Annotated in this window: 53 protein-coding genes and 1 pseudogene (1 of these 54 running past the window's edge); 47 read left to right on the top strand and 7 right to left on the bottom strand. The window is 42.0% G+C overall.

Going from position 1 to position 57,671, the window contains the following annotated elements; genetic code table 11:
- From rnr to WA381_RS10135, 34 genes are all read left to right on the top strand, one after another.
- Nucleotides 1-1,936, top strand: the 3' portion of a protein-coding gene (gene rnr, locus WA381_RS10300; protein WP_156086981.1) for a ribonuclease R. It extends 482 nt beyond the left edge of the window; the window shows 1,936 of its 2,418 coding nt (coding positions 483-2,418); its start codon lies off the left edge, out of view; it ends in the stop codon at nt 1,934-1,936.
- Nucleotides 1,937-2,677 (top strand): 23S rRNA (guanosine(2251)-2'-O)-methyltransferase RlmB, encoded by a 741-nt coding sequence (rlmB, locus tag WA381_RS10295; RefSeq protein WP_014950916.1) that lies wholly within the window; start codon nt 1,937-1,939, stop codon nt 2,675-2,677.
- A gap of 511 nt (nt 2,678-3,188) precedes the next feature.
- Nucleotides 3,189-4,859: a S8 family serine peptidase gene (locus WA381_RS10290; RefSeq protein WP_039226695.1), complete on the top strand. Its 1,671-nt coding sequence runs from the start codon at nt 3,189-3,191 to the stop codon at nt 4,857-4,859.
- 311 nt (nt 4,860-5,170) lie between these two features.
- The gene (locus tag WA381_RS10285) at nt 5,171-6,565 is read left to right on the top strand and encodes a DUF4397 domain-containing protein (protein WP_156086980.1); all 1,395 of its coding nucleotides are present in this window, start codon (nt 5,171-5,173) and stop codon (nt 6,563-6,565) included.
- A 132-nt stretch (nt 6,566-6,697) separates the two neighbouring features.
- The gene (locus WA381_RS10280; RefSeq protein ID WP_156086979.1) at nt 6,698-8,806 is read left to right on the top strand and encodes a GAF domain-containing hybrid sensor histidine kinase/response regulator; all 2,109 of its coding nucleotides are present in this window, start codon (nt 6,698-6,700) and stop codon (nt 8,804-8,806) included.
- A gap of 221 nt (nt 8,807-9,027) precedes the next feature.
- Nucleotides 9,028-9,396 carry a 50S ribosomal protein L14 gene (rplN, locus tag WA381_RS10275; protein WP_012519228.1) on the top strand — a complete coding sequence of 123 codons (369 nt, stop codon included), beginning with the start codon at nt 9,028-9,030 and terminating at the stop codon, nt 9,394-9,396.
- Nucleotides 9,397-9,408: 12 nt separating this feature from the next.
- A complete protein-coding gene (gene rplX, locus WA381_RS10270) occupies nt 9,409-9,723 on the top strand; it encodes a 50S ribosomal protein L24 (protein WP_014950912.1) in 315 nt (104 codons plus the stop codon).
- A gap of 17 nt (nt 9,724-9,740) precedes the next feature.
- Entirely contained in the window at nt 9,741-10,280 is a 540-nt protein-coding gene (gene rplE, locus WA381_RS10265; protein ID WP_014950911.1) for a 50S ribosomal protein L5, read from the top strand.
- 12 nt (nt 10,281-10,292) lie between these two features.
- Nucleotides 10,293-10,598: a 30S ribosomal protein S14 gene (gene rpsN / locus WA381_RS10260; RefSeq protein WP_014950910.1), complete on the top strand. Its 306-nt coding sequence runs from the start codon at nt 10,293-10,295 to the stop codon at nt 10,596-10,598.
- A gap of 13 nt (nt 10,599-10,611) precedes the next feature.
- Nucleotides 10,612-11,004 carry a 30S ribosomal protein S8 gene (gene rpsH / locus WA381_RS10255; protein WP_012519224.1) on the top strand — a complete coding sequence of 131 codons (393 nt, stop codon included), beginning with the start codon at nt 10,612-10,614 and terminating at the stop codon, nt 11,002-11,004.
- A gap of 13 nt (nt 11,005-11,017) precedes the next feature.
- Entirely contained in the window at nt 11,018-11,551 is a 534-nt protein-coding gene (rplF, locus tag WA381_RS10250) for a 50S ribosomal protein L6 (RefSeq protein ID WP_014950909.1), read from the top strand.
- 12 nt (nt 11,552-11,563) lie between these two features.
- Nucleotides 11,564-11,917, top strand: coding sequence for a 50S ribosomal protein L18 (rplR, locus tag WA381_RS10245; RefSeq protein WP_014950908.1), 354 nt, complete (start codon nt 11,564-11,566; stop codon nt 11,915-11,917).
- A 9-nt stretch (nt 11,918-11,926) separates the two neighbouring features.
- On the top strand, nt 11,927-12,427 hold the full coding sequence (gene rpsE, locus WA381_RS10240; RefSeq protein ID WP_012519221.1) for a 30S ribosomal protein S5: 501 nt from the start codon (nt 11,927-11,929) through the stop codon (nt 12,425-12,427).
- 6 nt (nt 12,428-12,433) lie between these two features.
- Complete coding sequence (gene rpmD / locus WA381_RS10235) at nt 12,434-12,613, top strand: 50S ribosomal protein L30 (RefSeq protein WP_014950907.1); 180 nt, start codon at nt 12,434-12,436, stop codon at nt 12,611-12,613.
- Nucleotides 12,614-12,616: 3 nt separating this feature from the next.
- A complete protein-coding gene (rplO, locus tag WA381_RS10230; protein WP_014950906.1) occupies nt 12,617-13,051 on the top strand; it encodes a 50S ribosomal protein L15 in 435 nt (144 codons plus the stop codon).
- A gap of 5 nt (nt 13,052-13,056) precedes the next feature.
- Nucleotides 13,057-14,376, top strand: coding sequence for a preprotein translocase subunit SecY (secY, locus tag WA381_RS10225; protein ID WP_014977524.1), 1,320 nt, complete (start codon nt 13,057-13,059; stop codon nt 14,374-14,376).
- A 38-nt stretch (nt 14,377-14,414) separates the two neighbouring features.
- Nucleotides 14,415-14,531, top strand: coding sequence for a 50S ribosomal protein L36 (gene rpmJ / locus WA381_RS10220; RefSeq protein WP_012519217.1), 117 nt, complete (start codon nt 14,415-14,417; stop codon nt 14,529-14,531).
- 175 nt (nt 14,532-14,706) lie between these two features.
- Nucleotides 14,707-15,063 carry a 30S ribosomal protein S13 gene (rpsM, locus tag WA381_RS10215; RefSeq protein WP_012519216.1) on the top strand — a complete coding sequence of 119 codons (357 nt, stop codon included), beginning with the start codon at nt 14,707-14,709 and terminating at the stop codon, nt 15,061-15,063.
- A 14-nt stretch (nt 15,064-15,077) separates the two neighbouring features.
- Nucleotides 15,078-15,470, top strand: coding sequence for a 30S ribosomal protein S11 (gene rpsK / locus WA381_RS10210; RefSeq protein WP_012519215.1), 393 nt, complete (start codon nt 15,078-15,080; stop codon nt 15,468-15,470).
- A 24-nt stretch (nt 15,471-15,494) separates the two neighbouring features.
- The gene (gene rpsD / locus WA381_RS10205) at nt 15,495-16,115 is read left to right on the top strand and encodes a 30S ribosomal protein S4 (RefSeq protein ID WP_012519214.1); all 621 of its coding nucleotides are present in this window, start codon (nt 15,495-15,497) and stop codon (nt 16,113-16,115) included.
- A gap of 19 nt (nt 16,116-16,134) precedes the next feature.
- Nucleotides 16,135-17,124, top strand: coding sequence for a DNA-directed RNA polymerase subunit alpha (locus WA381_RS10200; protein ID WP_039226687.1), 990 nt, complete (start codon nt 16,135-16,137; stop codon nt 17,122-17,124).
- 41 nt (nt 17,125-17,165) lie between these two features.
- Entirely contained in the window at nt 17,166-17,567 is a 402-nt protein-coding gene (rplQ, locus tag WA381_RS10195; RefSeq protein ID WP_012519212.1) for a 50S ribosomal protein L17, read from the top strand.
- Between the two features lie 197 nt (nt 17,568-17,764).
- Nucleotides 17,765-18,331: a hypothetical protein gene (locus tag WA381_RS10190; protein ID WP_156086978.1), complete on the top strand. Its 567-nt coding sequence runs from the start codon at nt 17,765-17,767 to the stop codon at nt 18,329-18,331.
- 31 nt (nt 18,332-18,362) lie between these two features.
- Nucleotides 18,363-19,304 (top strand): hypothetical protein, encoded by a 942-nt coding sequence (locus WA381_RS10185; RefSeq protein ID WP_156086977.1) that lies wholly within the window; start codon nt 18,363-18,365, stop codon nt 19,302-19,304.
- The gene (locus WA381_RS10180) at nt 19,291-22,107 is read left to right on the top strand and encodes a hypothetical protein (RefSeq protein WP_156086976.1); all 2,817 of its coding nucleotides are present in this window, start codon (nt 19,291-19,293) and stop codon (nt 22,105-22,107) included. Before WA381_RS10185 ends, WA381_RS10180 begins: the two co-directional genes overlap by 14 nt.
- A 15-nt stretch (nt 22,108-22,122) precedes the next feature.
- Complete coding sequence (gene pseB, locus WA381_RS10175; protein WP_156086975.1) at nt 22,123-23,127, top strand: UDP-N-acetylglucosamine 4,6-dehydratase (inverting); 1,005 nt, start codon at nt 22,123-22,125, stop codon at nt 23,125-23,127.
- A gap of 9 nt (nt 23,128-23,136) precedes the next feature.
- Entirely contained in the window at nt 23,137-24,294 is a 1,158-nt protein-coding gene (gene pseC / locus WA381_RS10170) for a UDP-4-amino-4,6-dideoxy-N-acetyl-beta-L-altrosamine transaminase (RefSeq protein WP_156086974.1), read from the top strand.
- On the top strand, nt 24,291-24,989 hold the full coding sequence (gene pseF / locus WA381_RS10165; RefSeq protein ID WP_156086973.1) for a pseudaminic acid cytidylyltransferase: 699 nt from the start codon (nt 24,291-24,293) through the stop codon (nt 24,987-24,989). The genes pseC and pseF overlap by 4 nt, the downstream gene beginning before the upstream one ends.
- Nucleotides 24,989-26,086 carry a UDP-2,4-diacetamido-2,4,6-trideoxy-beta-L-altropyranose hydrolase gene (gene pseG / locus WA381_RS10160; RefSeq protein ID WP_156086972.1) on the top strand — a complete coding sequence of 366 codons (1,098 nt, stop codon included), beginning with the start codon at nt 24,989-24,991 and terminating at the stop codon, nt 26,084-26,086. The genes pseF and pseG overlap by 1 nt, the downstream gene beginning before the upstream one ends.
- Nucleotide 26,087: 1 nt before the next feature.
- On the top strand, nt 26,088-26,573 hold the full coding sequence (gene pseH, locus WA381_RS10155) for a UDP-4-amino-4,6-dideoxy-N-acetyl-beta-L-altrosamine N-acetyltransferase (protein ID WP_156086971.1): 486 nt from the start codon (nt 26,088-26,090) through the stop codon (nt 26,571-26,573).
- A 12-nt stretch (nt 26,574-26,585) separates the two neighbouring features.
- Nucleotides 26,586-27,632 carry a pseudaminic acid synthase gene (gene pseI, locus WA381_RS10150; RefSeq protein WP_156086970.1) on the top strand — a complete coding sequence of 349 codons (1,047 nt, stop codon included), beginning with the start codon at nt 26,586-26,588 and terminating at the stop codon, nt 27,630-27,632.
- Nucleotides 27,633-27,699: 67 nt separating this feature from the next.
- Nucleotides 27,700-30,516 carry a glycosyltransferase gene (locus WA381_RS10145; RefSeq protein ID WP_156086969.1) on the top strand — a complete coding sequence of 939 codons (2,817 nt, stop codon included), beginning with the start codon at nt 27,700-27,702 and terminating at the stop codon, nt 30,514-30,516.
- A gap of 108 nt (nt 30,517-30,624) precedes the next feature.
- A complete protein-coding gene (locus tag WA381_RS10140; RefSeq protein WP_231506576.1) occupies nt 30,625-31,344 on the top strand; it encodes a hypothetical protein in 720 nt (239 codons plus the stop codon).
- Between the two features lie 20 nt (nt 31,345-31,364).
- Complete coding sequence (locus WA381_RS10135) at nt 31,365-32,681, top strand: alginate O-acetyltransferase AlgX-related protein (protein WP_156086968.1); 1,317 nt, start codon at nt 31,365-31,367, stop codon at nt 32,679-32,681.
- A gap of 527 nt (nt 32,682-33,208) precedes the next feature.
- Here the strand turns inward: WA381_RS10135 and WA381_RS10130 are convergent.
- Both WA381_RS10130 and WA381_RS10125 read right to left on the bottom strand, forming a co-directional pair.
- Complete coding sequence (locus WA381_RS10130; protein WP_156086967.1) at nt 33,209-33,982, bottom strand: hypothetical protein; 774 nt, start codon at nt 33,980-33,982, stop codon at nt 33,209-33,211.
- On the bottom strand, nt 33,979-35,022 hold the full coding sequence (locus tag WA381_RS10125) for a GSCFA domain-containing protein (RefSeq protein ID WP_156086966.1): 1,044 nt from the start codon (nt 35,020-35,022) through the stop codon (nt 33,979-33,981). Before WA381_RS10125 ends, WA381_RS10130 begins: the two co-directional genes overlap by 4 nt.
- 276 nt (nt 35,023-35,298) lie before the next feature.
- Here WA381_RS10125 and glmS point away from each other — a divergent pair.
- The 8 genes and pseudogenes from glmS (at nt 35,299) to WA381_RS10085 (ending at nt 44,935) form a co-directional block, all read left to right on the top strand.
- Nucleotides 35,299-36,875 (top strand): annotated as a pseudogene (gene glmS, locus WA381_RS10120) (glutamine--fructose-6-phosphate transaminase (isomerizing)).
- Between the two features lie 66 nt (nt 36,876-36,941).
- Nucleotides 36,942-38,282 carry a phosphoglucosamine mutase gene (gene glmM, locus WA381_RS10115; protein WP_156086965.1) on the top strand — a complete coding sequence of 447 codons (1,341 nt, stop codon included), beginning with the start codon at nt 36,942-36,944 and terminating at the stop codon, nt 38,280-38,282.
- Between the two features lie 12 nt (nt 38,283-38,294).
- Entirely contained in the window at nt 38,295-39,179 is an 885-nt protein-coding gene (gene rfbA / locus WA381_RS10110) for a glucose-1-phosphate thymidylyltransferase RfbA (RefSeq protein WP_156086964.1), read from the top strand.
- 75 nt (nt 39,180-39,254) lie between these two features.
- Complete coding sequence (gene rfbC / locus WA381_RS10105) at nt 39,255-39,800, top strand: dTDP-4-dehydrorhamnose 3,5-epimerase (RefSeq protein WP_039226629.1); 546 nt, start codon at nt 39,255-39,257, stop codon at nt 39,798-39,800.
- Between the two features lie 35 nt (nt 39,801-39,835).
- Nucleotides 39,836-40,705: a dTDP-4-dehydrorhamnose reductase gene (gene rfbD, locus WA381_RS10100; RefSeq protein WP_156086963.1), complete on the top strand. Its 870-nt coding sequence runs from the start codon at nt 39,836-39,838 to the stop codon at nt 40,703-40,705.
- A 34-nt stretch (nt 40,706-40,739) separates the two neighbouring features.
- A complete protein-coding gene (gene rfbB, locus WA381_RS10095; protein ID WP_156086962.1) occupies nt 40,740-41,822 on the top strand; it encodes a dTDP-glucose 4,6-dehydratase in 1,083 nt (360 codons plus the stop codon).
- 86 nt (nt 41,823-41,908) lie between these two features.
- On the top strand, nt 41,909-43,588 hold the full coding sequence (locus WA381_RS10090; protein ID WP_156086961.1) for a glycosyltransferase family 2 protein: 1,680 nt from the start codon (nt 41,909-41,911) through the stop codon (nt 43,586-43,588).
- Nucleotides 43,589-43,747: 159 nt separating this feature from the next.
- Nucleotides 43,748-44,935, top strand: coding sequence for a nucleotide sugar dehydrogenase (locus WA381_RS10085; RefSeq protein WP_156086960.1), 1,188 nt, complete (start codon nt 43,748-43,750; stop codon nt 44,933-44,935).
- Between the two features lie 98 nt (nt 44,936-45,033).
- Here the strand turns inward: WA381_RS10085 and WA381_RS10080 are convergent, their stop codons facing one another.
- Complete coding sequence (locus tag WA381_RS10080) at nt 45,034-46,440, bottom strand: mannose-1-phosphate guanylyltransferase/mannose-6-phosphate isomerase (protein ID WP_156086959.1); 1,407 nt, start codon at nt 46,438-46,440, stop codon at nt 45,034-45,036.
- A 213-nt stretch (nt 46,441-46,653) separates the two neighbouring features.
- Here WA381_RS10080 and WA381_RS10075 point away from each other — a divergent pair, with 213 nt between their 5' ends.
- Nucleotides 46,654-49,026 carry an Ig-like domain-containing protein gene (locus WA381_RS10075; RefSeq protein ID WP_156086958.1) on the top strand — a complete coding sequence of 791 codons (2,373 nt, stop codon included), beginning with the start codon at nt 46,654-46,656 and terminating at the stop codon, nt 49,024-49,026.
- Between the two features lie 76 nt (nt 49,027-49,102).
- Here WA381_RS10075 and WA381_RS10070 read toward each other — a convergent pair whose 3' ends face one another.
- On the bottom strand, nt 49,103-49,489 hold the full coding sequence (locus tag WA381_RS10070; protein ID WP_156078876.1) for a type II toxin-antitoxin system VapC family toxin: 387 nt from the start codon (nt 49,487-49,489) through the stop codon (nt 49,103-49,105).
- Entirely contained in the window at nt 49,489-49,719 is a 231-nt protein-coding gene (locus WA381_RS10065) for a type II toxin-antitoxin system Phd/YefM family antitoxin (RefSeq protein WP_156078875.1), read from the bottom strand. The genes WA381_RS10070 and WA381_RS10065 overlap by 1 nt, the downstream gene beginning before the upstream one ends.
- A gap of 443 nt (nt 49,720-50,162) precedes the next feature.
- On the opposite strand from WA381_RS10065, the gene WA381_RS10060 reads away from it, so the two are divergent.
- Nucleotides 50,163-50,837 carry a YkgJ family cysteine cluster protein gene (locus WA381_RS10060; protein WP_156078874.1) on the top strand — a complete coding sequence of 225 codons (675 nt, stop codon included), beginning with the start codon at nt 50,163-50,165 and terminating at the stop codon, nt 50,835-50,837.
- A 46-nt stretch (nt 50,838-50,883) separates the two neighbouring features.
- Here the strand turns inward: WA381_RS10060 and WA381_RS10055 are convergent, their stop codons facing one another.
- Complete coding sequence (locus WA381_RS10055) at nt 50,884-51,774, bottom strand: LysR family transcriptional regulator (RefSeq protein ID WP_101566000.1); 891 nt, start codon at nt 51,772-51,774, stop codon at nt 50,884-50,886.
- Nucleotides 51,775-51,971: 197 nt separating this feature from the next.
- Here WA381_RS10055 and WA381_RS10050 point away from each other — a divergent pair, with 197 nt between their 5' ends.
- From WA381_RS10050 to WA381_RS10040, 3 genes are read left to right on the top strand one after another with little or no spacing between them, the layout of a single operon-like run.
- Nucleotides 51,972-53,699, top strand: coding sequence for an ABC transporter transmembrane domain-containing protein (locus tag WA381_RS10050; RefSeq protein ID WP_156086957.1), 1,728 nt, complete (start codon nt 51,972-51,974; stop codon nt 53,697-53,699).
- Complete coding sequence (locus tag WA381_RS10045) at nt 53,700-54,752, top strand: HlyD family secretion protein (RefSeq protein WP_014977505.1); 1,053 nt, start codon at nt 53,700-53,702, stop codon at nt 54,750-54,752.
- Nucleotides 54,665-56,176 (top strand): TolC family protein, encoded by a 1,512-nt coding sequence (locus WA381_RS10040; protein ID WP_231506575.1) that lies wholly within the window; start codon nt 54,665-54,667, stop codon nt 56,174-56,176. The genes WA381_RS10045 and WA381_RS10040 overlap by 88 nt, the downstream gene beginning before the upstream one ends.
- Before the next feature lie 168 nt (nt 56,177-56,344).
- Here the strand turns inward: WA381_RS10040 and WA381_RS10035 are convergent, their stop codons facing one another.
- Nucleotides 56,345-57,154 (bottom strand): hypothetical protein, encoded by an 810-nt coding sequence (locus WA381_RS10035; protein WP_014950850.1) that lies wholly within the window; start codon nt 57,152-57,154, stop codon nt 56,345-56,347.
- Nucleotides 57,155-57,671: the final 517 nt, after the last annotated feature.

The following is a 57,671-nucleotide window of genomic DNA, read 5'->3' as shown; positions in this document are numbered from 1 at the left end:
CTTTGGCATGGTAGTGCCAGACGACAGCCGTTTGCAGCATGAAATTGTCATTCCACCAGAAAGCACTAACGGCGCCCGCATGGGGCAGGTAGTAGTGGTAGAGCTTACTCAGCGTCCACGCCGTAAAATGAGTCCGGTGGGCAAAATTGTTGAAGTACTTGGTGAACATATGGCGCCAGGTATGGAAATAGAAATGGCGCTTCGCACGTTTGATATTCCGCACCAATGGCCAAATGGCGTAACCAAGCAAGTGGAAAAGCTTACCGATCAGGTGCCCGATGAAGCCAAAGAAGGTCGCATCGATTTACGCCAGCTTCCGCTTGTTACCATTGACGGTGAAGACGCCCGCGACTTCGATGACGCAGTATATTGTGAACCGCTAGACGATGGCGGCTGGCAGCTGTGGGTAGCCATTGCCGATGTAAGTCATTATGTAAGAACAGGCTCAGCCCTTGATGATGAAGCGCAGCAACGCGGTAACTCGGTTTACTTCCCTGACCAAGTAATTCCTATGCTACCGGAAGTGCTGTCAAACGGCTTGTGTTCATTAAATCCTGAAGTCGACCGCCTATGTATGGTGTGTGAAATGACCATCAGTGCAAATGGCAAACTAGAAGAATTCCAGTTTTACGAAGCAGTCATGAACTCACACGCCCGTTTAACCTACACTAAAGTGTGGAATATTCTGCAGGGCGACAAAGAACTTCATCAGCGTTACGAGCCTCATGTACCTCATTTACGTAATCTTCACGACTTGTATCGCGCGCTCAAAAAAGCCCGTGCCAAGCGCGGGGCGATTGAATTTGAAACCCAAGAAGTGAAGTTTGTATTCAACGCCCAGCGCAAGATTGAAAATATTGTGCCGTTGGTGCGTAACGACGCGCACAAGCTTATTGAAGAGTGCATGATCATGGCAAACGTAAGTGCGGCTCTTATGCTTGAAAAGCATGAGGCGCCAGCGCTATATCGTGTGCACGACAAACCAGACGCCGACAGGCTTACCGCATTTACCAGTTACTTAAGTGAAATCGGTATTCCTCATCGCATAGTTGAAGACGCGGAGCCTGCCGCATTCACCGATGTGGTGCTTAAAACCCGCGGTCGAGTGGACGAAGAACTAATTCAAACCATGCTGCTGCGCTCAATGAAGCAAGCGGTTTACGACGGTGACAACGTAGGTCACTTTGGGTTGGCGCTAGAAGCTTACGCGCACTTCACGTCACCTATCCGTCGCTACCCAGACTTGGTCGTGCACCGTGCGCTAAAAGGCATTATTGCTAAACAGCAGGGCAAAAAAGCAGTCAGTGGCGCGAAAAACTACACCGTTGAAGAAATTGAACAGTTAGGCGAGCAGTGTTCAATGACAGAGCGCCGCGCCGATGATGCCACCCGTGACGTGGCTGACTGGCTTAAATGCGAGTTCATGCTTGACCACGTTGGCGACACCTTCGAAGGGGTAGTAAGCTCAGTCACAAACTTTGGCTTATTTATACGTCTTACCGAATACCACATCGACGGCCTAGTACACATTACATCGCTAGATGATGACTATTATCACTATGACGATGTAAAACAAGCGCTGGTTGGTGAGTCGGGCCATCGCCAGTTCAGATTGGGTGATACGGTTGAAGTAACCGTAGCAGCGGTCAACCTTGATGAAAGAAAGATTGATTTATTACTCGATAAGTCTATGCTGCGCGGCACTAAGGGTAAGAAGGTAAAAGTGAGGTCTGCGAAAAAGGCTTCAGATAAATCTACTCGTTTTGATAACAAATCACGCTCTGATAAAGGCTTGCGTTCTGATAAAAAAGGGAACAAAGGCAAAGGCGGCTCAAGCTCGTCTAGTCGTAGCGGTGGAAAATCGTCAAGTCGCGGCAGCGCCAAAGGCGGTAGTAGCGGCAAAACACTGTCATTGAATAAAAGAGGTAAGCGTTAAATGGCGCAGCAAGAATGGTTATACGGTTTACATGCCATGCAGTCGGTACTTGAAAAAGAACCCGAGCGTGTAATGGAAGTGTTAGTGTTAAAAGGTCGCAATGATGAGCGCCTAACCAACATTGTTAACCAAGCCCGTCGTTTCGGTATTTCCGTTCAGTTTTGTCAGCGCAAAGCGCTAGATGACAAAGTAAGCGGTGAACAACACCAAGGCGTGGTAGCAAGAGCGAAACCAGCCCGCGTGCTAGATGAAGCTGACTTAGACAAAATTTTAGAAAGCGAAGCGCAGCCTTTAATCTTGGTACTAGACGGTGTTACCGACCCGCATAATCTAGGTGCGTGCCTGCGTACTGCAGATGGAGCAGGGGTGCACGCGGTAGTAGTACCGAAAGATAAATCAGCAAGCTTAAACGGCACAGTAAGAAAGGTGGCCTGTGGTGCAGCTGAAGTGGTTCCACTTATTCAAATCACGAACCTGGCCAGAACCTTGAAGCACCTTCAAGATAAAGGCCTTTGGATTGTTGGCACAGCCGGTGAAACCGATAAGACCCTTTATGATGTAGACCTGAAAGGCCCAACTGCATTAGTAATGGGGGCTGAAGGTAAGGGCATGCGTAGGCTTACCAAAGAAACGTGCGATGAGTTAGTGAAGCTTCCTATGGCTGGCAGTGTGACAAGTTTAAACGTGTCGGTAGCAACCGGCGTGTGCTTATACGAGATCGTAAGACAGCGCAGTTTATGAGACTAAGTTGCTAGAATTGAGCCTCTAATGAGTTTTCAATTGGTTTTTAAAAAAGCGTGTACCTTTGGGTACGCGCTTTTTTATATTTAAGTAAAACTTATAAATAGTTTAATATTTTGTTACATTTGATTTTGTAAAATTAATGTTAATTATAGTTTTTTATTCCTACCATGAATCTGCTCGTAATACACATTTGGCGCGCTCTTTATAAGTTGTGTTGTTTTTTTGTGCATTTTTAAAGGTATTAAAAATGCTCACCAGGGTTAAGGCAACATACTCAACAGCCTGATTCGCCGCCTAATATGAGCTCTGTAAATAATTGGTAATACCGTTTATTTGCATACCTGACAAACGGGTAGGTCGTTGCAACGCAGTTGCGTCGGTTGTCATGGATGAGCTTTTCGTATGAGGTAATGGTTATACCTGTATGTCATTTAATAACAAATAGCTTCCAAAGCACGGAATAAAACAGTGCTGAAGTTAATAAGACAGATAAAACAGGAAATAAATTTTGAACTCAAAATTAAATAAGAAACACACATGTCTAACAGCAGCTGCTCTAGCTGTATCACTTGGCTTAATGGGTAATTCTGCAATGGCAGCAGGCGAAGGTCTGGTAAAAGTTAAAGAAAAGCCTCAAACCCTAAAACAAGCACTAGGTAAGCGATTGACTGTCGATCGTCTTGTCACCACTGACCAAGAGCGTTACATCATCAAGTTCAAAGACGAGATGACCAGTGAAACGGTTGAAGTGAGTGCATTAAAAGGTAAAGGTCAAATCTCAAGTGCCAAAGTAAAAGGTAAAAAGCCTTTCGATATCGCGTCTGCTAAATCAGAAGTAAGAAAAGCAGGTGGTGCAATTAAGAAAGAGCTTAAGAAGCATAAAATGGTAGCGGCGACGATGAGTAAGTCAGCGCTGAACAAGCTTCGTAAAAATCCAAACGTAGAAAGTATTGAAGTGGACGTTCGTCGTAAGCCTATGGCGCAGACCACGCCTTACGGCTACACCATGGTGCAGGCTAATCAATTTGCACAGTCAGATACTACGGCTCGCAAAGTATGTATCATCGATACAGGTTACAACCTGGGTCACCCAGATTTGCCTGGAACCAACGATGGCGTTACAGGTCAGGCAAATAATAGTGCTGTAGGTAACTGGTATAACGATGGTAACGGTCACGGTACCCACGTAGCGGGCACCATTGCAGCATACGATAATAACGAAGGTGTAGTTGGTGTGTATCCTGGCGTGGATATGCATATCGTTAAAATCTTTAACGACAATGGCCAATGGACTTACGCATCTGACCTTATCGATGCTATCACCCAATGTCAGGATGCCGGCTCGAACGTTGTTAACATGAGCTTAGGTGGCGGCAGTTCGTCAACTACCGAGCGAAATGCAATGCAGAGCTTCACAGATGCAGGCATGTTGTTAGTTGCGGCGGCAGGTAACGATGGTAACAGTGCGAAGTCTTACCCTGCTTCATATGATGCAGTAATGTCAGTTGCGGCAGTAGACTCAAACGAAAATCGTGCAAGCTACAGCCAATATAACGATCAGGTTGAAATTGCCGCGCCAGGCAGTGCAGTTCAGTCTACCTATCCAACAAATACCTACGCTTCACTCAGCGGTACATCTATGGCGACGCCACACGTAGCTGGTGGTGCAGCACTAGTGTGGAGTTACTTCCCGCAGTGTTCAAACAACCAAATTCGTAGTGCACTTAATGCAACGGCAGAAGATAAAGGCAGTGCGGGTCGTGATAACTTCTACGGTTATGGCTTAATGCAGCTTGCTGATGCCTATAATTACCTTAACACCAACGGTTGTGCCGGTGGCGGTACTGGTGGCGGTGGCGGCTCTGAGCCTGGCGTAGAACCAGTATCAGGTCAGCTAACCGGCCTTTCAGGTACGCGCAGAAACTGGGACCGCTACACTTGGACGATTCCTGAAGGTGTAACGCAGATGACTATTCGTACCTCTGGTGGTTCAGGCGATGCCGATCTATACGTGAAGTTTGGCTCACAGCCAGAAACGAATAGCTATGATTGTCGTCCTTATCAAAATGGCAACAGCGAAGTATGTACATTCGACGCGCCAGCGTCAGGCACATGGCACATTGGTATTCGCGCTTATTCGTCATACAGCGGTGTGACACTATCATACTCATATGAGTAAGTAATCCCGTCTCCCTAAGACACAGTTAAAGCCTGCTTATGCAGGCTTTTTTTTGTGTCAGTTTTGTGCGCGGTTTGCTTACGTTTATTCGCACATCTATGCCTTTTACCAGCATTTTTAGAAGCTTGAATGTCAACTTTCCATAAAGAAAGGTCAGCTTTGCAAAGTTGACGTAAAGCTGCGAACTAAGCCCTATTCACATAGCCATATCGCTGTATTGTGCGTGCCAAGATCAGCACTCTCTACATGTGCCTATTTGCTTTTACGCAGGCTTTATCCAACCAAGAACAACTTCAAAGGACATTCAATTTATGCAATTGACCTCTCAATCTTTGCTTCGTGGAACATGGTTCCAAACAGTGGCAATTGGGCTTATTGCACTGCTTGGGCTTACCGCTTGTGGTGGCTCAGGCAGCAGTAGCTCAGATTATTCGTATGCTTACATTCAGTTTTACAACGCTTCGCCTAACGGTGCCAATGTAGAAATGCGTGAAGTTGATGGCGATAGCTTTGGCTCTGCTCAATTTGGTGATACTACGTCAATGTACTCTATGGATGATGGAGAATTAGAACTCGAGTTCATTCGAACTGATTCAGACGACCAAGAAGTTTTTATTGACGAAATTACCGTTAACTTAAAAACCGGTTATAAGACCATTGTTGTGATGAGTGGTGACTTTAGTAACCCCGTTTTTAACACCTATTCTTATAAGCGCGAAACATTGGAAGATCACTTCCGCCTATTCGCTTTGTCGGTAGCAGTAGATGAATCTTCTTATGATTTCTACATGAGTGAGTCTGGCGACCCGTTTGAAGCAGCCAACTTCCTTGGCACGGTTACAACGGGCGACATGATTGAATTTGACTTCTGGGATGCAGATGATGACAGTGAATACTTCGATGAGGGCGAGTACACGATTTATTTGACCGAACCAGGAAGTGACGATGTTATATTTGAATCGCAAACCATCGATTTTGTATACGAAACTGAGTATCTGATGACACTGCGCGATGTCAGTGGCGCAATTCAAGAAGGGCTAGTTGTAGACACTATTCTTAACTCTTCATCAGTTACGGCGCTTACAGATGTAGAAGCAGATTCACAGTATCGTATTTACAATTCTACGAATCTGGATGCAGAGCTTCAGGTTACCTTTGGTGGAAACACTGATGAAGAGGACGTCAGTTTTACACTCGCGGCGGGCGAGTTGTCTGAGTTTAGTACTATCCGCTATGGCGATTATCGCGTTACCGTAACCGACCCATCAGGTACAGTAACGTCACTGAGCAACAAGCTAATTACGCTTAATCAGGGTGAGAGTAAGGCTATTCTTATCTACAACACCAACAATAAATTAGGCGCAGCAACCTTTGTAGAAAGTGGTTTGCCTCAGGCCTACGATAAGACAGTAAACTTCATCAACTTAGTTAGCGACTTTGATGACGTAGACTTCTACTTGGTAAGAAATGACGAAACCATTGATACTGCCGAGTACGATATACAGAATCTTGAATTTGCTGAAAGTACCAGTGAAGTGCTGCCGTCAGACTATTATGAAGTGATTGCCGTATACGAAGATGACAACGAGGAGCAGGTGCTGCTTGATAGAACCGCGCTGTTTGGCTTTACAGAGGAAGAAAACTACATAGTTACTGTTGAGCCAGCGGATACGCCAACGGGATATGAAATTAACGTGCTTTATTAATCGGTTAGTACATTTATTATACTAATTGATAAGGGTGAAAACTTTCATCTGCGTATATTTCACGTAAGTTTAAAAGGTCAACGCTAAAAACGTTGGCCTTTTTACTTGCTGTCTGGGAGGGCGAAAATCCTCATGAGTATCATTAAAGATCTACAAACCATATCAAATGACAAAGCACTTTCATTTGATAAAAAGCTCGAGAGCTTGCTAAGCATAGGTACGGAAATACTCGGGTTGGAAACAGGGATTGTAAGTAACATTCAAGGCGATAATTATCGTGTTCTTAGCGTTATTACGCCCGATAACGACATATCATTAAATACGACCTTCGCATTACCAGACACTTACTGTGCAGACGTGGTGAACAGCGATGCTGTTGTGGCTTATCACAATATAGATACTGCGCCAGGTGCCTCGCATCCGTGTTTTGAAAAATACACATTAAAGAGTTATCTCGCTTCACCAGTGCGAGTACATGGTGAATTTTTCGGTACAGTAAACTTCTCATCTCTCGGTCCACGGGACACACCCTTTACGCCCTTAGAGATGGATTATTTACTTTTGCTTGCTTCGTGGATAGGCAACGAATTAGAGCGTCAACAAGCGATAAGTAATCTCAATGCGCAAAAAGCGATATTAGAAGAGAGAAACTCGTTATTACACCAAGTGACTAACCTTGCCGGTGTAGGTACATGGGAGTTAAATATTGATACCGGAGCATTGATTTGGTCTGGTGCACTGAAGCGAATGCTGCATGTGCATGGAGAAAAAGTAGTAAAGCCAGAAGACGTGATTAAATTCGTGGTTGATGAAGACCAGCGGAATAAATACGTCGCCCAGTTCAATCAGATGATAAAAACCGGCGAAGACTTTTCCTATGAACTTGAAGTTCGCACCGATGCGGGAGAAACCCGTTGGTTACAAAGCCGCGCTCATCCGGTCATGGAAAATGACCGTTGCGTTAAGGTAATTGGTGCTACAGTCGACATAACGCAGCAACACTTGGACAAAACCATCTTGCAGCAAAAAACGGATATGGCAGAAAGCGCGTTGAAAGCACGAGGTGAATTCCTTGCGAATATGAGCCATGAAATAAGAACACCAATTCATGGGGTTCAGGGCATGCTGGAGGCACTTATTAGTTCCTCGCTAAATTCTACCCAGCTAGAACATGCCTCTATTGCTATGAAAAGTGCAGATTCATTACTCAACATCGTGAATGATATATTGGATTTTTCTAAAATCGACTCTGGCAACATGTCGTTTGAAGAATCGCCCACCAACCTTGCTGACACCATAGAAGAGCAAGTGCCGATGTTCACGCGGCTAGCTCACGAGAAAGGTATTGAGCTTTCAGTAAGCACAAAGGGGGTTGAGGGCAAAACCTTCATAGCTGACAAACTAAGAATTGGGCAAATTCTGATTAACCTATTGAATAACGCTATTAAATTCACAAAAGAGGGGAAGGTAACGGTTGAAACTAAAAGCACCCGATACGGAAAAGGGCGGTTTAGAGTAAAATTAATTGTGACTGATTCAGGGATCGGAATTAGCGAGCAACAGCAAAAGCTCATTTTCTCGCCGTTCGTTCAAGCAGAAAACTCGACGCAGCGAAGATATGGTGGGACAGGCTTAGGGTTGTCTATAGTCAGTCAAATCGTGAAGCATTACGGTGGTAAAATTGAGGTGTGCAGCGATTTAGGCGTGGGGGCGCGATTTATCGTAACCCTCATGCTAGACGATGCTAACGCAGGCACCGTAGCCGAAAAAGCATGTGGCCATAATGCTGTTTATATCCCGTCTAAACAGGAGCTGAGCGCGTTTAAAGCACTAATAGTTGAAGACAATGAAATAAATCAGCTTGTCATTAAAGAGCAACTAAAAGAGATAGGTATTACCGCCGATTTAGCAGAAAACGGTGAAGAGGCAGTAGAAAAAGTTAAAGGCGCATTAAAAGGAAAGTCACCCTACACAATCATTTTGATGGACTGCCATATGCCTGTAATGGATGGATTAGAGGCGACAAAGCTAATTAGGTCAATGGGAGACAAGGCACGGGACATCCCAATAATTGCATTAACCGCAAATGCGTTAACCGGCGACAAAGAAAAATGCTTGAAATCCGGCATGGATGACTTCATATCAAAACCTGTTGGTGTAAGCCGGTTGAAAGAGAGCCTTTACAGGCACTTGAGTAAGCAGCTTGTAAGTAATGAAAATCGCCTAAAAGATCCTGCTTGATAACCTATGACGTGGTTATCAGCCCCGACTTTTAGTCGGGGCTTTTTTATTGCTCACATAGTTTAAAAATAATTCAATTTACCGCTATCACTTCCAAATGTTTTCTGTTATTATTTCGCGCCCTTTTTATGGGGGTATGTACATAAAAGCAACGACATCCAGTTGTTTTTAGCAGCACTAACGACTCGGGAGAGTCTTAATTTTAAGAGCGGAGCACTAACATGATCCAAATGCAAACTAACCTGGACGTTGCAGACAACAGCGGCGCTCGCAGGGTTCAGTGTATTAAGGTTCTTGGTGGCTCGCATCGCCGTTATGCAGGTATCGGTGACATCATCAAAGTTACTGTTAAGGAAGCAATTCCTCGCGGTAAAGTTAAAAAAGGTGACGTACTGAATGCAGTGGTGGTGCGTACTAGAAAAGGCGTTCGTCGTGCAGATGGTTCTACCATTCGTTTTGACGGTAACGCGGCTGTTATGCTTAATGCTAACAAGCAACCAATTGGTACGCGTATCTTTGGCCCGGTTACCCGTGAGTTGAGAAGTGAAAACTTCATGAAAATCATCTCATTGGCCCCAGAGGTACTATAAGGAGTCACGATAATGGCTAATAAAATTCGTCGTGATGATGAAGTAGTCGTATTAGCGGGTAAAGACAAAGGCAAACAAGGCAAAGTCCTTAAAGTGCTTATTGCTGATAACCGTGTAATTGTAGAAGGCGTTAATCTCGTTAAGAAGCACACTAAGCCAAACCCACAACTGGGCGTAGCTGGTGGCATCGTTGAGAAAGAAGCTTCTATTCACGTTTCTAATGTTGCGATTGTTAACCCGGCAACGGGCAAAGCAGATCGCGTTGGTTTCCGTTTCGAAGATGAGAAGAAAGTACGTTTCTTCAAGTCTAACGGCGAACTTGTTTAATTATATTGGAGAGTACGATGGCGAAACTGCATGATTTCTATAAAGAAACAGTAGTAGCTGAACTTGCTAAGCAGTTCGGATACAAAAGCGTCATGCAAGTCCCTCGGATTGAAAAAATCACTCTAAACATGGGTTTAGGTGAAGCAGTTGCTGACAAAAAGGTACTTGAGAATGCTCAAGCTGACATGACGGCTATCGCCGGTCAGAAGCCTGTTGTTACAGTTGCTAGAAAATCAGTAGCGGGTTTTAAAATCCGTGAAGGTTATCCGATTGGCTGTAAAGTAACCCTACGCGGCGAGCGTATGTGGGAATTCCTAGAGCGTTTGATTTCAATCGCTATCCCACGTGTTCGCGACTTCCGTGGTTTGAATCCTAAATCATTCGACGGACGTGGTAACTACAGCATGGGCGTGCGTGAGCAAATCATTTTCCCTGAAATCGATTTCGATAAAGTGGATAAGGTTCGCGGTATGGATATCACTATCACTACCAGTGCGAATACAAATGAAGAAGCACGTGCTCTGCTGGACGCGTTTAACTTCCCATTCAAAAAGTAGGGGTGTAGGGTTATGGCAAAAGAATCAATGAAGGCACGTGAAGCTAAGCGTACTAAGCTAGTAGCTAAGTATGCTGAAAAGCGCGCCGCACTTAAAGCGATTATCAGCGATGTTAACGCTTCTGAAGATGAGCGTTGGGACGCTGTTCTGAAGCTACAACAACTGCCACGTGACTCTAGTAAGTCTCGTCAACGTAACCGTTGTCGTGTTACTGGTCGTCCACATGGTTACCTACGCAAATTCGGTCTTAGCCGTATTAAGCTTCGCGAAGCAGCGATGCGCGGTGAAGTCCCTGGCCTTAAGAAAGCCAGCTGGTAAGGAGTAGCTGATAATGAGCATGCAAGATCCTATCGCGGATATGTTTACCCGCATCCGTAACGGCCAGATGGCACAGAAAGTTTCTGTAACTATGCCTTCTTCAAAACTTCGCGTTGCAATCTGTGAAGTATTGAAAGCTGAAGGTTATATTACTGACTTCGCTGCTTCTGGTGACGTTAAGCCTGTTTTAGAAGTTACGCTTAAGTACTTCGAAGGCAAGCAAGTAATTGACACTATCGAACGTGTAAGCCGTCCTGGTCTGCGCATCTATAAGAAAAAAGATGAGCTTCCAAAGGTTATGGGTGGTTTAGGCGTAGCTATCGTGTCGACTTCTAAAGGTGTGATGACTGACCGTGCAGCGCGTAACGCTGGCATGGGCGGTGAGATCATCGGTTATGTAGCATAACGGAGGAGTTGAAATGTCACGTATAGCAAAAGCCCCAGTAGACGTTGTATCAGGTGTAGAAGTTTCTATCTCTGGTCAAGAAGTTACTGTTAAAGGTAGTAAAGGCACTTTGACCCGCGTTTTCAACGACGCTGTAGAAGTTGCACAGGAAGAGAACCAACTTAAAGCACTTCCACGTGAAGGCTTTGTTGACGGTTGGGCACAGGCTGGTACTGCGCGCTCTATCCTTAACGCAATGGTTCAAGGTGTTTCAGAAGGTTTTGAGAAAAAACTTCAGTTGTTAGGTGTTGGTTACCGTGCACAAGCACAAGGTAACAAACTAAACCTTACACTAGGTTTCTCTCACCCTGTAGCATACGAAATGCCTGAAGGCATTACGGTTGAAACTCCTAGCCAAACTGAAATCGTCGTTAAAGGCGCCGATAAGCAGGTGGTTGGTCAGGTTGCGGCGAACATTCGTGGTTACCGTCCACCAGAGCCTTACAAAGGTAAAGGTGTACGTTACGCTGACGAACACGTACGTCGTAAAGAAGCTAAGAAAAAGTAGGTGGGTGATACGATGGATAAGAAAACAGCTCGCATTCGTCGCGCTACTCGCGCACGAGCAAAAATTCGTGAACTGGCCGCGCATCGCTTGGTAGTTAACCGTACACCTCGCCACATCTACGCTCAGCTAATCGCTCCATGCGGTTCTGAAGTGTTGGCAGCGGCTTCAACTGTTGAGAAAGATCTTGCAAAAGATCTTAAGTCTACAGGTAACGCTGAAGCAGCGACGGTAGTCGGTAAAGCAATCGCAGAGCGCGCTCTTGAGAAAGGCATTAAAACAGTGGCTTTCGATCGCAGTGGTTTCCAATACCACGGTCGCGTTAAAGCATTAGCTGATGCAGCTCGCGAAGCTGGTCTTCAGTTCTAGGAGTTTATAATGGCTAAACAAGACGTTCAAAATGGTGAATTTCTAGAGAAATTGATCGCCGTAAACCGCGTATCTAAAGTGGTTAAAGGTGGTCGTATCTTTAGTTTCACTGCATTGACAGTAGTGGGTGACGGTAACGGTCGCGTTGGTTTTGGTTACGGTAAGGCACGTGAAGTACCTGCTGCAATCCAAAAAGCAATGGAAAAGGCACGTCGCAACATGGTTGACGTAGACCTTAACGGTCACACGTTACAGCACCCGATTAAAGGTCGTCACTCTGGCTCTAAAGTTTACATGCAGCCAGCATCTGAAGGTACCGGTATTATTGCTGGTGGTGCGATGCGTGCAGTACTTGAAGTAGCTGGTGTACAAAACGTACTTTCAAAATGTTACGGCTCTACAAACCCAATCAACGTTGTACGTGCAACAATCAACGCGCTGACAGAAATGAACAGCCCGGCGAAAGTTGCTGCGAAGCGTGGATTGTCTGTAGAAGAAATTTTGGGGTAATCAGACATGGCAACGATTAAAGTAAAGCAAACTAAAAGTGCAATTGGCCGTCTGCCAAAGCACAAAGCTACGCTTAAAGGTTTAGGCCTTCGTAAAATCAACCATGTTCGTGAACTGGAAGATACCCCAGCCGTTCGTGGCATGATCAACCGTGTATATTACATGGTTGAGATAGTGGAGGAGTAAGACATGCGTTTAAATACAATTTCTCCAGCCGAAGGTTCAAAGCCTACTGGTAAGCGTTCTGGTCGTGGTATCGGCTCAGGTCTTGGTAAAACGAGTGGCCACGGTCACAAAGGTCAAAAAAGCCGTTCAGGTGGCCGCGTTAAGCCAGGATTCGAAGGTGGTCAGATGCCTATCCAGCGTCGTCTTCCTAAGTTCGGTTTCACTTCACGCAAGAGCTTTGTTACTGATCAAGTAACTCTTGCTGAAATCGCGAAGGTTGATGGTGATACTGCGTCTCTTGAGACTTTAAAAGCAGCTGGTATCGTTAAGAAAGAAATCCAGTTCGTTAAAGTTGTTAAGAGCGGTGAAGTTTCACGCGCTGTTACAGTAAGCGGGTTAAAGGTTACTAAAGGCGCTAAAGAAGCGATTGAAGCTGCTGGCGGTAAAGTAGAGGAATAAGCTAGATGGCTAAACCAGGATTGGATTCAGGCGCTAAAAGCGGCTTGAGTGAGCTTAAGGCAAGATTGTTGTTCGTACTTGGTGCGATTGTTGTATTCAGACTAGGTTCTTACGTTCCTATCCCTGGCATCGATCCAGCTGTACTTGCTGACTTGTTCGAGCAACAAAAAGGCACCATTGTAGAAATGTTTAACATGTTCTCTGGTGGTGCGCTTGAGCGTGCATCCGTTCTGGCTTTGGGCATTATGCCATACATTACTGCATCCATTATCATGCAGTTGCTCTCGGTGGTTCACCCACCGATGGTGGAGCTTAAAAAAGAAGGCGAAGCAGGCCGTCGTAAAATTAGTCAGTACACGCGTTATCTAACGCTTGTATTGGCTATCTTCCAATCAATTGGAATTTCGACTGGTTTGCCTAACCTGATTAATGGATTGGTGATAAACCCTGGCTTCGGATTCTACTTTACGGCAGTAGTGAGCCTAGTCACAGGAACTATGTTCCTTATGTGGTTGGGTGAGCAAATTACCGAACGAGGTATTGGTAACGGTATCTCTATATTGATTTTTGCTGGTATTGTTGCCGGTCTGCCAACAGCGATAGGTCAGACTGCGGAACAAGCAAGGCAGGGCGACATTAACTTGTTGTTCCTACTGTTGATTGGCGTGATTGTTATCGCTCTTACATACCTAGTTGTATTTGTAGAGCGCGGACAGCGCAGAATTGTGGTAAACTACGCAAAACGTCAGCAAGGCCGTCAGGTTTTTGCTGCGCAAAGCACCCATTTACCGCTAAAAGTCAACATTGCTGGTGTAATTCCACCAATCTTTGCTTCTAGCATTATTCTGTTCCCGGGTACCATCGCAGGATGGTTCGGACAGAATGAATCAACAGCGTGGTTGCAAGATGTAGCGCTTATGCTATCTCCTGGTCAACCGCTGTACGTGATGTTATACGCAGCTGCGATTATCTTCTTCTGCTTCTTCTACACGGCGTTGGTTTTCAACCCGCGTGATACAGCAGATAACTTGAAGAAGTCTGGCGCGTTCATCCCAGGCATCCGCCCGGGTGAGCAAACGTCACGATACATTGACAAGGTAATGACTCGCCTTACACTGGCTGGCGCACTGTACATAACCTTTATTTGTTTAGTGCCTGAATTCATGCTAATTGCTTGGAATGTGCCGTTCTACTTCGGTGGTACGTCGCTTCTCATTATCGTAGTAGTTATCATGGACTTTATGGCACAAGTACAGACACATTTGATGTCTAGTCAATATGAGTCTGTGCTGAAGAAAGCTAACCTTAAAGGCTACGGCCGATAAGTTAGCCCCTTAATATTGATAGAAAGGGGAAAGATGTAATGAAAGTTCGTGCATCAGTAAAAAAGATTTGCCGTAACTGTAAAGTTATCAAGCGCAACGGCGTTGTGCGTGTAATTTGCAGTTCTGACCCAAAGCATAAGCAGCGTCAGGGCTAATCTAAGCGGAACAAGATATTCGCAAAGCTAAGTAAGCAGAACCTAGATAGTACTTGTCTGGTTCTGCTAGTTTTGTTTTAAAGTATTTTGAACCTTAATTTGCAATTTAGTCGACGGGTAAGTATCCTATCGGGCTTTTTAGGTCGTCGACAAATAAACAAGAGGAGTGCTGTTAATGGCCCGTATCGCTGGCATTAACATTCCTGAGCACAAGCATGCTGTAATCGCTATCCAAGCGATCTATGGCGTTGGTCCCACACGTGCGAAAAGCATTTGTGCGGGTGCTGGTGTTGCAGAAAATACAAAAATCAAAGAGCTAGACGAAGCTACTATTGATAAGCTTCGTGACGAAGTGGCTAAATTCACCGTTGAAGGTGACCTACGCCGTGAAGTCTCTATGAGCATCAAACGTTTGATGGACCTGGGTTGCTTCCGTGGTATTCGCCACCGTCGTAGCTTGCCTCTACGTGGTCAGCGCACTAAAACTAATGCGCGTACCCGTAAAGGTCCTCGTAAGCCAATTAAGAAGTAAACGGGGAGTAAGTTATGGCTAAAGCACCAGCTCGTAGCACGCGTAAGCGCGCTAAACGTCAGGTTGCAGACGGTATGGCTCATATCCATGCGTCTTTCAACAACACAATTGTGACTATTACAGACCGTTCAGGCAATGCACTAGCATGGGCGACATCTGGTGGTTCAGGTTTCCGTGGTTCACGTAAATCTACCCCATTTGCTGCACAGGTAGCTGCTGAGCGTGCAGGTGTTGCTGCACAAGAATACGGTCTTAAGAACCTTGAAGTTTTCGTTAAAGGTCCAGGTCCAGGCCGTGAGTCTGCGATCCGTGCTCTTAACGCTACAGGTTATAAGATCACAAACATTACCGATGTGACCCCTATTCCTCACAACGGTTGTCGTCCACCGAAAAAACGTCGCGTTTAATCGACGGACAGTTGGAGAAAGATCATGGCAAGATATTTGGGTCCAAAACTCAAACTTAGCCGTCGCGAAGGAACAGACCTGTTCCTAAAAAGCGGCGTTCGCGCAATCGATTCTAAATGTAAAATCGATACAGCGCCTGGTCAGCACGGTGCCCGTCGTGGCCGTCTGTCTGACTACGGTGTTCAGCTGCGTGAAAAACAAAAAGTTCGTCGTATGTACGGCGTACTGGAAAAGCAATTCCGCAACTACTATAAAGAAGCTGCACGTCTAAAAGGCAACACAGGTGAAAACTTGCTACAGCTTTTAGAACAGCGTCTTGACAACGTAGTTTACCGTATGGGTTTCGCTAGCACTCGTGCAGAAGCACGTCAGCTAGTTAGCCACAAGGCGATCATGGTAAATGGTCAAGTTGTGAACATCCCATCGTTTAACGTTTCTGCCGAAGACGTGGTTTCTGTTCGTGAAAAGGCTAAGAAGCAAGCGCGTATTGTTGCTGCTTTGGAACTGGCTGACCAACGTGAGAAGCCAACCTGGATTGAAGTAGACAGCAGCAAAATGGAAGGCACTTTCAAGCGCGTTCCTGAAAGAACTGACCTGTCTGCGGAAATTAACGAACAGTTGATCGTCGAACTTTACTCTAAGTAAAGCTAACTAAAGAGGAAGCATTGTGGGTTCTGTGACTGAATTCCTAAAACCGAGATTAGTTGAGATCGAAAACGTTTCTCCTACTCGTGCCAAAGTAACTTTGGAACCACTAGAGCGCGGCTTTGGCCATACTCTAGGTAACGCCCTACGTCGTATTTTACTGTCATCTATGCCAGGATGTGCAGTTACCGAGGTAGAAATTGACGGCGTTCTTCACGAGTACAGCACCAAAGAAGGTGTTCAGGAAGACGTAATTGAAATCTTGCTAAATCTTAAAGGTTTAGCGGTTCGCCTTGAAGGTAAAACTGAGGCAACCCTAACTCTAGTGAAATCTGGCGCTGGCCCTGTTGTTGCTGGTGATATTCAGCATGATGGCGACGTAGAAATTACAAACCCTGACCACGTTATTTGTACTTTAACTGGCGAAGCTGAAATCAGCATGCGCATTAAAGTAGAAATGGGTCGCGGTTATGTACCAGCTTCTACCCGTCGCTCCTCTGAAGAAGATGATCGTCCAATTGGTCGTTTGTTAGTAGACGCTTCATACAGCCCAGTTGAACGTATTGCTTACAGTGTAGAGTCTGCTCGTGTTGAACAACGCACAGACCTAGACAAACTAATCATCGACATGGAGACGAACGGTACTTTGGATCCTGAAGAAGCGATCCGCCGTTCTGCTACTATCCTAGCTGAACAGCTAGATGCATTCGTAGACCTACGTGATGTGTCTGAGCCAGAAGCGAAAGAAGAGAAGCCAGAATTCGATCCGATTCTGCTTCGTCCAGTAGATGACCTAGAGCTAACAGTACGTTCTGCAAACTGTTTGAAAGCAGAAGCTATCCAGTACATTGGTGACCTGGTACAGCGCACTGAGGTTGAGCTACTTAAAACGCCAAACCTTGGTAAGAAATCGCTAACTGAAATCAAAGATGTTCTAGCATCTCGTGGTCTTTCTCTAGGTATGCGCCTAGAAAACTGGCCGCCAGAGAGCATCGCTGAAAAAGATTAATCAGGTTTTTATCAAACTGATTTGTAGAGAAGGATAAAACTATGCGCCATCGTAAGAGTGGTCGTCAGTTGAATCGCAACAGCAGCCATCGTCAAGCTATGTTCAAAAACATGGCCGGTTCTTTGGTCAAGCACGAAGTGATCAAAACTACGTTACCAAAAGCGAAAGAATTACGTCGCGTAATCGAGCCTCTAATCACTATGGCTAAAGAAGACAGCGTTGCAAACCGCCGTCTAGCTTTCGCCCGCACTGGTGACAAAGAGGTTGTAGGTAAACTATTCAACGAGCTTGGTCCTCGTTACGAAGCTCGTCCAGGCGGCTACACTCGCATTCTTAAATGCGGTTTCCGTGCTGGCGACAATGCCCCAATGGCATATGTTGAGCTAGTTGACCGTCCAGTTGTAGAAGCTGAAGAAGAAGCAGTAGAAGCAACTGAAGAGTAATTAATACTCGCTAAACTATACTGAAAGTATTAAGTTTATAGATAAAAAACCCCGTTAAAACGGGGTTTTTTTTATCAGTAAAATTTATCGATGTTGCAACTGGTAAAATTTGTCGTAAAATCGCTTCTAAAATGTGGCATACATAATAGCAATAAACTTACGACGCTTTTGGGTCTTTATTAAAGGGTAAAGTAAAAATGAAAAATATCTCAGAGTTCGAGAAGGAAAATATACTTTTGTTATCTCAGCTTCAAGAGATGTGTGGCTATATGGATTTAATGGCAAAAGAATATGAGAAGCGTCTCGATGATAGCCCTAAAAATCAAGTCAAGAGTTCTTGTAACAGAGTCAGTAATTCGCAAGATCTAGATAAAGAGCTTGAGGCTAAATCAAAAGAGCTAGACTCTTTAAGGTTTACGAGTGAGAAAGCTCTTAGGCTCAATAATGTCGCAGCACGATATATTTCAAACATTTTTTCCAATTCATTAGCACTTAAAAGACTCATTAAAAGGCAAAAGGCAGCAATTAATGCATCTGGCTTTTTTGATGAAGAATGGTATCGAGAAAAGTACCTGTCTCAAGACATTGGCAAATCCCCCATTGAACATTACCTAATTGAAGGTTGGCTAATAGGTAACGACCCATCGGAAGAGTTTTCGACCATCAAATATCTTATTTCTAATCCAGATGTTGCAGAAGCTGGGCTAAATCCATTATACCACTATGTTAAGTATGGGGTTGTGGAATGCCGAAATAAGGACTGAGATATCAAAATAACTGAGACGGAGCTTTAAATTGACATCACGAACAAAAAATGAAGAGTGTGATCACACTGCAACAGAAGATTTACTTTTGCATTTAGAAAAAATGATATCTGATTTAGGCCAAGCTATAGCGGAGCAAAACTCTTTATTAAGATCGGTAAATGAAATTAAAGACCGTATTGACAATATTGAAAGTTTACTCATTGCAGGCTTCGGACACACTAAAAAGCAGTTAAAGACAATAGATTCTAATACCTCCTATAATTTTAAGGAGTTAAATAGCGAATTACCGACGCTTGTGAATCAACAAATTCAACTTAGTAAATTTTTTGAAAGTGGCGAAATTCCTTTAAGTTTTGAGGGTTGGACAATTGCACCTGATCTTGCTATTCGGCTTATAACTGACGTAACACTGCATAAGTTTGACGGTATTGTGGAATTCGGAAGTGGTTTATCGACTTGCTTACTCGCTAAATTAAGCAGTTCTAATCCCTGCAAACTTTTTTCATTCGAGCATCATAAGGAGTACTTCGCTAAGACCTCCAATCTTCTAGAAACGTTAAACTTAGATAGCAGAGTAAATTTGATTTATGGAAAACTGCGAAACGTAAGTTACGAAAATTTCAGCTATAGATTCTATACTTGTATTGCAACACTTAAGAGGATGGCCAAGGGACTCAATGCTAGCTCAAAGGTTATGGTACTTGTTGATGGACCACCCGGAAATACGAATAATAAAGCTCGCTTCCCAGCGTTGCCTTTAATTTTGGACTGCTTTCCTAATTGCACAATACATGTTTACTTGGATGATTTTAATCGTGCCCAAGAGCAGGAAATAATAGCGGACTGGGAGTCGATCTTGATCAGCAAAAATATCAAATTTGAGAAGGAGATAGTTGACCTTAAAAAGGGCCTATGTATTCTCAAGATATATAGAAATGAGCAACAGGGCATCGAAGATGAACCATTATAATGCCAATTTAATAAACCATTTAGTTTCAGGCTTTGGGAAAGTTTTATCTGTAATTGAGACAAACAACACTTATGACGAAATTTTAGGCGAAAAAATAGACAGATTCGAATATAAATCTATTGTTAATAAAGCCGGAATGGTGAGTTCTGGAAATGCGATCAAGTTCTTAACAGAAAAAGTCAGCGAGATTTCAGTTCACATTTTACTTCAGCCTCATTACCTCCCAAAAAATGGATTTATTACTTTTGCTTCAACTGCGAACAACTTGAGAGAGATCGAGTTCTTAGAAAATTTAGTATCGAAGAACGAAAAGTCAATTAAGCGGATCAATATATCCGAGTGGATTTCTTCGCAAAGCAAAGTGAAGGTAAAAGACGACTTCAATCTTTTTCATGTCTTGAAGTCAGGAATTTTAGAGCAATTTACAAAAAAAGCTGAAATTAGAATTTCATCTTTGCATCAGTCTTACAACTATATTGTATTTTTTGTTCAAGCACTCTACAGTTTAAAAGCCTTACCAAGAGATTATAAGTTCGTCATAGCAAACGATCATTCACCAAAACCTGTAGCTTTTACGAAAGTTGCTCAATATTTAGGATTAGAAACAATTTACATCCAGCATGCTGAGGTTACGGAAAACTTTCCAGCATTAGATTTTGATTGGGCACTGCTTAGAAATTATCATTCGAGGAACGTGTACACGAAGCTATCCCCAAATAATACAAAAACCAAGATGGTTGTTGTTAATCGCGTTCTTGAACCTAAATCTATAATTGACGTAAGAGAGAGCTTAAGAGAATTAGTCAATGCTCGTTCATGTAATATAGTTATCTACCTAAGTTCTGTCTTTTGTAAATCTTCAGTAGAAAGACTCTTCAATAAGTTAATTTGCACTGAGGGGGTGGACTCAGTTTATATTAAACTACATCCTTCTACTAAAGACTTGAATTTTTTCGAGAGTCTCAACATTCCTGTTGTGAACGAGCATGTGCTTTATCAACACATCGCTATTTGTGGAAACTCCTCTGTAGCAGTTGAGCTTCTGAAGAAAGGTAATCTCGTTTTTAACTATTTTAGGTTAGATAATATCCTTAGTGATTACTATGGTTTTGTCAAACAAGGTATTACATTCGAATTAAACGAGGCTGATCTAGGACGAAAGTTTTGGATGTCGGTGGATTTAGAAAACTTTAACAATGAATGCTGGTCACTTTATGACCCATCTGTTCTGACTCCACAAAACGTAATAGAAAGATTAAAAGTGCCTTTAATTACATCTATATTTTTCAGTGAAGAATTGCATGTAATAATGAGAGATTTTTCGTTCGATCGTGACATATTCGCATTCACTGAAAGATTTATACATCTCTGCCGAACTTCACAATGCCGTTACGATGACTTTTATCTTATTAAAAGGTTAGAAACTCATTTTTCCGAGCGTAATCCACTGCTTAGCTATTTATTTAAATTTGCTGATTTGACACGTATCGAATCAGTATTTGAATTTTGGTTGAATATTAAACTTATCGAATGGACAGGTTCAGTGCCGAGTCAAGAAGATTTAGTACTCCATATTGAATATGTAAAGAACTATGAGCTTTCAAGGGTATCCCGCAAAGCTCTTGGTTGGATGGAAAGTAAGTTGTTTGACGTTCTGGTTAGACATTCTCACCCGGAAAATTTATTATTCTTTTTAAAAAACGTACGTATTTTAAAAGTACCTTCATTGGGTATAAATAAAAAAATTGCCTATGTTAATTATGTAAAATTACATAGTGATTTTGAAAAAGGATTACATGAATTTTACAATCCGCGTCGCGCGTCGTTATCAATATTGGAGAAACTTAAATTTAAAACTCAGGCGGGGTTTGCAGCTGATGACTCAGTTAATTTTGACAATTTCAAGGATGCGGAGAGACTGTTTATCCAAGCTTTGCCTACTGTCAAAGATGAATTCTTAGATTCTGTCAGCGTTTTCTATGATAAAATCAAAAGCCGCGCCTGTTTTATTGATGTCAAATATTCGGAAGAGCAACGCCAAAAATTCATTTCATTAGTAATTGCGAAACTCCAAGACAGGAAGGGTTTTTCCTTTATTCGTTTGAGCGATGGTGAAGGTTTTATTTTTCATAATGAACACTCATCTTTTGATAGCAGTGATTCAAAAAATAGGCAGAGGCACTGGTGGGGGACTGAGCTTCCAAAAGCTGTTGAGGACGATTTAAGAACCGATTTGATAAACTCGGTAAAAAATGCTGATGTTTTGGGCGTACCAAGTGTCTATAGATTTATTCGCGATCATTCTGATAAAAGTGTCAGTCTTAAACAGAACCTTCAAGGGAGGGGATTACTCACGGTATTAGATGGCGTTACGCGAATTGATAGCGATAGTATTCTCTATTCGGATGATAAGCTTAATATAGCTGTACTAAATAACATCGCTATCATTGAACAGTTAGCTTCGTATGCCAAGAAAGTCATCATAATAAATAGTGGTAGTTTGGAGGCGATGAATACTGCATTCGGAAATTCTTTCGAATTTGTTCATATTCAAATCCCCACACACTTCAAAACAGCTACGAACTCAAAGTATAAGTATACAAATAAACCACTTCCATTCGTTTATAAAACTATAGAGCGAAAACTATCGAAGGAATGTGTGCCAGGAAGTCTGGTTCTAGTAGGCGCTGGCGTAGCGGGAAAATCTTTTATGGACATAGCGAAAAAACATAATTCTGTTGGCCTCGATTTGGGCAGCGCAATGGATCAATATATTGGTGGTGAGATTCACTCACTGTTTTAACTAAATGGATAAATAATGTTTGATAATAAAACTATTTTGATTACAGGTGGGACTGGTTCCTTTGGTAAGAAATACACTCAAATTATATTAGAGAAGTATAAGCCTAAGAAAATTATTATATTTTCACGTGACGAACTTAAGCAGTATGAAATGCAACAGGTTTTTAACCAGCCTTGCATGAGGTATTTTATAGGCGATGTACGTGATCCTGTGCGTTTAACAGAGGCGATGGACGGGGTAGATTTTGTAATTCATGCTGCTGCACTAAAACAAGTTCCAGCAGCAGAATACAATCCCATGGAATGCATAAAGACAAACGTAAATGGAGCTGAAAATGTTATCAAAGCTTGTATAAAAAATAATGTCGAAAAAGTTATTGCGCTTTCAACGGATAAGGCCGCAAATCCAATAAATCTATATGGCGCAACAAAATTAGCATCTGATAAATTGTTCGTCGCGGCTAATAATATGGTTGGAGATAAAAGAACTCGGTTTGCTGTAGTAAGATACGGGAACGTTGTTGGATCAAGAGGCTCGGTTATTCCTTTCTTTAATAAATTAGTTTCAGAAGGTGCGACTGAAATTCCGATTACACATGAAAAAATGACTCGATTTATGATCACTCTACGTCAAGGGGTCGAGTTTGTTCTTAAAAACTTTTCGCGTATGCATGGTGGTGAGATATTTGTTCCAAAAATTCCTTCTATGTTTATGACCGAACTCGCTAAAGCAGTGGCACCAAACTTACCTCACAAAATCGTAGGTATTAGACCTGGGGAAAAACTTCATGAAATTATGTGCCCAGCAGACGACAGTCATCTTACATTAGAGTTTCAAGATCATTTTGTCATATGCCCAACAATACAGTTCGCTCACAAAGCTGACTTTGATTTTTCGATCAATGCTCTTGGTGAAAAAGGGCGTCCTGTGGTCCAAGGTTTTGAGTATAACTCGGGTAATAATGAGACATGGTTAACTCACAATGAATTGTTGCAGATGAACGAAGAGCAAAATCCTTAAGAGGTTCTTATGATTCCATATGGAAGGCAATCTATAAATCAGTTGGACATGGATGCAGTACTTGAAGTACTGCAGTCCGATTTTCTAACTCAGGGCCCTAAAGTTCCAGCCTTTGAAAGGCGAGTCGCCGACTACACTGGAAGTAAATTTGGTATTGCTGTCAATAGCGCCACCTCTGCGCTCCACATTGCCTGTCTCGCATTAGGCTTAAAAAAAGGGGACTTGGCATGGACCACTCCAAATACATTCGTAGCTTCAGCTAATTGTGTACTCTATTGTGGAGCAGATATCGATTTTGTCGATGTTGACGAAAGAACTTATAATATGTGCCCCGATTTGCTAGAGCAAAAACTTGAAAGAGCAGAAAAATTTGGCAAATTACCTAATGTTGTAATTCCAGTTCATTTCGCAGGCCAGTCTTGCGATATGAAACGGATTTGGGAGCTAAGTCAAAGGTTCGGTTTTAAAATCATTGAAGACGCTTCACATGCAATTGGTGGAAGTTATCTAAACGATAAAGTCGGATCTTGCAGATATTCCGATATAACCGTTTTTAGTTTTCATCCAGTGAAAATAATAACGACAGCAGAGGGTGGAGTTGCGACAACTAATGACGAATCTTTAGCGGAAAGAATGGCGCTTTTCAGAAGTCATGGGGTTACTAGAGACACAAAGCTTATGGCTACTGCAGCTGAAGGGGAATGGTACTATGAGCAAATAGAGCTTGGTTTGAATTATCGTATGACAGAAATTCAAGGGGCTCTAGGTTTGTCTCAAATGGGCAAGTTAGATAGCTTTATTGAAAAAAGACACTTACACCGAAAAGCTTACGACGAATTGTTGAGTGAATTGCCTGTATCTACCCCATTTCAATCCAGTTATTGTTATTCTTCATTGCATCTGTATCCTATACGGCTTAAGCTTTCGAATATATCTAAATCGCGTGGTGAAGTATTTAAATATCTCAGGGTAAACGGGGTTGGGGTGAATGTTCATTATATTCCAGTTCATACTCAACCCTACTATCAGAAAATGGGATTTGAAAAGGGGATGTTTCCCAATTCCGAGCGGTATTACGAGAGTGCCTTGAGCTTGCCACTTTACCAGGATATTACAGAAGATGACCTTCAGTATGTTTGTAAAGTTTTAAGAGAGGGAATTGTGTGAAGCTCTGTATTATACCTGCGCGCGGTGGCAGCAAGAGAATACCAAAAAAAAATATAAGGAACTTTCATGGAAAGCCTCTTATATCTTATTCTATTTCTTCCGCACTTAGCGCTGGTTGCTTTGATGAGGTAATTGTTTCCACTGATGATGCTGAAATCAAAGAAATTGCTTGTGGGGCTGGAGCTGTAGTGCCGTTTATGCGAGAGCCCCAGCTTGCAGATGATTTTGCTACTACGTCATCAGTTATCAAAGATGCGATATTGAAACTTGAGCAAATAGGGATCCATGCAGACGATATTTGTTGTCTTTATCCAACGGCTCCCTTCGTAACTCCTAATAGTATTAATAAGTCGCATGCTGAAATGACTTCATATGGTGCAAGTTATTGTTTTTCTGCAACATCGTTCCCGTTTCCCATACAACGAGCTTTTTCAATTGATGCAAGTGGACATTCAAAAATGTTTTACCCTGAATATCAAAGTACGCGCTCTCAGGACTTGCCGGAAGCTTTTCACGATGCAGGTCAATTTTATTGGGGTAAAAAACAATCTTGGTTAGAAGATGTTCCAATTTTTGGGGCAGCTAGTAGACCATTCATACTTCCAAGATACCTTGTGCAAGATATAGACACTGAAGAAGACTGGAAAAAAGCGGAACTCATGTACTCTCTTTTACATGAAAGTGGAAATCTCTAGTGAAAGTACTTTTAAGAGTTGATTCTTCGATTCGAATTGGCACTGGTCACATTATGCGATGTCTGACGCTAGCGCACGCGCTAGCCAAAAAGGGTGTAGAAATTGTCTTTATCTGCAGAGATTTAGAGGGCAATTTAATAGAAAAAGTGAAGACGTCTGGTTTTAAGGTTCGAGTATTAGCTAGACCTGCTTTAACAAATAGGAAAGTGAAAAAAACTGCAGGAGTCGAGAAATATTTGGAGTGGTTAGAAGTTGAACAAGAAATTGATGCAAGTCAAACCGCAGATATTATTTCAATAGAAAAGCCTGACTGGGTGGTAATAGATCACTATGGAATTGACGAAAAGTGGCAAACGGTCATTTCTAAATATGATTTGAAGATATTAGTTATTGACGACCTATTTAACCGAAAACACATATGTGACATTTTAGTAGACCAAAATTACGGCTCTTTACGAGAAAAATACGAGGATCTCGTACCAAAAAGTTGCCAATTATTTTGTGGTCCCTCATATACTTTACTTCGTTCAGAGTTTAAGTTGCAGAGAAGCTCTAGTCTAAAATATAGAACAACGAACAGTATTTCAACTATTATTGTTTCAATGGGGGGAGTGGACGAGTACAATTATACTGAGAAAGTAATTGACGCTTTGGGAGATTCGCGATTAGTTGGAAAAATCAAGGAAGTTATCATTTTGCTAGGACGGCATTGTCCCCATAAAGATTCTATTAGAAAGGCGGCAACACTAAGCCCACTTAACGTCAATGTTTTAGTCGAAGCAAATAATGTAGCGCAAATACTTTCCAAAGCAGATGTAGCAATAGGTGCAGTTGGCTCTACGACTTGGGAGAGGTTTAGCCTAGGTGTGCCCTCTATCCTTATGGTAATTGCGGCTAACCAAAATGACATAGCGAAAAGGTTAGTAGGCGATAAACTTATTGAATTGGCAGAACGAACTCGTGATATTCCTACAATTTTACTCGCTCTATCAGAAAATAAGACAAGGTTAAAGTTTTTATCTGAAGAGCCTTCAAAGGTTATCGACGCTTTGGGAGCCGATAGAATTACTGAAAAAATGATTGAGTTAAGCGTCTGATATGAGAAAAACTGACTTTGAACCTGATATGATTTCATTTACGAAGCTATCGCACGAAAGAAAAAAAGAACTATTAAAACTGCGAAATCATCCAGACGTTCGAAAATGGATGTATAACTCATCCATAATATCCTTGGCTGAGCATTTAGAGTTTATAGATTCTTTAAAAGGTTCTTCTGATAGGCAATATTTCGCGATTTATTTAACCAACGAATTAATAGGGTCTTTTAATCTTAACTACCTTGATAGCGTTAGAGCTCTCATTGGTATTTACGTTAACCTAGAGTTAACTCAAAAAGGTCTAGGCGCGAAAGTTATAGCAAGTGCGATAGAACACGCTAAAGCTAGTGGTATTAAAGAGTTATTACTTGAAGTATTTAAAGAGAATGATAGAGCAAAAGCTTTTTATGAAAAATTTGGCTTTAAATTAACAGGCCAAAAGAAAATAAATGATATCGATGTTCTGTGCATGTCTAAAGTAATATAGTTTGGAGATTTTGTGAAAAACTTAAATATCAACGGTCGAGAGATTGGTAAAGGCCGTACGCCATACATAATTGCTGAAATGTCAGCAAATCATAATGGTAAAATAGAAAATGCTTTCAAAATAATCGATATGGCAGTTAGTTGTGGGGCTGATGCTTTAAAACTTCAGACATATCGCCCAGATACAATAACCCTCAATTCTACGTCACCTGATTTCATGATTGAGGGAGGCCTTTGGGATGGTAAGAGTTTATATGAACTTTATGAAGGTGCTTATCTCCCATGGGATTGGCATAAGCCCCTATTTGATTACGCTAAGACCAAAGGTATTACCATATTTAGCTCGCCATTCGATAATTCAGCGGTTGATTTGCTAGAGGACTTAAATACTCCCGCATATAAAATAGCTAGTTTTGAAGCAACTGATTTACCGTTGATAAAATATGTTGCATCGACTGGTAAGCCGATGATTATATCTACTGGTATGGCCAATGACGACGAAATAGAAGAAGCTGTATCAGCAGCCTATGAGGGCGGGTGCAAGGAACTCGCGTTATTACATTGCGTCAGTGGTTATCCCGCGCCTGCGAGTGATTACAACCTCTTAACTATAACCGATATGAGGTCGAAGTTTGGAGTCAATGTTGGCCTTTCTGATCACACTTTAGATAATACCACTGCGATAGCGAGCGTGGCCTTAGGGGCTGTCATAATCGAAAAACACGTAACGTTGAGCAGAAAGGGGGGGGGGCCTGACGATTCGTTTTCATTAGAAAAAGAAGACCTTGCTGCTCTATGTAGAGACTCGAAAACGGCGTGGTCGGCTATCGGTAGTATTGATTACGGTAAAAAATCAAGTGAGAAAGCAAATGTTAAGTTTCGTAGATCGCTTTATTTCGTCAAGAACATTAAAGCGGGAGAGGTAATTACGCCTGAGCACATCAGAAGTGTAAGACCTGGCTACGGTGTCGCTCCTAAATATTTCGAAAGTTTAATTGGTAAAATAGTTAAAAAAGATTTCAATGCTTGTGAGCCAGTAACTTTTGATGGTATCGCTTAGACCTTTTCAGTGTTACTTTGTCTTCAACGAGTGTGATGTTCAGCATCGCTGCTACTTTTGATGGTTTATGAGTTCTAAAACTTACTTTGACAGAGATTGGTACCTTGATGCGTATCCAGATGTCGCGGATGCAGGAATAGACCCTCAGGAACACTTTGAAAAGCATGGTCGGAAAGAGGGAAGACTCCCATGTAGCTTACCCGCTATAGCGCTCGAGAAAGAGCTGTGGAGCAATGCTTTTTCACCGACCAAACAGTTAGAGCAATTGCAAAAGCAAGCTGTTTCAAAAAATACTAATGCTGCTTATGCTTACAAGGTACTTTGTGCATTTTTTCTTTTTTCGAGTGAATATGAAAAAGCTTGGAAATATGCTAAAAAGATACTTACTAATCTCAATCTAGCAAAAAGGCTTTTCTATGAAGAAGAGCTTTTTCTTCTAATATTCTCTTCTGCATTTCGCATCGGAAATTTTGACATAGCTGAGAAATTAGTTGGCCGGAGAGATTGGCATGAGTCTGTTTCTAAAAGACTAGCAGCCAGTATGCTGACCATTGGAAATTGTAAACAAGTTATACTAAATAACGTTTTTTCTAATGCTAGTTTGTCTACTATTAACTTAGAAGGCAAAGGTGACAACGTGTTTGACCAACTCGACACAAGTCCTCGCTTCTACCCTGATTTTTCACCAATGAAATGGTTTTTTAGAAAAAAACTAGTTTCTATAATCATACCGGCTTTTAACTGCGAAAAAACGATCGAAACAGCTGTACGGTCTATTCTCAATCAAACATGGCGAAATACAGAAATAATTATCGTCAATGATAGCTCTACAGATAATACTCTAAATGTAGCCAATAGTCTTAGAGATGAAAACCCGAAAGTCCATGTTATAACTAATGATCAAAACTTCGGCGCGTATAAAACGAGGAACATTGGGGTCGAGGCTGCCTCTGGTGATTTTGTCACTGTGATTGACGCTGACGATTGGGCACACCCACAAAAAATTGAAAAGCAGCTTTTCCCTCTTTTTCTCAATTCGTCGCTAATTGCCACTTTATCTCATTGGGTGAGATGTGACAACGACCTGAATTTTGTTTCAATGCGGAATTATAACGGTTGGGTGCATAGAAATGTTTCGTCTTTACTTCTTCGAAAGGATTCTGTCACTATGCTAGGGGGGTGGGACGAGGTAAAAGTGAATGCTGACACTGAGTTCTATGAACGATGTCTTGCTAAATTTGGCCTATCTGCGATTAAGGAAATAATGCCAGGCATACCCCTATCTTTTGGAAGAGTACACACATCGTCTCTTACTCAAAATACTGAAACCCATCTGGTAACTCAGTATGGTGGGATTAGAAAGCAGTATATGGATTTCGCTCGAGTATGGCACAAGAATAGTTCAAACTTGAAGCTTTTAAGCGAACCGAAGCTGCGCACTTTCCCAGCACCTCCTAGCATGTTGCTAGGTCTATCTGAACCTTCATTGATAAGTAAAAACAAGGCGGGTTTTGATAAATGGAGCAAAGCACTTGACGAAAATTGGTATGGGCAAATCTATACTGATGTCAGTTCAATGGGTTTTGGCCTTCACGATCATTTCTGGGACAGAGGGGAGAAAGAAGGGCGATATCCATCCCCGTTATTTGTTCCCCAAGCTTACGCGTATAAGTTTCATTTACGAGGTACAGTTTCTCCGACTTGGCACGCGCTAAACAACAAAGATTGGGATTTTTCTGCACCTGTCTCGATATTGGGGTTTGCGAAGTGCCAAGGTTCAATTCATGTTGCCCTTTTTGGGCATTTTGTCTCTGAGAAAATTTTTGGTGCAGAAAGAAGCTTAGTTGATATGGCAAAGGCAATGAATCAATCTGAAATTGAGGTGACGCTATTCTTGCCTTCTTGCTCTAACGTTTCCTATATTGAAGAATTAAGACAGTTTGTAAGCAAAATAGTCTTCCTACCTTTACCTTGGGCGAACGGAAGAAGACAGCCGATAGAGCCAATAGCACAATATTTAGAATCAGATTTCTTAAGCTTTAGCTACGATTGCGTTTATGTTAACACACTTACACTAATAGAACCTTTGAGTGCGGCTAAAAAGGTGGGTATCCCAAGTGTTATGCATGTGAGAGAGCTCGTTGCTTTCGACCAAGATTTAGCCAAATTACTTCAAGAGTCACCGCAGCTTACTCATGAAAGAGTTATTTCAAGTTGCGATTATTTTATTGCTAACTCTTATGAAACAGCTCATTGGTTGAGAGAGCCAGAACGAACTTCCGTTATTTATAATTGTGTAGATACTCCTTCTTCGCAAGTCCCAATGCCCTCTGGCCCATTGAAAGTATGCATGCTGAGTAGTAATGTGAAGAAAAAAGGTGTAATGGACTTTTTCGAAGTAGCAAGCCTCTGCAAAGAAAGTCGTAATATTCAGTTTACTATTTACGGACCGATCACCAATGAAGTTATCATGGCGGCTCAACGATACCATAATGCTAATGTTATTATAGGGGGCTATGTGGAAAATTCTAAAAAGGCAATGGTTGAACACCATATAGTGTTGGCTCTTTCTCACTTTAAAGAGTCTTTTGGAAGAACGGTAGCAGAAGCAATGTCTTTAGGTCGTGTTGTAGTCGGTTATAAATGGGGGGCCGTGGGCGAACTTGTTGATAACCAATTTGGTATTCTTGTCGAATATAAAAGCACTACTAAAATTGCAGAAGCAGTGCTTAAACTGAACAACAAGCCTGAATTGCTAGCTTCGATAGGAGACTCTGCCGCTCAAAGGGCAAAAGAACTTTTTTCTCGCGACACCTTTGATAACAAGCTAGTAGAACAAGTTATTAAAATTTCAAAGAAATCAGCTAACATTAAGAGTTTTTAGCTATCAATATTAGTTCTATAGTAAGTATATCGAATTTCTTAATTTCTCAGTTTGCTATCTACTTACAAGTTGACGTCGTGTAGTGAACTAAGTTGTAGAAGATTAATTATGTCCTATAAAATCCATCCATTTTGGAGTGTGGAGAAATTACTTTCACCGGCAAAGAGTTCGCTAGGCCACCCTCATCGTAACGTTTTTATACTGTCTCACCATATTCCTAAAACTGCTGGAAGCTCTCTTAGAGTAGCCTTTCAGCAAGCCCTTGGTGTCAGGCGCGTTTACGGTATTTACGCGAATACTGGAGCAAGTACATTGTCAAAAGGAGCGGGAGTATGGGTGCCGTCAAAAGCTAAGGTGCTTCACGGGCATTTTAGTCCGCATAAAAATCAAACCCTAATATTTCCAAACGCAATCAGAACAGTTTGGGTTCGCGATCCTATTGAGCGTTTATGGTCACTAATAGGTCACCTTCTAGCGGCTAAAGAGAGGCATCCACACTACCTTTTGCTGAAATCAACGCTGCCAGAATCTAGCTTAAAGTCGCAAGAAAGCATCGTTAAGGAACTGATTTTAAATAATACCATAGAGCCGTTTACAAATACGTATACTCGATTTTTTAAGGATGTACCGATTGGCAAATTTAGCTTTATTGGCTCAAAACATAGATATGAAGAAGATTTAAAGAAATTGACGAATTTGACCGAAATTAAGTTAAAAACAATGCGACTAAACAGGCGAAGTAGTCAAGAATTTCAGATTCCTAGTAGTATTAAGCGGCTTGAATCATATCTGTTTCATGAATATGAAATTGTAGGTAAATTTTTATAAAACTGAAGAAGGGAACTCTAGTGGCGGTTTATTCAATAATTACTCAGCGAGTAGAGAACGCAACTTCACAGGTTACTCTATGGCATCTCGACTTTCCTTGTATGGACCAATACATTGATGGAGTGGAGTTAACTCGTGACGGGTTGTTATTCCAAGGTTGGCTATTGAACGAGAATGAAAAGTTAGCATCGTTGGTTATTTTAAATGGCGATGAAGTGAGAAACGTACCTCTAAATCGTCCTCGACCAGATGTAATTTCAACAGTTTTAGCACAAAATCCAGAAAATCATGATCTACTTTACTGTGGGTTTTCCGTGAGAGTTAAGTTGAAACATTCGAAGTTTACGCTGGGTCTAATCGAAAATGGCACATTTACTGAGTTAATGAGTGGAGCAGTTGAAGGTAAGTTTCAAGTTTTAGAGGGTAGGGAAGGTTGGCTGTTCCTTGATAATGACTCCAATAAGAGTATTGAACAATATACAGGAAAACTTAAATTATCTCGCACAGCAAAAAATGCGTGGAAAGAGTACTTGGCATCATTAGATAATTTTGCCCGATTATCAGGGACTCCAGTTTGCTTGCTAGTCGCGCCCTCTAAAGAAATGATATATGAAGAGTACTATCCTTATCGCTTTTCAAAGAAAGCGCCAATACAAGAGTTAGTACAGTTAATACCAAAGTCGCTCAATTTTATATTACCAATAAAAGAACTCAAGAATTTAGAGCAGCGATCATTTAGGGTCTGCGATACACATTGGACGCTTCATGGTGCAAGGGTTGCCGCTCAATTGGTTACGTGTAAGTTATCTTTTAAAAGCATCTGTGAGACAGATATTTTCTCCAATGATGTCTATCAAAACAGGATGGCAAGCGGTGATCTTGGTTCAAAGTTGTATCCGCCTCAACTTCACGAAGAACAGAGCCTCATAAATTTTAATTACAGACGTTGTGTTATCTTTGACAACAATGTGGACAATTTTGGTCGCATCTTAGTAATGTTCCATCAGCATGCTATGCTTGATGGAACCTTGTTAATATTCGGTGCATCTTCGTCATATACTATGTTTCATTACCTCTGCCGTTTGTATACCTCTGTTGTATTTGTACACACGGCTGGAAACGTTGATAAAAATATTATAAATGCTGTGAAACCAGATTATATATGTGTTCAGACTAACGCGCGATTTGTAGTAAAAGCTCCTATATTTAGTGATTCAGTAGTTAAATACATAGAGCAGAAAAAAGAAACTGGAAGAACAAAAGCAGCATTTAAAGCTGAAATCATTCCAAGTAAATGTGCTAAATACATCGAGTACTTTGAGCAAATATCAAATTAAAAAAATGGGGAAATTCCTATTTAGTAAAAAAGTTTGGTTGTTTTTCGAAGTGTGTTTTGGACTATTTGGTGTTGATGTGAACCCTTTTAAAACTGTGGTATACACTTTAGAGAGGGGCTGACGATAACTGAATTCAAAGCGGGTACTCCTCATGAACAAGTATCGTTACATAGAGTCACAACGTGCAAAGATCTTGAAAAGCAGTGGAATAGCCATTTCTAGTAAATGTATTTCACTTGGACGTTCTGTAATACTTCTAAAGCTACAGATTTCATCATGTATCATCTCTGACAAAACAAAAAAGCGGCTTCGAATTCTGCGAAATTGCACAGCCGCTTTCTATTAAGTTGTTGATAAAATATTGGACTCGTTCGCAATAAGTATGCCACTGCTAGAGTTCTTCTCTACATTCTCTGATAATCTAGAGAGTTTTGGCCTTTTTGATTGTCAGTTGCATTTAAACTGAGTTTTATGGCCGGTACTGATTTATTTCGCTAAGCGCGATAGAGTGCATCTGTGCTTCATGGCTAGCTAGCTTTTACCCTCAACTTTTCAAACAAGTCTTGCAGAGATAAGGCGCCGAATTCTGCATTCATGTGAAAATGGTCATTACTATTGTGAATACTTTGCATGCCTCTTTTAAGCTTAACTGAACCTTTAGAATAATTTTGTGAGGTAAACATTTTGTCTACTATTGTGCAAGGTGGTTGATGCGCGAAAATTACTGCGCTCTCAGAAAACAGGCTCGAGCAACCGTTTATATAATGGGAATAGCATTTATCCAGTAGGCCTGCTAAGTGATAATAATCATATTCTGTGTCCCCCAAAACGCTGTCTGCGGGTAAGGGGTTAGGGGAGTAGGCAATAGGAGCTGTACTTATTTCCTGTAGCAGCTTAATTATTTGAATCGCATTACTATTATTTAGGATACCATCTAAAGCAGCTAGTAAAAAGCTATCTGAGATAAGTTGTTTGTCTCCTTCACAATCTTTAAAGTATTCAAATGTTCTGTGCTCCTTCAATAAAGCTAACATGTGAACCAAACTAAACCCCATTCCTACTAGGATATAAGCATCCATATCTCCTGGGATGTGACGCATTCCATCAGATGTCCAACTCAAATTGTCGGCTAAATCAGTCTTAGTAGGAGTAAGGCAACCATTTTCGACTTTGAAAAATCGCATCGATGAAGCTGGTGAGCCAAAAAATGTTAACTCTAGATCAGGGTATTGATTTCTTATTTCGCTCCAACCTAATTTAAAGGCTGCTAGATGAGAGTTTCCTATTACACCAATTTTCATTTTTCTCCTCCGGCGAAAGCGTCTAACATTGCTTCTTCACAAATAGGCTGGTCGTCATCAGCTGGTTCATAATGGTCTTCACTTACTGAGTTATGCTCACTAAAAAAAATTTTCATCACTTCAGCAACCCCTTTTCGACTAACATTTCGTTTGTTATTCATGAACAAGGAAGGCCCCAAAAATGGCGTGCTAAATACCTCGTAAGATGGAAAGTAATCAACATACTTAAAGTTTCGATAAGCTTCATCTGCTACTGCTCTAAGAACAGACTTAGATCTGACAGAGGAAAGTAATACATGCTGATTTTCTGCCGTGGCCGTTAGTGGTACAGGGGAGACTGTCAAAATAAACTTCATTCCTTCATTAAACGATCTGGCTAATTTGAAAAATTCAGTTAGATCATTGTACACCTCCATAAAACTGAAGTTATGAAACCGGTATAGTTCGCTATCAAAGTTGCCTGCAATAGTGCCAGGTGCGGTCGGATAGACCAAATCATACTGTTTATTAACCCAAGTCTCTGTTAAACCGAGAGTAAATACAAACACGTCGCAATCTTGAAGTACAGATTTGAAACGCTTAACATGGTCCTCCCTCTGTGAGGTTACTTCATCTGGAGAGTTTAAGCCATTCGGCTCAACATTCGGTCTGAATGCATCATAAAAGCGACCTTTTTTTTCCCAAATGTAGCTTTCTGAGGGTGGAGATAACATGCCAAGAGCCTCTTTTGTAAGCTGAAGCAACTGTCTGGCAGTATATATATTCCCATGACGCGCAGAATAAAGACCATAGCCAAATTTATTTTCAATTTCGCCCCTAATTTGTATGGCTTTTGGGCTTGGTTCCTTGTCTATTACTGTATATCCATTTTTTCTTAAACCTTTCGCAATTTCCTGTGCAAAACAGCTACCAGCTGTCGCTATCTTCTTTCCATCTATAGAGAAACGTTTAGTATAAAAGTTGTTGAGGCCACCAACTGAATCAGGTATGGCCAGCTTCCAAAATTGTCGTTCAGGAAGGTTCAAGTAAGGTGAATTCATAAAATTTCCCGCAATAGTTTAAAGTCGGCACGTTATTTTTTAACATCCGTCTAATCGATTTTATCAAGGTTAAAGCTAAGTAGAGTAGAGAAAACTTTGGTTTTCGTTTTTTTAATCTTCCCTAATTTAACATTAATCCTTTGAAAAGATTTGTCATATTATGCCCTCCTTTATGTATACTCAACAGTCAGCATAAATTTAAGTTAAATACCTTGTTGAAACTAGAAGTAACTAAAATTTCGATAAAGAAATAATCTGGAAATCTACGCTGAGTAAATTATTGTTTTGGGGCCTCTTGAAAATGTCTCATTACTTGAGATATTACTAAAAGGATTAATGAAGTTAGAGTACAAAGAATATGATTCTACTTGGGTAACTTTATTAGACAGGGATGGCGCAAACTAAAGCGCACTCGCAATGGGCTACTCACGTTGGCGTAACTCAATATAATGCACATCCGCATTTTTCTTCTAGCCTAGTAGAAGTGGCTCATAATGGTATTATCGAGAAATATGTCACGTTGCGAAAAGAGCTTGGCGAAAAAGGTTATACCTTTTCAAGTAATACTGACACAGAAACCACTGTGCATGTAGTTCACGATATGCTCAATGATGGTAAGTCTCTATTAAAGGCAGTTCAGAGTGCGGTATCGTATTTCGCCGGCGCGTACAGAGTTGTGTTAGTCGATAAGGGAGACTTTGACACAATGGTATTCGCGAGTTCAGGTAGCCCCTTAGTTATAGAGCAGAGTATGGGTGAAAATTTCATTGCTTCAGACCAATAAGCATTACTACCCGTAACGCGAAGTTTTATATGCTTAGAAGAAAGTGATGTAGCTAAGGTTACGCGCCGTGAAGTGACGATTTTCGACAAAGATTGTAAGCGCGTTGAACGTTAAGTTGTAGAGTTCACCGTAGAACATGATGCAGGTGATAAAGGCGTGTATCGTCACTACATGCTCAAAGAGATTTACGAATAGCCTTCAAGATAGAGTGGATAATATTCACAACATTGACGCGCTATTTGACGATAGTGCAGAAAACGCCTTAAAATAAGTGATATATATGCAAATTATCGCATGTGGAACCAGCTATCACGCGGGCATGACTGCACGATATTGGCTTGGAGAAGATGCAAATGTTTCTTGCTCAGTAGAAATCGCCTCAGAGTTTAGGTCTCGCAAGTCTGCTGCTCACCAAGATAGCTCGTTTGTTACTATTTCGCAGAGCGGTGAAACGGCAGACACATTAGCCCCGTGGCGCTTGGCTAAAGAGCTGGGCTAAATGTCGGTACTTACGATGTGTAACGTGTCAGGCTCACCGTTAGTACGTGAGTCTGATCTTGCATTTATGACTCTAGCCGGTGCGGAGATTGGAGTTACGTCGACAAAGGCGTTTACTACTCAGTTAACAGCGCTTTTAATGCTTACGCTAGCGCAAGATAAATTTAATGGAAAGTCTAGTGAAAGGGCTAGCTCGGTCACTAATGCGATCGAAACCTTTCCTTGCAAGGTTGAGGAGGCTCTCAGCACTGCCGATGTTATCGAGACACTTGCTGAAGAGTTTGCAGACAAGTACCATAGTTTGTGCTTGGGGCGCGGCGCTCAATATCCGATTGCAATGGAAAGCGCTCTCAAACTCAAAGAAATTTCATATATTCACGCTGTAGCATCTGCTTCGGGAGAGCTTACGCATGGCCCTCTGGCGTTGATTGACGGTGAAATTCCAGTAACTGTAATTGCGCCGATTGTTTACACCGTTCCTCTGCTACTTTTCTCATACTACGTAGCATTGATAAAAGGCACTGATGTCGATCAACCTCGAGATCTTGCAAAGTCAGTTACAGTAGAATAGCACTAATATCTTGATAATCGGCCATGGCTTTTTAAGTTGTGGCCTTTCGTTTTTTAGGAAGTAAAAATGTCTCAAAAATATTTTGGCACAGATGGAATTCGCGGGAAAGTTGGCGAGTTCCCAATGACACCAGATTTCGTTATGAAGCTAGGCTGGGCTGCAGGTGTAGTCTTGGCGGCAGACGGTACAAAAGAGGTACTAGTAGGAAAAGATACACGCGCCAGTGGGTATATGCTGGAATCTGCATTGGAAGCTGGTTTATCGGCTGCTGGCGTAAACATTGCTCTAGCTGGGCCTATTCCTACTCCAGCAGTAGCCTATTTAGCTTCGACTTTTAGAGCTGATGCTGGCGTAGTCATAAGCGCATCTCACAACCCATATTACGACAACGGGATTAAATTTTTTGGCCGTAGCGGGGCTAAACTAGGCAGTGAACAGCAGCAGGTAATTGAAGAAAAGCTCCAGTATGCACTAGAAAATGGTATCGATTGTGTTGACTCAGAACGTTTAGGCAAAGCACGAAGAGTTGAAGATGCCGCTGGTCGTTATATCGAGTTTTGTAAAGGTACCTTTTCGAGCGAGCTTAGTTTAGAAGGACTCACAATTGTTGTCGATAGTGCCAACGGAGCAGCATATAAAGTCGCACCTAGTGTATTTGAAGAACTGGGCGCAAAAGTAATTAACATCGCCAATACGCCGAATGGCATAAATATTAATAATGATTGCGGTGCAACTTCCCTCAACTCGTTGAGTAAAGCAGTCACGACAAATAAAGCTGATCTAGGCATAGCCGTTGATGGCGACGCCGATAGAATCATGTTTGTCGACTCTCAAGGTGAGGTTGTTGATGGAGATGAGATTCTCTTTTTAATGGCTCGTGAAGCTAAGCAAGCTGGCTATAAAGGCGGTGTTGTCGGCACACTGATGAGCAACCTAGGCCTTGAAATAGCATTGAAAGAACTTGATATTCCGTTTGTTAGAACAAAAGTTGGGGATAGATATGTCGTCGAGAAACTTAAGGAAACTGGTTGGCGAATTGGGGGGGAAACCTCAGGACATATTCTTAACTTAGATTATGCATTTACTGGAGACGCCATTATCGCTGCGCTACAAATTTTAACCGTAGTAGTAAAAAGTGAATACTCCTTAAGTGAACTAAAAGCAGGGATGACAAAGCTTCCTCAGTGTATGGTGAACGTTCGTCATAACGATCTGGATTCAGTGCTTGATTTAGATGTAGTAAAAGATGAGGTCAGTCGCGTAGAAGAGGCTTTAGGTAAAAATGGACGACTTGTTCTTAGAAAGTCTGGAACAGAACCATTAATTCGTGTGATGATAGAAGCTAGAGATAGGGGGCTTGCTTCTGAGTTAGCCAATAGCTTGGCTGAAGTCATCAGAGAAAATTAAAAAGGAATAACTATGAAACGGAAGGGTATAATTTTAGCAGGTGGTTCTGGCACTCGATTGCACCCATTGACGAAAGTCGTGAGCAAGCAACTGATGCCGGTTTACGATAAGCCGATGATATATTATCCCCTAGCTACGCTTATGATGTCTGGGATAAGGGATATTTTAATTATCACAACACCAGAAGAGCAGAGTCGTTTCATTGAGCTTATCGGCGATGGGAGTGAACTGGGAATTAGTGTTCAATACGCAGTTCAGCCTTCACCCGATGGCTTGGCCCAAGCATTTCTTATAGGTGATAGCTTTATTGGTAATGATTGCTGCACGCTTATTCTTGGTGACAATATCTATTATGGACATGATTTAAAGCGCTCTCTGCAGAGCGCCCATAACCAAGAGCAGGGCGCTACTGTATTCGGTTACCATGTCAATGACCCAGAACGCTATGGTGTAGTTAGCTTCGATGATGACTGGAACGCGCTTTCTATTGAAGAGAAGCCTGCTGTTCCCAAATCTAATTACGCAGTTACAGGGCTCTACTACTACGACAACAGAGTTGTTGATTTCGCGAAAGAGGTAAAACCATCACCTCGTGGTGAGCTTGAGATTACCGATTTAAACAATCTTTATCTAAAAGATGGCGCTCTTAAAGTTGAGTTAATGGGACGGGGCTCAGCCTGGCTTGATACGGGCACTCTAGACTCTCTACTTGATGCAGCGAACTTTGTGGGCGCTATAGAGAAACGTCAGGGCTTAAAAGTATGTTGTCCTGAAGAAGTCGCTTTCAGAATGGGGTATATCGACGCTGAGCAGCTAGAAAAGCTGGCGGCTCCACTTAAGAAGAGCGGTTATGGTGATTACTTATTGAAAGTTCTTAAAGACAGAGTAAAAGTTTAACCTATATTCAAGCTATAGAAGGTGGCATTGCCACCTTTCTTCTTATATTCATTTGCACGCTAGTACGGAAAGTAAATGCAAGTAATCAAGACAGATATCCCCGACGTTAAAGTTATTGAGCCGAAAGTGTTTGGCGATGAGCGCGGCTTCTTTCTAGAAACCTTTCGTACCGATTGGTTTAAAAAAGAATGCGCAGATGTAGACTTTGTTCAAGATAACCATTCTAAATCTCGCCAAGGTATTCTTCGTGGCCTTCATTATCAGATGGAGCAAACTCAAGGTAAATTAGTACGCGTAGTTAGCGGCGAAGTTTACGATGTAGCCGTAGATATGCGTAAAGACTCGCCTACTTATGGCAAGTGGGTAGGCGTTACATTATCTGCAGAAAATAAGCGTCAGCTTTGGGTGCCAGCGGGTTTTGCTCATGGTTTTTACGTAACCAGTGAATCGGCTGAATTCGTGTATAAATGCACAGACTACTATCATCCGGAATCTGAAGTATCGGTAAAGTATAACGACCCAACGTTGAATATTGACTGGCCTTTGGTGAATGGAGAAAAACCTTTGCTGTCTGGTAAAGACGAAACGGGTTTAGCATTTGTAGACGCTCCTACATTCTAATTGTTATTGGGGCTTTTTTTGGGTAATAGCAATTAATGAATATTGTAATTATAGGCAAGTCTGGGCAATTAGCTTTTGAGCTTTCTCGTGAACTAGAAAATAGCCCGCACCAAGTTACGCTTTTTGGGCGCGATGATATTGATATTACAAATAGCGATATCATCGAAGCTTCTTTAGCCCCTCTATCACCAGATGTTTTGATTAACGCGTCAGCGTACACCGCTGTCGATAAAGCTGAAGAAGACACTGAAGCGTGTAACGCTATCAATGCTGTTGCCGTTAAGAATTTGGCGATTTTCTGTAAAGCACATGGCGCCTTTATGGTGCATGTGTCGACCGACTATGTGTTTAACGGTCACAAAGGTTCGCCTTATTTAACAGACGACCCGATTGAACCTCAAGGTGCGTATGGCAAATCAAAAGCAGAAGGCGAAAAAGCACTGCTTGAAATACTGCCAGATGCTAGCTGTCTAATTCGTACCGCTTGGGTTTACTCGTCGCATGGCAATAACTTTGTGAAAACCATGCTGCGTTTGATGAGTGAAAAACCACAGCTTTCTGTTATAGACGACCAAATTGGTACACCTACCTGGGCCAAAGGGTTGGCTGAAGCGTGTGTATTGGCAGCTGAAAATAAAACAGCGGGTGTCTATCATTGGACCGACGAGGGCGTAGCAAGCTGGTACGATTTTGCTATAGCTATTCAAGAGCTTGGAATTGAAAAAGGTCTACTCAGTAGTGATATTCCAGTATTACCAATTCCCTCTAGCCAGTACCCAACACCAGCGAAGCGCCCACACTATAGTGTGTTGGATAAACAAACTGCGCGCGAAGCATTTGCTTCGTGCAAGCCCACTCACTGGCGAAAGCAGTTGTCCGATATGCTTGATGAATTGAAAGCCTAAATGGACACGATAGAATTATACTTTTGGTAAAAAAATGAGTAAAACAATTTTAGTAACAGGTGGCGCAGGGTTCATTGGTTCAGCCGTGGTTCGCCATCTTATAAACGATACAGGCCATACTGTAGTCAATTTGGATAAATTGACCTATGCGGGCAATTTAGAGTCATTAACATCAGTTTCAAATAGCGACCGATATAGTTTTGAGCAAGTTGATATTTGTGACGCTGAAGAAGTAAAGCGCGTGTTCAATACTCACAAGCCCGATATTATTATGCACCTAGCGGCCGAGTCACATGTAGATCGTTCTATCGACGGCCCAGGCGAATTTATTCAGACCAATGTAGTAGGAACATACACCTTACTTGAGCAAGCAAGAGCGTATTGGTCTGCACTAGAAGGCGATAAAAAAGCAGGCTTTAAGTTCCATCATATTTCTACCGATGAGGTATATGGTGACCTTCCTCACCCAGATGAGGTTGAACCAGGAACAGAGCTTCCACTCTTTACAGAAACTACACCGTATGCACCTAGCTCACCGTATTCAGCAAGTAAAGCGAGCTCAGATCAGCTAGTGCGTTCGTGGCTTCGTACATATAAGTTACCCACACTAGTTACTAACTGCTCGAATAACTACGGCCCGTACCACTTCCCGGAAAAGCTTATTCCGTTGGTTATTCTAAATGCGCTAGCTGGAAAGCCGCTGCCTGTATATGGCAAAGGTAACCAAATTCGTGACTGGTTGTATGTTGAAGACCATGCACGTGCATTAGTTGTGGTTGCACTAAACGGCGAAATCGGTGAAACCTATAACATTGGTGGCCACAACGAAAAGCAGAACATTGAAGTAGTGCAAACTATCTGTTCAATTCTAGATGAAGTTAAGCCGAAAGATAGCAAATACGCTGAGCAGATTACCTACGTTCAAGACCGTCCAGGCCACGATATGCGCTATGCCATTGATGCTAGCAAAATTGAGCGTGAGCTGGGATGGAAGCCTCAAGAAACCTTCGAAAGCGGTATTCACAAAACTGTTGAGTGGTATTTATCAAACGAAGGCTGGTGGAAAGCAGTTCTTGACGGCAGTTACCAAGGCGAGCGTTTAGGTACCGGAAGCTGATACCCATACAAGTTTACAAGTGTTAAACTAGAAAGCCGCTTTATATAAAGCGGCTTTCTTTATTTTTAAGGCCCTAAATAGTCTACATGAAAAAAATTGCCATGCGGTCAGTGCGTGCCGCCCTTCAACTTATTCCTAAAAACTTAAAAAACAAGCTCAAACAAAATGAACGTTTAACTGGCTTGTATGTAAGGTCGGTAAGAAAGTCGGGGCTATTTTTCGATGCTCCAACACCTAACCAGACGCAGGCGTTGTACAATTATTGGCTTGAAGTAAATGAACCTGCTTTCTCAAAATCGATAACTAATATTGGCGAGTGGCAAGCAGTAATATTTGGCACCGACAACCAAGGCGTGACAGAGGGAAGCATTAAAACCCTTGGTGCGAAAACTTGCTTAATAACGGGCGAATTGGCGCTGGGTGCAATAGAACAGAAAATTTCACTGTTAGATGACAGGTTACCTACATTGTTGCTAAATGGAGGTGACCTATTAGAAAGCACTGCTATTTACCATCTTTTTGAAGCGTTAAAAGGTAATGATTTAGTCTATTGTGATACTGACGAATTGAGTAGTAATGGGACTAAAACGTCACCAAGGTTCTTACCAAGTTGGAACCCTGAGCTTCAATATTCTACGGGATATATCAATAGCGGGGTAATGATCAAAACTTCGCGGTTAAAGTCGCTACATATTTCTAATCAAACAACGATTGCTGAGGTCATTACTGAGCTTTCCTTATCTATCGATGACTTAGTGGTTAATCATATGCCGTTACCTTTGGTGCATCTTTCAGTCACAGAAAATAATGAAGCAAAATCGCTGGAACGTGTGAAGATGGTGATAGAAAGACATTCAAAAGCTACAGTCGAATTGGATGAAAAGTTTAACGTAAATCGACTTTGCTGGCCCAATACAAATCCACTGGTGAGCTTAATCATTCCCACGAAAAATGGGAAAACACTGGTTAAAGCTTGTATTGAATCAATTCTAGAAAAAACAACATATAAAAATTACGAGATATTGCTCATTGATAACGGCTCTGACGAGCAGGAAAGTATTGAGTACTTTGACTATTTAGACACTTTGGATAAGGTTCGAGTTCTTCGTTATCCAGCGCCATTTAATTACTCTGCAATTAATAACTTCGGTGTTGAACATGCAAGAGGTTCCATTCTTGGGTTAGTAAATAATGATATTGAGGTCATATCGCCTAATTGGCTAACATATATGGTTGGTCACGTTGAGCGAGAAAGCGTTGGCTGTGTTGGTGCAAAGTTGCTTTATTCCGATACGCGTATCCAGCACGCTGGTGTCGTATTAGGGTATGGTGGCGGAGCCGGGCACGCTCATAAGAATTTCCCTCGGTTTCATAATGGTTACTTAAAAAGGATAGTTGCTACAAGCAACTACAGTGCTGTAACCGCAGCGTGTTTATTAGTTAAACGCACGCATTTTGATGCCGTAAACGGTTTGAATGAAAAAGACCTTTCTGTTGCCTTTAACGATGTAGATTTTTGTTTAAAGGTTAAGGGCTTAGGCGTTAATAATGTTTACTGTGCAGAAGCAGAGCTTTTTCATCATGAATCGGTTAGTAGAGGCTTAGATATTTCACCTGAAAAAGCGGCCCGTTTTAACCGCGAATTATCGTATTTACAAACTACATGGTGTGCATTCATAAAGTGTGATCCGGCTTATAATCCAAACTTAACTCTCAAGCGAGAGAACTTCTCAATTAAAACTACTACCGAGTTAAAGATTGAGTGACAAAGGCATAGTTGATGCATGAGCATGAAACATAGTTTTGATACACTATTTCAAGAATTTGATAAGTTAGGCGTAGTGTTCATCATTGTTTAAAATTACTATGCAATATTAGTTGTATAGTTATCGAAATTTATTTGTATAAAACTGGAGAGAATTTAAATGGATAGTACTATGCAGAAGCTCAAAATAGCCGTAGCAGGCACAGGCTATGTGGGGCTTTCAAATGCAGTGTTACTTGCGCAGCACAATGAAGTGAAAGCAGTTGACTTGGTAGCTGAAAAAGTCGAAATGCTGAATAACAAAAAGTCTCCAATTGAAGACAAAGAGATAGCCGAATACCTGACAACAAAAGAGTTAAACCTTGTAGCAACGCTTGATGCGCAAGAAGCATATAAAGATGCTGACTATGTGGTAATTGCAACACCAACAGACTACGACCCGCAAACGAATTACTTTAATACTGGTAGTGTAGAAGCTGTTATTAGAACAGTGATGGAAGTAAACCCTGATGCAGTGATGATTGTAAAATCGACCGTACCGGTAGGCTTTACTAAAGATGCAAAAGCTCGTTTTGGATCTGAAAATATCATCTTTTCGCCTGAATTTTTGCGTGAAGGCAAAGCGCTTTACGACAACCTTTACCCAAGCCGTATCATCGTAGGCGAGCGTAGTGAGCGCGCGGAGGTTTTCGCAAAACTGCTTCAGCAAGGTGCAATAAAAGAGAACATCGATGTTTTATTTACCGACAGCACCGAAGCCGAAGCCATCAAGCTTTTCGCGAACACTTACTTAGCAATGCGTGTTGCGTACTTTAACGAACTAGATAGCTATGCAGAGCGTAATGGCTTAGACACTAAACAAATCATCGAAGGTGTCGGTTTAGACCCACGTATCGGCAATCATTACAACAACCCAAGTTTTGGTTACGGTGGTTATTGCTTACCAAAAGATACCAAACAGTTACTAGCTAACTACAGTGAAGTGCCTAATAACATGATTCAGGCTATTGTAGATGCTAACCGTACGCGTAAAGATTTTATCGCCGATTCAATTGTAAGCCGTGGCCCCAAAATTGTAGGTATTTATCGCCTTATCATGAAGTCTGGTTCTGATAACTTCCGAGCAAGTGCTATTCAAGGCATCATGAAACGTATTAAGGCGAAAGGTATTGAAGTGGTAGTATACGAGCCGGTACTTAAGGAAGAGGAGTTCTTCCGTTCTCGTGTGGTAAATGACTTAGACGAATTTAAGAAAATCTCTGACGTAATCGTAGCAAACCGTGTTACGGGCGATATCGAAGATGTACTAGATAAAGTATACAGCCGCGACTTGTTCAACGCTGACTAACCCAAGTTTGGGGTCAGAGTACATTTTTCCGTGTAAATTAAAAAAGCCAGGTTCATAACCTGGCTTTTTTTAGTTAGACAAACTGCCTTACACTGCATTTATTTATCAGACCGTCCATACCTGTCAGAAAAGCGAACAATGTCATCTTCCCCAAGATAAGCTCCAGATTGTACTTCAATTAGCTCTAGTGGAATCTTTCCTGGATTTTCTAATGCATGAACCGCCCCAATCGGAATATAGACAGATTCATTTTCCGTTAGCATTTGCGTTTCATCGCCTATTGTCACATTAGCTGTACCTGATACTACAACCCAGTGTTCAGCTCTATGATGATGCATTTGAACTGATAGTTTTTCGCCTGGCTTCACGGTAATACGCTTAACTTTAAAACGTCCACCATTGTCTATTGAATCGTAACTTCCCCAAGGTCTGAAAACTTCGCGGTGAAACTCAAATTCAGGGCGCTTTTCAGCTTTCAAACGGTTCACAACGGTTTTGATGTGTTCTGCGTTTTTCTTATTCGCCACCATCACAGCATCTTTGGTCTCAACTACAACCACGTCTTCTAGGCCAATAACTGCAACTAGGCTGTGCTCGGCATTCACATAGCTGTTAGTGGTGCCTTCTAATAAGGTGTCGCCAGTAGTTACATTGCCATTTGCGTCCTTTTCTCCCGTCTCCCAGAGAGACGACCAACTGCCTACATCAGACCAACCTGCATCTAGTGTTACCATCGCGGCTTCGGAAGTTTTTTCCATCACTGCATAATCGATAGAATCACTTGGGCATGAAGCAAAAATGTCTTTGTCTAGACGAACAAAGTCGAGATCTTTTTCGGTTTTTTCAATCGCCTTTTTACATACCGAATATATGTCAGGTGCGTGCACTTCCAGCGCCTTTAAAAATGCACTGGCTTTAAACATAAACATGCCGCTATTCCAAAAATACTCACCTGAACTTACGTATTGTGTTGCGGTAGGCATATCTGGCTTTTCAACAAATTCACTTACATCGAAGCCAATATTCAGTTTGTTTCCGGCTTTTATATAGCCGTAACCAGTATGAGGCTGAGTGGGGACAATACCGAAAGTAACTAACTTACCTTGTTCAGCTAGAGCCTGGGCTTCTCTAATTTTGGTACGAAACGTATCGCTATCTTTTATTAAGTGATCGGCGGCTAATACCAAAAGAACAGGATCTTCCCCGTTTTCGCTAGCTTGAAATGCAGCAAGTGCAATAGCTGGAGCTGTATTGCGACCAACTGGCTCTAAAAGAATGTCGCTGTTATCGACACTTATTTGTCGCATTTGCTCGGCAACAAGAAATCGATGTTCTTCGTTACAGATAATAGAAGGTGGCAAAGACTCTATGCCATTGAGTCTTAGTACAGTGTCTTGAATCATCGTTTTGTCAGAAGTAAGAGACAGGAACTGTTTTGGTAAAGCGGCGCGAGACTTTGGCCATAAGCGGCTTCCGGTACCACCTGCAAGAATGACTGGCTTCATTTGAATTCCCTAGTTTTCAAATACATTTTATGCATTCAGTATACTGAGTTATGGGCGAGATAAAAATATTTCGCCGTGCCTTTAATCGTTAGCCAAAAAAAGAGCATTTAATTTTCTAGTAGTTATCTTAATTATTGCTTAACAATAGGTTATATTCAGCAAGATAAATTCAAAGTCTCATAATAAATTATTTTAAATACAAGGACGTTCAAAATGAACAAAAGCATTATTGCTATTGCCGTTAGTTCAACTCTTCTTGCTGCCTGTGGCGGTTCCGACGACAACAACGAAGTACCAGTGCTTGTCGCAGACTCCGCGGTTACACTCAATGGTGACGCAGTATCTATTGATGCACTTGCGAATGATACCGATCCTGACGGTGATGCTTTAACGATATCGGCAGTTGGAGTGCCAGATGTTGGTGAAGCCGCTATCATCAATAATGAGATAGTGTACACACCTACAGCGTTGGCGATGGGCGAAGTCAGTTTTTCATACGATGTAACTGACGGTGAAAACACAGTAAGTTCAACGATTACAATCACGAATCAACAGTCTGTTTCTATTTCGAGTATTGCAACCGATGCGCCTTTAGCGAATGCAGAGGTGAGCGCGCTCGATGCAGGTGGAAATGTAATTGCTTCCGTGCAGGCCGGCGCGGATGGTCGATTCACGCTTCCTATTACTGTAAGTGCTGCGCCCGGCGATTTAATTCTTAATGCAGTGGGAACGGAAGAACAAGCCCATGTAACGCTATCATCACGAGTCGGTGACTTCACTACAATGCGTAACCTTAGCATCGAAAATAATACTGATGAACTTAACAGCGATCTATTTCCTGCAGGCAAAATAACTCATTTAAGTACGGCTATGGATGTACTTTATTCGGAGTATAAAGAGAACGGCGGCGAGGGAAGCTTCGATACGTTTGCAAGTGAAGTGGACTTCGAAAAGGTTTTAGGATTGGCCAGCTTCATAAAAGTTCTTGCTGATAATAGCGAGTTCTCTGTTCCTGAAGGTATGAGCACCTTGTCGTTTTTTACTGGAAGCCTAGTCGATGCGCTAAGCACCATCCGAAAGTATGTTGATAGCATGGGACTGTTAAACGAAGACGGAACTTATAACGAGGCTTATGTAGAAGCAATTAATGCTGCCCGAGCAGAAACTCTCGAAGATGAATCGTTACAGCAAAATTACGTAGATACCGACATTGCGGGTGCGGTTTTTGCGACTTACTACCACTCAGAGCAGCAAGCTGGCAAAGGCATGACAGCTTACACGTTCAATGCAGATGGCAGCGGAGAAAAAACGTCTGCGGAAAATGCATTTAATATTTATTCAGATGAATTTAACTGGAGTGTTGTAGACGGAAACTTGCTTATTGAAGAGCTGGATGAATCACTCATAGCTTATTTTGTGTTTCTTGACGAAGAAATCTATGATCGATTTGATGAAGAAACAGCTTCCGAGATACTTAGTTATGTTCATGAATATGGCATTGAGTATTGGAAAACAGAGCGAACCACAGTGGGCGAACGTATAGAATTGCTAACACAATCCGGCGGTCACGCACTTGCTGTGTTAACAACTACCACTGAGCTTTCCATCACACCGATGGATGACATTCAGGATAAACCCACGTTTACTACTACGTACGAAACTACCACAAATGTTAAATACACCAACACTACTGCATCTACGTTTACCGTAACCGAGGAAGACCTGCTTGCATCACCTTGGGTATTTGCTTATCAAGGAAGTTATACGTATGACAAAGACTACTTAAATGAAGATGAGCGTACTGAAGCTGGTATTTTAAACGACCAGTTCACATTTAAAGATGATAATACCTTTACGTCTCTTGTTTTTGGTGTACAAGGAACATGGCAGCTAAATGATGGTGTTATAGACATTGAATTGGAAGATATGTCTTTCACAGTTACGCCCTTTAAAGCGCAGAATAATTTCGTGCTGGCGCTTTATGAATTTGACAATGATGGCGTAGCGATTAAATACACTGGCGATATGCACGCCATAGACTATGAGTTGGCAGAAGACTTCAGCATTGAGAGCTCATTACCTAATGTTTGGATGTCTTCTTACAATGAAGCACGTTTCGTAGATGGTGTACCGTTACCTGACGACTTATTTGCTTATTACTTTGAATCTGACGGTACTGCAGGAAGAGTCTATTCACCTAGTGAGGAGTCTTACTTTGTAGGAGATCGTGAACTTTATAACTTCCAATGGACCGCAGACGACAACGAGGTCAACATCATTGGGTTACGCGAAAATAACGCGTTTACTTTCAACAGAGAATACACTTGGAAACTACTGGGCTCAAAGCAAGAAGGTGTTGTTACAATACTTGAAATGCAGGCTAATAAGGTTGCTTATAATGATGAGTATACTGATTCTGACGATTTTGTTTTCAACATACTCCCTCGTTTGAGTTTCACCTTTAAATTGAACCTTGAAGAACAATATCCTGAATTTTGGGAAAATACAGACGTAGGTAGTTTAAGCGCGCCTGAAAGCCCAGCTGGCATTGCTCTGTCGTTTTCTTCGGAGTTGATAGCTCGATAGTTCAGTGAAGTAATGGCGCTAGTGCATTAAAGCTAGCGCCAACGCTTTTCAGTTACCGGAAACACCGACACAACTATCACTTTAAAGCGTCAATCAATCTAACCCCGTAAGCGGGAAAGTGTTCGTCTTTCGTTAGTATTTGCAATCCTTCAGCTTGAGCTTGAGCAATCAGCATTCTGTCAAATGGATCGCGGTGGTGCATTGGCAACCTCCCCGCTTGCTGGCCGTGAAATAAATTGATAGGTAAGGCACTAAAACCTAACTCTTCGATAACCGACTCAATATCATCTGGTGCCGTAAGTTTTCCCAATTGCTGCTTTATCGACATTTCCCAAACAGACGCGGCGCTGATATAAATGTCGTTTTCAGTATTAGAGATATGCTTTTGAGCGTTATGACCTAATTGCTCATCTCCACTCATCCACCAAACTAAAACGTGGGTATCTAGTAAGATTCTTTTCATTACAAACCGAACATATTTGCTATATCTTCGTTAACCTCTTTTGAGTCGAAGTCTTCAGTAGCATGAACTTGGCCTTTGAATTGCCCAAAAGTTCGTTTTTTTGCTGTTTTATACGGCACTAGCTTCACTGCTGGTTTTCCCGACTTGGCAATAACTACTTCTTCACCGGCCTCTGCCCGTTCGACAAGTTGGGATAACTTACTTTTTGCTTCATGCATATTGGCTTGCATTTAAAATTCCTTATGGACTTAGCTAAACTTAGCTATAATAATAGTTTGAAAAATCAACAGTTGCAATCGCGTCTTCTACTCAGCTCAAATCTAACGCTTGTAGCTCCAAAATCTGACAAGCAGCCAAAGCAAATACCTACCGTGTCAATGCTACGGTTCCCTTGAGCATTAAAGATCATTCACAAAAAACTTCCCAAATCCCAAAATCCAAAATAGAATCCGCACCAATTCAACCCCTGCCATTAAGCCTCAAGCTTACGCACACCCGGCGGGGAAGAAGCATGCTTTAAAATATTGGGGTCAGAGTACATTTCTTCCTCCAGTACGATCTGTCAATTTGGTTGCCAAAATCAATAATCAGAATGTTGAGTTCATGCTACCTATTACATTACACCAGCATGAACATGTATTTGTTTTAGTTTGCTTTTACTAGCGGAGTCGTTATGAATAGGCTGCGTGAGCTGTCCAGCCAAGTGATGGATGTTTACCAATCTCTTTCCCAAGAATTCAGTGCATATCAATCTAGCCAGTCACTAAACTGTGTTGAGAAATGTGGTGCATGTTGCAATAACCCCGACATTGAAGTGTCGCCATTGGAGATGCTGCCTTTAGCACTTCATCTGTTTGATACAGGACGGGCTGAACAGGCGTTTGACGAGCTAGACAGCTACAGCGGCTTCGCCTGTAAACAATATCAACGCTTAAGTTTGGACGGTAAAGAAGGCTACTGCGGAATTTACGAATACCGACCTGGCATTTGCCGTATGTTCGGTGCAGCAGGTTATAAAACCAAATCTGGCGAAGCCACACTTTCGGTGTGTAAACCAATTAAGCAAGCTGTACCAGAGAAGTATGCGGCCGCGCTGATTGCTATACAGCCACAGCATTTAGATATCTTTGAAAAGCGATTTGTGGATGATATTGCCGCAAATAGTGAGGTTCGAGTTACATCGACAAAGCCGCCAATGATCGCAGAAGGCAGACAAAAACTTGCTCAAATAGATTATGAATTGGGGGAAAGACTTATTCCTATTAATGACGCACTACGTTTTGTGTTAGAAAAAATTCTAACACTGAATTTTTATGCTCAAGATATAGACGGTGGTGTTGCTGCTTAAATTAAGTGGGGGCAGAAAATGTACTCTGACCCCACCATTAAGTGCACTACGTTAGAATTCCGCGAGCGGCTTCTACGATTGCCTCACTAATAGTGTAGTCAGCACGGCTTTTGCCAGTAATGGCATAGTATCTCTCATTTAATGTGCTTGCGTTACCAATACAGTGCACGCCATATTGCTCTTCTACATGCTTTGAAATTGCCGATGGTGCGCAGAAAACACCGAAGTCTTCGCTGCCAAAAAGTTTGAGCAAAGCAGTATCGTCAAATTCGGCTACAACTTTAGGGTACAGCTGTTCTGTCTCAAGCCAACTTGTAAGTGCTTGCCGTATTCCTGAAGTATTACCCTGAATTAGCAACGGCATTTGATTTAAACACTCTGGAAAAGTCTGTTCTTCAGTAAGCGGTGCTCTAGCAAAGAAGCTCAACGAACTTTCGCCCAAGAAAAAACTATTGGCGCTTATTTGTGTACCAGGGGCTATGCCTCTGTCTGCTAGAATGAAATCGATGGCGTTAATGGCGAGCTCTTTCAACAAACCGTCGAAGCTATCCTCTTTTATCACGTATTTAACCTGTGAAAACCTACGCATGGTGGCATGCACAAAGTCGTAAAAAAGCACTTTTGGAATACCATTAGTAATACCTATCACAAATTCTTTCGTATTCACTTCATCGCTATTGTTAAGTATTTCAGCTAGTTGATTGCCTTTATGAAATATTTCGCTGGCATACTGATAACTTACTTTACCTCGCGCGTTCAGGTATAGGCGCTTATTTATTCTATCAAAGAGAGAATAACCTAGCTGATTTTCGAAGGTGCTTAGTTGCCCGCTTACGGTTTGCGGGGTAACGTGGAGTAATTTAGCGGCTTTCGCAATGCTACCCTCACGGGCAACAAGATAGAAATAATATAAATGATGGTAGTTTAGGTGATGCATACTTTAACAAGCTACTCGACTATTAAGGTATTAGGGGCAAGAAATGTACTCTGACCCCATTTTTTTCGATGAACTATTAAGAATATAACAGATTTATTCTAACTAACTATTGCAATACACTATCTAGCGTTGTTTTTGTACGATTAAAAACGGCGCGTCACTGATTTTTAAGCTAGCGGTATATTGAAGACATAACTATGGCTAAACCAATTGATTTACGTAAAACGCGAAAGACCTTATTTTCGCTATTGAAACCAGAGGCTGGCTTTTTTTGGGTTGCTATCGCATACGGCGTAGCAATAAGTTTAATGACCCTTGCGGTACCTATAGCGGTTCAAACGCTGATTAACAGTATCGCCAATATCGGTTCAACTCGGGCAGTTATCATATTGGCCGTCATTCTATTTCTTACTTTATTTATATCTGGCGTATTTAGCGCGCTTCGTATGCGAGTGATGGAGTTCTACGAGCGTAAAGTGTACGCTCGACTCACCGCAGACTTAGGGTTAAAAACTATTCTCGCGCCCCACAGTTTTTTTGAAGGTCGACAAAACGTTAGCATTACACAGCGCTACTTCGACATAATGACTTTTCAAAAGAATATGCCGTCTTTAATGATTGATGGTTTCGCGCTTGTACTACAGATGCTGGTAGGTTTCACACTAGTATCATTCTACCACCCAGCGCTTTTCGCGTTTAATGTGGTGCTTTTACTTACCATGTATGCGGTTTGGAAAATTTGGGGGCGTGGTGCTAAGCGCACGGCTATTGAATTGTCTAACGCGAAATACGATTCTGCAAAGTGGCTACACGATATTGCAATTGCTCACGAATTCTTTAAGTCAGCTGATCATGTTGAATACGCAGGGCGCAGCACCGAAGGTTATATCAGTAACTATGTGAAAAAGCACAAAAGCCACTTTCACTACACCTTTTCGCAGGTGGTTATGTTTCTATTGATGTATGCCGTGGCGAGTGCTTCGCTACTTGGTATCGGTGGTGTTCTGGTTGTACAAGGCGAGCTTTCTATTGGTCAGCTAGTGGCTGCTGAGCTTGTGATGTCTGCTGTTTTCTTTGGGTTGTCTCGCTTTACCCAATATTTAAAACTTTACTATGAGTTATATGGCGCTGCCGAGAAGCTGGGTGGCGCTCTTGACATGCCGCAGGAAGAGCTCAATACCTCGGAACATATACCAGCTTCTTCTAAATTGGTGTTTAACGATGTTGAACTTAAACATGGTAATGATGCGTGCCACCTCAATGTTATCTTCGAACCTGGCACTAAGTATTTTGTTACTACTGATAAAAGTTGGGTGCAGAAGCAACTGCTAGGATTGCTGAAGCAATATGACCGCGTTAAATCGGGCGACATCTTGTTAGGAGAGCTTAGTCTAAACGATTACGACACCCATGAGTTACGGCAGGCCGTCACCATTCTAGATCGTTCTTTAATTATCGAAGTTTCTGTAGAGCGCTACTTAAAGTTGGCACATCCTCAGGCAACCATCGCGGATATTCGCGCTGCGCTTGAGGAAGTAGAAATGACCAAAGTGATAGATAGCTTACCAGAGGGTTTGCAGACTAAAGTATCCGTATTAGGGGCACCGCTGCAGCCATTGGAGTTTTTGTTGCTTAAACTTGCCGCCGCAATTATTGGTAAACCTAAGCTGCTCATTTTGAATCAGCACTTCGACGCAATACCGGTAGAGTTGAGGGCGCGACTTCTACGACGCTTAAGTAAATATGATTTTACCGTCATGTATTTTACCAATATGCCACTGCCAGATTGTTTCGAAGGTGTGTTGCATCTGCACGATAACGCAACCGCAATGTTAAATGAGTATTCAAATGGTGAGTCGCCGATTAGTGCTGCTAACGCAAATGAGAGCAGCACGGCTTCAAAGAACAATAAGGAGGGTGAGTAAGTGAATCACGCAGAACGTCGCTTTTTAGATAACATCACTTCATTGCCTTCATTGAAAGTGCCAAAGCTTCATCGTGTAATTACCGGAGTTATCATCTTCTTGGTGTTGGCAGCTGGGCTAATTTTGTATTTCACACCATGGATCCAAACGGCTTATGGCACCGGTATGGTCGACTCGCTCGATCCTAAAGACAGAACCCAACCGATAAATGCGTTAGTTGATGGACAAGTAAAGCAGTGGCACGTAAGGGAAGGCCAACAAATAAAGGCCGGCGAGCCAATCGTTACGTTAATCGATATTGATGCGCAGCGACTTGAGAAGCTGCGATCTCAGCTTTCAGCAGCGAACTTAAAGAATCAAGCTAATGAAACAGCAGTAAGAAATGCTGAGAACAACCTGGCGCGTCAACAGTCTCTGCAAGAGCAAGGGCTGGTATCACGTAAAGAAGTAGAACAGGCCGAGATAAAAGTGCAGGAACTGCGAGCAAAAGCTGCCGCCTCCGTTTCGGAAATTAATGAAGTAAGCATGATTTTATCTCGTCAATCGACGCAAACTAAATATGCACCCGTTGATGGTACGGTTGTTCGGTTGCTATCAGGCGGTGTGTCAACGTTCGTAAAGTCGGGTGATATTCTTGGGCAGTTTATTCCAGCAGATGCGAAACGCAGCGTTCGCGTTACCGTGAGAGGGTTAGACGCACCGCTGGTTAAGCCTGGTGCAAAGGCGCGTTTGCAGTTTGATGGCTGGCCTGTTTTTCAGTTTAGTGGATGGCCGGGTAGTGCAATAGGGACCTTTGGTGGTGAAGTTGTGTATGTAGAGCCTGTTGCTAATGCTACTGGCGATTTTAACGTGTGGATTAGACCTGACGAGTCTGATATTCCTTGGCCGGCTGAAAGTTCTGCGCGTTTGGGAAGCCGGGTTAAAGCCTGGGTGCTATTAGAAGAGGTGCGTCTAGGTTACGAGATGTGGCGACAGTTGAACAACTTCCCGCCATTGCCAACGCAAGAGCCTACTACCGGTGGAGCCAAGGGGGCTGGGGCATCAATATGGTAATTCGAAGGTTTACATTAGCAGTGCTTGCAACTGTTGCGGTTATTAGCACTCATGTTTCTGATGCAGCAGCGCAAAACAAAAATACTAGGCAAGCACCATCAATCGATGCACTTATCCAGAGTATGGTGAACTATCATCCCTACGTTAGGGCGATAAATGAAGGAAACTATCAAGCTGCAGCCGAGTTAGAAATAGCAAGAAGCAGTTTTGATCCGTTTATAGAGCAGAAAACCAGTAGCCGCGTTAGCGGATATTACGATGGTACTAATTTAACGCAGCGCTTTTCTAATCCGTTCGAAGACTTTAATGGCTCAGTTTATACCGAGTATCGTATATCAGACGGTGATTTTCCAGTGTACGAAGCCGATTACGAAACCTTGTCTGGCGGCGAGGCTAGTGTGGGCATTGCCATCTCCCTACTTAAAAACAGAGAACTGGATAAGCGTAGAACGGAGTTAGCCAATGCAGGGCTAGCGACTTCACAATGGCAAGCGTTAGCGACAAGTTTAATTAATGACTTTGTTTACAAAGGGGTTAGTGAATATGTTGCGTGGTACGAAAGCGCATTGCAGGTCAATGCCGTTACAGAGTTGCTTAACACCGCAACACAACGTGAAAGAGCGTTGGTGACCCGCGTAGAGAAAGGAGATTTAGCCAATATTGTGCTGACAGAATTTAAAGCCAACATTTTGCAACAGCGCCTTTTGCTTGCCGAGCTTAAGCAAAAGCGAGACGCACATGCTCAAATGCTTTCTTTTTATTGGCGTTCACCTAAGGGAGATATGTTGATAGTAGATGAAGCGAATCCGCCTAAAGATATCAACTGGCCTTTCTGGGTTGGTAACGGTCAGCTTATGACTCTTCGCAATGCCCTTCGTAATCACCCTGAACTTGATGTGATGAAATTAGAACAGCAGGTGGTAAATAACAAGGCTGCGCTGGCTAGTAACGCGTTATTGCCGAAGTTAGATTTAAAAGCATCGGTTGCAAGAGATATCGGTTCTGGTCCGTCAAATTTAGACGGTACCGAAACAAAAGTAGGTCTGTCGTTTTCCTACCCTTTAGGAAACAGGAAGGCGAAAGCTGAACAAGCCCAATTACAGTCAAAGCAAAGAGAGCTAGAGCACAAGCTAACCTCTACTGAGCAAGCGATAACTCAGCGTTTTGAACAAGCGCTAGTTTATTGGGGGCAGGCGAAAGACATTGTTGCTCTTCAAAGTGAAAATGCGGCGCTAGCGAAAACCCTTTCTAAAGTAGAAAAAACACGTTTCGATGCAGGTGACAGTGATATGTTCGTGTTAAATGCGCGCGCACAAAATGAAATTAAGGCCCGAATAAAAGAGATAAAAGCGAAAGTGGACTTACTAAAGGCAGAACTAACCCTTTATAAAGAAGCCGCTATGTTGCACTCCCTTAACAACTGAGCTTTTTTGAAAACATCGAGTTTAATTGTGAGGTAGGCTTGGTTGCTATCGCTTGCTGCTTGTTGTTAAAAAGCAGGTAAGGGTTGAAAATACTAGTACAGCTATAAACAAAAACGGCGTATTGAGTAAATCGATACGCCGTTTTTTTAAAAATCAATTAGTAGGGGGTTAATTGCCCAGTGCACTATTAAAGTCGTCTTCGCTTAGTCCGGCAGACATAGCGTATTCTTTTAACTTATCCTGAGATACACCCGCGTGTTGCGCAGTATTTAAAATACGCATTACTTGTTCACGCTGCTGCGCAGACTCTCTCACCGCCGTTTCAACTACCGTTTCTGCTTCGTTAGGAAACACGGCCAGAAGCGCATCCACTACATACTCACCAACAAAAGGAACAGCATTCAATGCGCTTGTCATGATATCGACAATCTTATTTGGATGTTCTTGCGATAATGTCTGAACAATACTGTCTGCTGCGTCAGGTTGAGTAAGCACGGCAACGCGTACAATCTCATCTAGCTCTTCAGGTGTTGAAACCGCAGCAGCCTGCACAACAAAGTCGACATAAGTCGGCTCTGCTTTTATCGCTAACTGAACAATGTTAGGGCAGCTACTTACTTCTTTCTCAATAGCCAGCTGTACAATCTCTTCAGTAGACGCAGGTTGTGCAGAGATAGCAGCAAAAATGATCTCTCTGTATTTGTCTGGATAGGTATCTAAAGCAATATCCACAATAGACACAATCTCTTGCGGATAATGACCAGCGATTGAACTGATTGCTCGGCCAACCGACATAGTTTGGTTTACTTGACGTCTTAAGAAGGCGGTTTGAAAATGATTTGACTCGTCAGCACTTTCTACATTCGCTGACGCAGGTGGCTGAGCAACATCATTTGAGGATAATTCTTGTGCCATTGCTGTATGACTAACATGAGTTGCTAGTATTGCCGCAGACAGCAGTGTAAGAGTTCGTAACATAAACCCACCTTTATAATTATTGCGTAGTCAATTTCTGACACCACCAGTATTAATACATTTATAAAGAACACAAAGCATAGGTCATTTACGCTTATATACATTCTTATACGTATTCCTTTACGCAAGCCTTAATATCTATCGCTAATATTAAGCATTAATATAATAACGGCAGGATCAAATACTACTTTAAGAACTACTACTTTATAGGATCTGAATTCCTATCCTATTAGTAATTAGTCCATATTGTCTACTAATTATCACATTTGAGCGAAAAATAGACGGTTAGTTCAGTTTTTTCAACTTTTTCAAAATAAGTGTTGACGTGAGCGCTCATTTCCCTAAAATGCGCATCCGCTTCGGGGGAAAAGCAAAACAGCAAGCCTCCTGAAGTAAGTCTCTACTACCTTTATAGGCCAGTAAAGACGGGAGTTTAGAAGAAACGCTTCAGAAAATAAATTTTCAAAAAGTGTTGACAACGAAAACTTCCAGCGTATAATGCGCACCTCACTCGAACAGG

Source organism: Alteromonas sp. CH_MED4-4 (genome assembly GCF_037029575.1).
Classification (GTDB): Bacteria; Pseudomonadota; Gammaproteobacteria; order Enterobacterales; family Alteromonadaceae; genus Alteromonas; species Alteromonas macleodii.
This window is presented reverse-complemented; position numbering and strand designations above follow the sequence as displayed.

Coding starts and splice junctions, on each gene's coding strand:
- WA381_RS10075 (WP_156086958.1), top strand. CDS start 46,654: ATGAACAAAAGCATTATTGCTATTGCCGTTAGTTCAACTCTTCTTGCT.
- rplF (WP_014950909.1), top strand. CDS start 11,018: ATGTCACGTATAGCAAAAGCCCCAGTAGACGTTGTATCAGGTGTAGAA.
- WA381_RS10070 (WP_156078876.1), bottom strand. CDS start 49,489: ATGAAAAGAATCTTACTAGATACCCACGTTTTAGTTTGGTGGATGAGT.
- WA381_RS10060 (WP_156078874.1), top strand. CDS start 50,163: ATGAATAGGCTGCGTGAGCTGTCCAGCCAAGTGATGGATGTTTACCAA.
- WA381_RS10285 (WP_156086980.1), top strand. CDS start 5,171: ATGCAATTGACCTCTCAATCTTTGCTTCGTGGAACATGGTTCCAAACA.
- rfbA (WP_156086964.1), top strand. CDS start 38,295: ATGAAACGGAAGGGTATAATTTTAGCAGGTGGTTCTGGCACTCGATTG.
- WA381_RS10035 (WP_014950850.1), bottom strand. CDS start 57,154: ATGTTACGAACTCTTACACTGCTGTCTGCGGCAATACTAGCAACTCAT.
- rfbB (WP_156086962.1), top strand. CDS start 40,740: ATGAGTAAAACAATTTTAGTAACAGGTGGCGCAGGGTTCATTGGTTCA.
- rpsM (WP_012519216.1), top strand. CDS start 14,707: ATGGCCCGTATCGCTGGCATTAACATTCCTGAGCACAAGCATGCTGTA.
- rplE (WP_014950911.1), top strand. CDS start 9,741: ATGGCGAAACTGCATGATTTCTATAAAGAAACAGTAGTAGCTGAACTT.
- WA381_RS10180 (WP_156086976.1), top strand. CDS start 19,291: ATGAACCATTATAATGCCAATTTAATAAACCATTTAGTTTCAGGCTTT.
- rplQ (WP_012519212.1), top strand. CDS start 17,166: ATGCGCCATCGTAAGAGTGGTCGTCAGTTGAATCGCAACAGCAGCCAT.
- WA381_RS10280 (WP_156086979.1), top strand. CDS start 6,698: ATGAGTATCATTAAAGATCTACAAACCATATCAAATGACAAAGCACTT.
- rpsN (WP_014950910.1), top strand. CDS start 10,293: ATGGCAAAAGAATCAATGAAGGCACGTGAAGCTAAGCGTACTAAGCTA.
- rplN (WP_012519228.1), top strand. CDS start 9,028: ATGATCCAAATGCAAACTAACCTGGACGTTGCAGACAACAGCGGCGCT.
- rplR (WP_014950908.1), top strand. CDS start 11,564: ATGGATAAGAAAACAGCTCGCATTCGTCGCGCTACTCGCGCACGAGCA.
- pseC (WP_156086974.1), top strand. CDS start 23,137: ATGATTCCATATGGAAGGCAATCTATAAATCAGTTGGACATGGATGCA.
- rfbC (WP_039226629.1), top strand. CDS start 39,255: ATGCAAGTAATCAAGACAGATATCCCCGACGTTAAAGTTATTGAGCCG.
- rplX (WP_014950912.1), top strand. CDS start 9,409: ATGGCTAATAAAATTCGTCGTGATGATGAAGTAGTCGTATTAGCGGGT.
- secY (WP_014977524.1), top strand. CDS start 13,057: ATGGCTAAACCAGGATTGGATTCAGGCGCTAAAAGCGGCTTGAGTGAG.
- WA381_RS10085 (WP_156086960.1), top strand. CDS start 43,748: ATGGATAGTACTATGCAGAAGCTCAAAATAGCCGTAGCAGGCACAGGC.
- WA381_RS10130 (WP_156086967.1), bottom strand. CDS start 33,982: ATGAAAATTGGTGTAATAGGAAACTCTCATCTAGCAGCCTTTAAATTA.
- glmM (WP_156086965.1), top strand. CDS start 36,942: ATGTCTCAAAAATATTTTGGCACAGATGGAATTCGCGGGAAAGTTGGC.
- rplO (WP_014950906.1), top strand. CDS start 12,617: ATGCGTTTAAATACAATTTCTCCAGCCGAAGGTTCAAAGCCTACTGGT.
- WA381_RS10065 (WP_156078875.1), bottom strand. CDS start 49,719: ATGCAAGCCAATATGCATGAAGCAAAAAGTAAGTTATCCCAACTTGTC.
- WA381_RS10080 (WP_156086959.1), bottom strand. CDS start 46,440: ATGAAGCCAGTCATTCTTGCAGGTGGTACCGGAAGCCGCTTATGGCCA.
- rfbD (WP_156086963.1), top strand. CDS start 39,836: ATGAATATTGTAATTATAGGCAAGTCTGGGCAATTAGCTTTTGAGCTT.
- rpsE (WP_012519221.1), top strand. CDS start 11,927: ATGGCTAAACAAGACGTTCAAAATGGTGAATTTCTAGAGAAATTGATC.
- rpmD (WP_014950907.1), top strand. CDS start 12,434: ATGGCAACGATTAAAGTAAAGCAAACTAAAAGTGCAATTGGCCGTCTG.
- WA381_RS10055 (WP_101566000.1), bottom strand. CDS start 51,774: ATGCATCACCTAAACTACCATCATTTATATTATTTCTATCTTGTTGCC.
- WA381_RS10050 (WP_156086957.1), top strand. CDS start 51,972: ATGGCTAAACCAATTGATTTACGTAAAACGCGAAAGACCTTATTTTCG.
- rpsK (WP_012519215.1), top strand. CDS start 15,078: ATGGCTAAAGCACCAGCTCGTAGCACGCGTAAGCGCGCTAAACGTCAG.
- pseH (WP_156086971.1), top strand. CDS start 26,088: ATGAGAAAAACTGACTTTGAACCTGATATGATTTCATTTACGAAGCTA.
- WA381_RS10140 (WP_231506576.1), top strand. CDS start 30,625: ATGTCCTATAAAATCCATCCATTTTGGAGTGTGGAGAAATTACTTTCA.
- pseB (WP_156086975.1), top strand. CDS start 22,123: ATGTTTGATAATAAAACTATTTTGATTACAGGTGGGACTGGTTCCTTT.
- WA381_RS10145 (WP_156086969.1), top strand. CDS start 27,700: ATGAGTTCTAAAACTTACTTTGACAGAGATTGGTACCTTGATGCGTAT.
- rpsD (WP_012519214.1), top strand. CDS start 15,495: ATGGCAAGATATTTGGGTCCAAAACTCAAACTTAGCCGTCGCGAAGGA.
- rlmB (WP_014950916.1), top strand. CDS start 1,937: ATGGCGCAGCAAGAATGGTTATACGGTTTACATGCCATGCAGTCGGTA.
- rpsH (WP_012519224.1), top strand. CDS start 10,612: ATGAGCATGCAAGATCCTATCGCGGATATGTTTACCCGCATCCGTAAC.
- WA381_RS10125 (WP_156086966.1), bottom strand. CDS start 35,022: ATGAATTCACCTTACTTGAACCTTCCTGAACGACAATTTTGGAAGCTG.
- WA381_RS10090 (WP_156086961.1), top strand. CDS start 41,909: ATGAAAAAAATTGCCATGCGGTCAGTGCGTGCCGCCCTTCAACTTATT.
- WA381_RS10190 (WP_156086978.1), top strand. CDS start 17,765: ATGAAAAATATCTCAGAGTTCGAGAAGGAAAATATACTTTTGTTATCT.
- rpmJ (WP_012519217.1), top strand. CDS start 14,415: ATGAAAGTTCGTGCATCAGTAAAAAAGATTTGCCGTAACTGTAAAGTT.